The sequence below is a fragment of the Oxalobacter paraformigenes genome (assembly GCF_000158475.2).
Taxonomy (GTDB): domain Bacteria; phylum Pseudomonadota; class Gammaproteobacteria; order Burkholderiales; family Burkholderiaceae_D; genus Oxalobacter; species Oxalobacter paraformigenes.
In genome coordinates this window covers 143628-201298 of record NZ_KI392030.1, presented here as the reverse complement: position 1 = coordinate 201298, position 57671 = coordinate 143628, and the positions used below count along the sequence as shown (strand labels likewise).

49 protein-coding genes and 1 riboswitch (1 of these 50 only partly in view) are annotated in these 57671 nt (G+C 52.7%); of the genes, 22 read left to right on the top strand and 27 right to left on the bottom strand.

Annotation, left to right across the window (positions count from 1 at the left end; genetic code table 11):
* Positions 1–472: the final stretch of a S41 family peptidase gene (locus OFAG_RS00950; protein WP_005878228.1), read on the top strand. The gene continues 992 nt to the left of window position 1, outside the view; the window shows 472 of its 1464 coding nt (coding positions 993–1464); its start codon lies beyond the left edge, outside the window; its stop codon occupies positions 470–472.
* Positions 472–1224: a HesA/MoeB/ThiF family protein gene (locus OFAG_RS00945; protein WP_040719397.1), complete on the top strand. Its 753-nt coding sequence runs from the start codon at positions 472–474 to the stop codon at positions 1222–1224. Before OFAG_RS00950 ends, OFAG_RS00945 begins: the two co-directional genes overlap by 1 nt.
* A 37-nt stretch (positions 1225–1261) precedes the next feature.
* Here OFAG_RS00945 and pyrE read toward each other — a convergent pair whose 3' ends face one another.
* The gene (gene pyrE, locus OFAG_RS00940; RefSeq protein WP_005878230.1) at positions 1262–1930 is read right to left on the bottom strand and encodes an orotate phosphoribosyltransferase; all 669 of its coding nucleotides are present in this window, start codon (positions 1928–1930) and stop codon (positions 1262–1264) included.
* 121 nt (positions 1931–2051) lie between these two features.
* Between pyrE and OFAG_RS00935 the strand changes: the two genes are divergently transcribed.
* Entirely contained in the window at positions 2052–2834 is a 783-nt protein-coding gene (locus tag OFAG_RS00935) for an exodeoxyribonuclease III (protein WP_005878231.1), read from the top strand.
* Here the strand turns inward: OFAG_RS00935 and trpB are convergent, their stop codons facing one another.
* From trpB to gshA, 9 genes are all read right to left on the bottom strand, one after another.
* Positions 2835–4037, bottom strand: a complete 1203-nt coding sequence (trpB, locus tag OFAG_RS00930; RefSeq protein WP_005878232.1) for a tryptophan synthase subunit beta — start codon at positions 4035–4037, stop codon at positions 2835–2837.
* 165 nt (positions 4038–4202) lie between these two features.
* On the bottom strand, positions 4203–5441 hold the full coding sequence (locus OFAG_RS00925; RefSeq protein ID WP_005878234.1) for an AmpG family muropeptide MFS transporter: 1239 nt from the start codon (positions 5439–5441) through the stop codon (positions 4203–4205).
* The gene (gene metW, locus OFAG_RS00920) at positions 5441–6061 is read right to left on the bottom strand and encodes a methionine biosynthesis protein MetW (RefSeq protein WP_005878236.1); all 621 of its coding nucleotides are present in this window, start codon (positions 6059–6061) and stop codon (positions 5441–5443) included. Before metW ends, OFAG_RS00925 begins: the two co-directional genes overlap by 1 nt.
* Complete coding sequence (gene metX / locus OFAG_RS00915; protein ID WP_005878237.1) at positions 6058–7200, bottom strand: homoserine O-succinyltransferase MetX; 1143 nt, start codon at positions 7198–7200, stop codon at positions 6058–6060. The genes metW and metX overlap by 4 nt, the downstream gene beginning before the upstream one ends.
* Before the next feature lie 252 nt (positions 7201–7452).
* Entirely contained in the window at positions 7453–9231 is a 1779-nt protein-coding gene (gene ptsP, locus OFAG_RS00910; protein WP_005878240.1) for a phosphoenolpyruvate--protein phosphotransferase, read from the bottom strand.
* A gap of 21 nt (positions 9232–9252) precedes the next feature.
* On the bottom strand, positions 9253–9522 hold the full coding sequence (locus OFAG_RS00905; protein ID WP_005878242.1) for an HPr family phosphocarrier protein: 270 nt from the start codon (positions 9520–9522) through the stop codon (positions 9253–9255).
* Positions 9523–9629: 107 nt separating this feature from the next.
* Positions 9630–10019, bottom strand: a complete 390-nt coding sequence (locus OFAG_RS00900; RefSeq protein WP_020994698.1) for a PTS sugar transporter subunit IIA — start codon at positions 10017–10019, stop codon at positions 9630–9632.
* Positions 10020–10099: 80 nt separating this feature from the next.
* Positions 10100–11041 (bottom strand): glutathione synthase, encoded by a 942-nt coding sequence (gshB, locus tag OFAG_RS00895; protein WP_005878246.1) that lies wholly within the window; start codon positions 11039–11041, stop codon positions 10100–10102.
* A gap of 16 nt (positions 11042–11057) precedes the next feature.
* Positions 11058–12350, bottom strand: a complete 1293-nt coding sequence (gene gshA, locus OFAG_RS00890; protein ID WP_005878248.1) for a glutamate--cysteine ligase — start codon at positions 12348–12350, stop codon at positions 11058–11060.
* Positions 12351–12869: 519 nt separating this feature from the next.
* Between gshA and OFAG_RS00880 the strand changes: the two genes are divergently transcribed.
* From OFAG_RS00880 to OFAG_RS00865, 4 genes are all read left to right on the top strand, one after another.
* A complete protein-coding gene (locus OFAG_RS00880; protein WP_005878250.1) occupies positions 12870–13142 on the top strand; it encodes an accessory factor UbiK family protein in 273 nt (90 codons plus the stop codon).
* Complete coding sequence (locus OFAG_RS00875; protein ID WP_005878254.1) at positions 13139–14656, top strand: YifB family Mg chelatase-like AAA ATPase; 1518 nt, start codon at positions 13139–13141, stop codon at positions 14654–14656. The genes OFAG_RS00880 and OFAG_RS00875 overlap by 4 nt, the downstream gene beginning before the upstream one ends.
* Positions 14657–14704: 48 nt before the next feature.
* Entirely contained in the window at positions 14705–15100 is a 396-nt protein-coding gene (locus tag OFAG_RS00870) for a DUF1840 family protein (RefSeq protein ID WP_020994697.1), read from the top strand.
* A 134-nt stretch (positions 15101–15234) separates the two neighbouring features.
* A complete protein-coding gene (locus OFAG_RS00865) occupies positions 15235–15837 on the top strand; it encodes a hypothetical protein (protein WP_020994696.1) in 603 nt (200 codons plus the stop codon).
* Positions 15838–15855: 18 nt separating this feature from the next.
* On the opposite strand, the gene OFAG_RS00860 is transcribed toward OFAG_RS00865, so the two are convergent.
* The gene (locus OFAG_RS00860; RefSeq protein ID WP_005878260.1) at positions 15856–17010 is read right to left on the bottom strand and encodes a class I SAM-dependent methyltransferase; all 1155 of its coding nucleotides are present in this window, start codon (positions 17008–17010) and stop codon (positions 15856–15858) included.
* 153 nt (positions 17011–17163) lie between these two features.
* On the opposite strand from OFAG_RS00860, the gene OFAG_RS00855 reads away from it, so the two are divergent.
* From OFAG_RS00855 to ttcA, 3 genes are read left to right on the top strand one after another with little or no spacing between them, the layout of a single operon-like run.
* Positions 17164–17952: an SDR family oxidoreductase gene (locus OFAG_RS00855; protein ID WP_005878262.1), complete on the top strand. Its 789-nt coding sequence runs from the start codon at positions 17164–17166 to the stop codon at positions 17950–17952.
* A 4-nt stretch (positions 17953–17956) separates the two neighbouring features.
* Positions 17957–18352, top strand: coding sequence for a dihydroneopterin aldolase (locus tag OFAG_RS00850; RefSeq protein ID WP_005878264.1), 396 nt, complete (start codon positions 17957–17959; stop codon positions 18350–18352).
* A gap of 19 nt (positions 18353–18371) precedes the next feature.
* Positions 18372–19190, top strand: a complete 819-nt coding sequence (ttcA, locus tag OFAG_RS00845; RefSeq protein ID WP_231371655.1) for a tRNA 2-thiocytidine(32) synthetase TtcA — start codon at positions 18372–18374, stop codon at positions 19188–19190.
* A 3-nt stretch (positions 19191–19193) separates the two neighbouring features.
* On the opposite strand, the gene rfaE2 is transcribed toward ttcA, so the two are convergent.
* Positions 19194–19673 carry a D-glycero-beta-D-manno-heptose 1-phosphate adenylyltransferase gene (rfaE2, locus tag OFAG_RS00840; protein ID WP_005878268.1) on the bottom strand — a complete coding sequence of 160 codons (480 nt, stop codon included), beginning with the start codon at positions 19671–19673 and terminating at the stop codon, positions 19194–19196.
* 218 nt (positions 19674–19891) lie between these two features.
* Here rfaE2 and OFAG_RS00835 point away from each other — a divergent pair, with 218 nt between their 5' ends.
* Positions 19892–20626 (top strand): DUF3108 domain-containing protein, encoded by a 735-nt coding sequence (locus OFAG_RS00835; protein ID WP_005878270.1) that lies wholly within the window; start codon positions 19892–19894, stop codon positions 20624–20626.
* A 4-nt stretch (positions 20627–20630) separates the two neighbouring features.
* On the opposite strand, the gene OFAG_RS00830 is transcribed toward OFAG_RS00835, so the two are convergent.
* Positions 20631–24338, bottom strand: a complete 3708-nt coding sequence (locus OFAG_RS00830; RefSeq protein ID WP_231371643.1) for a translocation/assembly module TamB domain-containing protein — start codon at positions 24336–24338, stop codon at positions 20631–20633.
* Positions 24339–24364: 26 nt separating this feature from the next.
* Entirely contained in the window at positions 24365–26176 is a 1812-nt protein-coding gene (locus OFAG_RS00825) for an autotransporter assembly complex protein TamA (RefSeq protein WP_005878274.1), read from the bottom strand.
* Positions 26177–26373: 197 nt separating this feature from the next.
* Here OFAG_RS00825 and queC point away from each other — a divergent pair, with 197 nt between their 5' ends.
* Complete coding sequence (gene queC, locus OFAG_RS00820; RefSeq protein ID WP_005878276.1) at positions 26374–27114, top strand: 7-cyano-7-deazaguanine synthase QueC; 741 nt, start codon at positions 26374–26376, stop codon at positions 27112–27114.
* A gap of 101 nt (positions 27115–27215) precedes the next feature.
* On the opposite strand, the gene OFAG_RS00815 is transcribed toward queC, so the two are convergent.
* The 6 genes from OFAG_RS00815 to OFAG_RS00790 all read right to left on the bottom strand — a co-directional run bounded on the left by OFAG_RS00815 (position 27216) and on the right by OFAG_RS00790 (position 34393).
* Positions 27216–29609: a phosphoketolase family protein gene (locus OFAG_RS00815; protein ID WP_005878278.1), complete on the bottom strand. Its 2394-nt coding sequence runs from the start codon at positions 29607–29609 to the stop codon at positions 27216–27218.
* Between the two features lie 287 nt (positions 29610–29896).
* Positions 29897–31255, bottom strand: coding sequence for a bifunctional UDP-N-acetylglucosamine diphosphorylase/glucosamine-1-phosphate N-acetyltransferase GlmU (gene glmU / locus OFAG_RS00810; protein ID WP_005878280.1), 1359 nt, complete (start codon positions 31253–31255; stop codon positions 29897–29899).
* A gap of 35 nt (positions 31256–31290) precedes the next feature.
* A complete protein-coding gene (locus OFAG_RS00805; RefSeq protein WP_005878281.1) occupies positions 31291–31785 on the bottom strand; it encodes an asparaginase domain-containing protein in 495 nt (164 codons plus the stop codon).
* A gap of 11 nt (positions 31786–31796) precedes the next feature.
* Complete coding sequence (locus OFAG_RS00800) at positions 31797–32525, bottom strand: hypothetical protein (protein ID WP_040719285.1); 729 nt, start codon at positions 32523–32525, stop codon at positions 31797–31799.
* A 53-nt stretch (positions 32526–32578) separates the two neighbouring features.
* Positions 32579–33457, bottom strand: coding sequence for a ribosome biogenesis GTPase YlqF (gene ylqF / locus OFAG_RS00795; protein WP_005878285.1), 879 nt, complete (start codon positions 33455–33457; stop codon positions 32579–32581).
* Between the two features lie 9 nt (positions 33458–33466).
* The gene (locus OFAG_RS00790) at positions 33467–34393 is read right to left on the bottom strand and encodes a histone deacetylase family protein (RefSeq protein ID WP_005878287.1); all 927 of its coding nucleotides are present in this window, start codon (positions 34391–34393) and stop codon (positions 33467–33469) included.
* A 774-nt stretch (positions 34394–35167) separates the two neighbouring features.
* Between OFAG_RS00790 and OFAG_RS14495 the strand changes: the two genes are divergently transcribed.
* The 4 genes from OFAG_RS14495 to OFAG_RS13620 all read left to right on the top strand — a co-directional run bounded on the left by OFAG_RS14495 (position 35168) and on the right by OFAG_RS13620 (position 44917).
* Positions 35168–35326, top strand: coding sequence for a hypothetical protein (locus OFAG_RS14495; protein WP_315970640.1), 159 nt, complete (start codon positions 35168–35170; stop codon positions 35324–35326).
* Positions 35302–35544, top strand: coding sequence for a zinc ribbon domain-containing protein (locus OFAG_RS14490; RefSeq protein WP_315970629.1), 243 nt, complete (start codon positions 35302–35304; stop codon positions 35542–35544). The genes OFAG_RS14495 and OFAG_RS14490 overlap by 25 nt, the downstream gene beginning before the upstream one ends.
* A gap of 432 nt (positions 35545–35976) precedes the next feature.
* Positions 35977–37362: an autotransporter strand-loop-strand O-heptosyltransferase gene (locus OFAG_RS00780; protein ID WP_005879063.1), complete on the top strand. Its 1386-nt coding sequence runs from the start codon at positions 35977–35979 to the stop codon at positions 37360–37362.
* Between the two features lie 82 nt (positions 37363–37444).
* The gene (locus OFAG_RS13620; protein ID WP_020994692.1) at positions 37445–44917 is read left to right on the top strand and encodes an AIDA repeat-containing protein; all 7473 of its coding nucleotides are present in this window, start codon (positions 37445–37447) and stop codon (positions 44915–44917) included.
* An 852-nt stretch (positions 44918–45769) separates the two neighbouring features.
* Here OFAG_RS13620 and OFAG_RS13615 read toward each other — a convergent pair.
* Positions 45770–45919, bottom strand: a complete 150-nt coding sequence (locus tag OFAG_RS13615; RefSeq protein WP_155979177.1) for a hypothetical protein — start codon at positions 45917–45919, stop codon at positions 45770–45772.
* A 309-nt stretch (positions 45920–46228) separates the two neighbouring features.
* Here OFAG_RS13615 and mltB point away from each other — a divergent pair, with 309 nt between their 5' ends.
* Both mltB and OFAG_RS00750 read left to right on the top strand, forming a co-directional pair.
* Entirely contained in the window at positions 46229–47350 is a 1122-nt protein-coding gene (gene mltB, locus OFAG_RS00755) for a lytic murein transglycosylase B (RefSeq protein WP_005878295.1), read from the top strand.
* A 314-nt stretch (positions 47351–47664) separates the two neighbouring features.
* Positions 47665–48003 (top strand): hypothetical protein, encoded by a 339-nt coding sequence (locus tag OFAG_RS00750; protein ID WP_020994688.1) that lies wholly within the window; start codon positions 47665–47667, stop codon positions 48001–48003.
* Between the two features lie 94 nt (positions 48004–48097).
* Here OFAG_RS00750 and OFAG_RS00745 read toward each other — a convergent pair whose 3' ends face one another.
* Positions 48098–49345 (bottom strand): acetylornithine/succinyldiaminopimelate transaminase, encoded by a 1248-nt coding sequence (locus OFAG_RS00745; RefSeq protein WP_020994687.1) that lies wholly within the window; start codon positions 49343–49345, stop codon positions 48098–48100.
* A gap of 349 nt (positions 49346–49694) precedes the next feature.
* On the opposite strand from OFAG_RS00745, the gene mnmE reads away from it, so the two are divergent.
* The 4 genes from mnmE (at position 49695) to nusB (ending at position 53373) form a co-directional block, all read left to right on the top strand.
* Complete coding sequence (mnmE, locus tag OFAG_RS00735) at positions 49695–51083, top strand: tRNA uridine-5-carboxymethylaminomethyl(34) synthesis GTPase MnmE (RefSeq protein WP_005878301.1); 1389 nt, start codon at positions 49695–49697, stop codon at positions 51081–51083.
* A gap of 162 nt (positions 51084–51245) precedes the next feature.
* Complete coding sequence (gene ribBA, locus OFAG_RS00730; protein WP_005878303.1) at positions 51246–52358, top strand: bifunctional 3,4-dihydroxy-2-butanone-4-phosphate synthase/GTP cyclohydrolase II; 1113 nt, start codon at positions 51246–51248, stop codon at positions 52356–52358.
* 24 nt (positions 52359–52382) lie between these two features.
* Positions 52383–52868 (top strand): 6,7-dimethyl-8-ribityllumazine synthase, encoded by a 486-nt coding sequence (ribH, locus tag OFAG_RS00725; RefSeq protein WP_005878305.1) that lies wholly within the window; start codon positions 52383–52385, stop codon positions 52866–52868.
* A gap of 34 nt (positions 52869–52902) precedes the next feature.
* Positions 52903–53373 (top strand): transcription antitermination factor NusB, encoded by a 471-nt coding sequence (gene nusB, locus OFAG_RS00720; protein WP_020994686.1) that lies wholly within the window; start codon positions 52903–52905, stop codon positions 53371–53373.
* A 48-nt stretch (positions 53374–53421) separates the two neighbouring features.
* On the opposite strand, the gene metF is transcribed toward nusB, so the two are convergent.
* From metF to OFAG_RS13610, 5 genes are all read right to left on the bottom strand, one after another.
* Positions 53422–54309 carry a methylenetetrahydrofolate reductase [NAD(P)H] gene (gene metF, locus OFAG_RS00715; protein ID WP_005878310.1) on the bottom strand — a complete coding sequence of 296 codons (888 nt, stop codon included), beginning with the start codon at positions 54307–54309 and terminating at the stop codon, positions 53422–53424.
* On the bottom strand, positions 54310–54651 hold the full coding sequence (locus OFAG_RS00710) for a phage holin family protein (RefSeq protein ID WP_005878313.1): 342 nt from the start codon (positions 54649–54651) through the stop codon (positions 54310–54312). It lies immediately after the preceding gene.
* Between the two features lie 129 nt (positions 54652–54780).
* Positions 54781–56193, bottom strand: coding sequence for an adenosylhomocysteinase (gene ahcY / locus OFAG_RS00705; RefSeq protein WP_005878315.1), 1413 nt, complete (start codon positions 56191–56193; stop codon positions 54781–54783).
* Positions 56194–56226: 33 nt separating this feature from the next.
* Positions 56227–56334: riboswitch (S-adenosyl-L-homocysteine riboswitch) on the bottom strand.
* An 89-nt stretch (positions 56335–56423) separates the two neighbouring features.
* The gene (locus OFAG_RS00700) at positions 56424–57356 is read right to left on the bottom strand and encodes a methionyl-tRNA formyltransferase (RefSeq protein ID WP_005878317.1); all 933 of its coding nucleotides are present in this window, start codon (positions 57354–57356) and stop codon (positions 56424–56426) included.
* 95 nt (positions 57357–57451) lie between these two features.
* Entirely contained in the window at positions 57452–57619 is a 168-nt protein-coding gene (locus OFAG_RS13610) for a hypothetical protein (protein WP_020994685.1), read from the bottom strand.
* Positions 57620–57671: the final 52 nt, after the last annotated feature.

The window sequence follows — 57671 nt, the reverse complement described above, 5'->3', positions numbered from 1 at the left end:
GGGAACTCAGACATTCGGAAAAGGTTCGGTGCAAACCATTCGCCAGATTTCACCGGATACGGCAGTCAAACTGACGACAGCCCGCTATTACACCCCAAGTGGCCGCTCCATACAGGCCAAGGGTATCGTGCCGGATCTGCTGGTGGATGAAACGCCTGAAGGCGATGGCATCAATGGTCTGAGAATCCGTGAAGCCGACCTGACCAAACATTTGACCAATGGAGAAGAAGAAGCGAAACCGGAAGACCGTCTCGATACCGCGGAAGAAATCAGGTTGCTGGAAAATGCCAAGAACTACAAACCTATTGAATACGGCACGAAAAAAGATTTTCAGCTGATGCAGGCCATCAATCATCTGAAAGGGAAACCGGTCAAACTGTCCAAAACCAAAATCGAAGACAGGAAAACGGAAGTGAAAGACGCCAGTACTGATAACAAGAAATCCAGTGATCCGGTCGAAAAAAGCAAATGATGAATGACGAGCAGGAGCAGCGCTATTCCCGTCATATTCTTCTTGGCGAACTCGGATATGAAGGTCAGGAAAAAATCGCCCGGTCGCATGTACTGGTTATTGGCGCAGGCGGTTTGGGCTCTCCGGCCTCGCTTTATCTGGCCTCTGGAGGATGCGGGAAAATCACGCTGGTGGATAACGACCGGGTCGAATTGACCAATCTCCAGCGCCAGATTCTGCATACAACCGACCGGATCGGCATGAACAAGGCGGAATCGGGAAAAACGACGCTTGAACGGATCAATCCGACAATCGATATCGTGACTGTTACCCAACGCATGGATGAAGACTGTCTTCCGGCACTGGTTGAAACGGCCGATGTCGTTCTGGATTGCACCGACAATTTCAAAACGAGACTTTCCATCAACCGTACCTGCATGAGTCAAGGGAAACCGCTTGTTTCCGGCGCGGTTGTCGGCTTCGATGGACAGATTTCGGTATACGACCCACGTCGGGACAATTCGCCCTGCTATGCCTGCCTGTTTCCGGAAGATCAGCATTTTGAAGATATCAGAGCCGCCCAAATCGGTGTTTTTGCACCTCTGGTCGGCATTATCGGTACCATGCAGGCGGCTGAAACGCTTAAACTGGCTTCAGGAATCGGCCAGTCGCTGGCCGGTTCGCTCCTGATTCTGGACGCATTGACTATGGAGTGGACAAAAATCGGCATAGAACGGAATCCTGACTGCCCGGTCTGTTCAAAAAGACCCTGAATTCACCTGAAAAAAGCCCCTGAACGGGGCTTTTCAATTAGTTTATCGCACCGTATTTATCCCGATAAGCCTTGACCGCTTTTCCGTACTGAACCATCTCTTCGGAGGCGCGCGCCTTTTCGAGATAACCGAGAAGGTCGTCCAGGTTGGAAATGGAAATAACCGGCATATCGTAAGTCCGCTGGACTTCCTGAACGGCTGAAAACGCCGATAGCGCATCGTCTTTTCCGGAACGCTCCATGCGGTCCAGGGCAATCAGTACGGCCCCCGGCGTGGCTCCGGACTTCCGGATAATCCCAACCGATCCGTTAACCGACGTGCCGGCGGAAATCACATCGTCAACAATGACAACACGACCTTTCAGAGGAGCCCCGACAATGACCCCGCCTTCCCCATGATCCTTGGCTTCCTTGCGGTTATAGGCAAATGGAACGTTACGTCCTTTCCGGGCCAGCGAGATGGCGACAGCAGCCACAAGAGGGATACCTTTATAAGCCGGTCCGAACAGCATATCGAAACCGGTGCCGGACTGAAGCAGGGTCTCGGCATAATAATCGGCCAATTTTCCGAGCGACTGGCCGTCATTGAACAAACCGGCATTGAAAAAATAGGGAGAAGTCCTGCCCGCCTTCGTCACAAATTCTCCAAAACGCAAAACACCGCAATCGACAGCGAAACGGATGAATTCTTCTCTTAATGCACTCACTTTTTAACCTCGGTTTTTGAAAAAAGAATGGCGCTATTGTAACTTGCCCTGAAGGCAACAGGTAGAGCACACGAATGACTTTTATTTCTAGTATGATTCCGGTTTTACATGCGGGAATATTATGTTTTCCATCACTACAGCCAATCTTAACGGTATCCGATCCGCTGTCAGAAAAGGATTTCTGGAATGGATGCACCAATCCGGTTCGCATTTCGTCTGCGTGCAGGAAATCAAGGCGCAACCTGATGATATTGTACCGGCCATCGCCAGCCCCGACCTCTTCCACGGACACTTCGGTTGCGCAGAAAAAAAAGGATATTCAGGAGTCGGCATTTACAGCAAAACCAAACCGGACAAGGTCATCCGCGGTTTCGGTTGCCCCGAATTCGATGCCGAAGGCCGGTATTTGCAATGTGACTATAAAGACTTCAGTCTGGTGTCGCTGTATGCGCCATCCGGCTCTTCCTCTCCTGAACGCCAGGAAGCGAAATTCCGCTTCATGGATCACTTCTTTCCCTTTCTGGAAAAACTGAAAGAAAGCGAACGGGAATTCATTATTTGCGGCGACTGGAATATCGCCCACAAGGAAATCGATCTGAAAAACTGGAAAAGCAATCAGAAAAACTCGGGATTCCTGCCGGAAGAACGGGCATGGCTGTCCCGCATTCTGGATGAACTGGGCCTGATCGATGTTTACAGATGCCTCCACCCCGACACGACAGACGCATCGTACACGTGGTGGAGCAACCGCGGACAGGCATGGCAAAAAAATGTGGGATGGCGGATCGACTATCAGATCGCCACCCCCGGTATAGCGGGAAAAGCCGTTTCAGCCAGTATCTACAAGGAGACACGGTTCTCTGACCATGCGCCCCTGACCATCTGGTACGATATCCCGATCTGATCAGTTGATGCCCAGATAATTGGCGATAAAGTCCGCGTCCTTGTCACCTCTTCCCGACAGGTTGACCAGAATAGTCCTGTCAGGCCCCAGTTCTTTGGCGATTTTCATCGCATAGGCAACCGCATGGGAACTTTCCAGTGCCGGAATAATGCCTTCAACCCGCGACAATGTCAGGAAAGCGTCGAGACATTCCTTGTCAGTAATGGCTTCGTATTCGACGCGCCCGATGTCCTTGAGATAACAGTGCTGTGGACCGACACCCGGATAATCAAGACCGGAAGCGATGGAGTAAACCGGCAACAGTTCGCCTTTATCGTCCTGCAAGGTATAACATTTGAAGCCGTGGAGCGTTCCCTTCTTGCCCAGACTCAATGTCGCGGCATTATCGGGAGTATCGAGCCCCTTCCCTGCCGGTTCGATACCGACCAGCCTGACGGATTCATCAGGCAAAAACTCGGTAAAAATGCCGATAGCATTCGAACCGCCGCCCACACAGGCGGTCACAACATCCGGCAATTTGTTTTCCCGCGCCAGAAATTGCGCACGCGCTTCTCTTCCGACAATGCTCTGGAAATCGCGTACCATCTTCGGAAATGGATGGGGTCCGACCACCGAACCGATGGCATAGAGGAAATTTTCAGGGTCTTTCAGGTATTCTTCGAAAGCACTGTCGACCGCATCTTTCAGCGTTTTCCCCCCACGTGTAACCGGAATCAGATTGCATCCCAGAATTTTCATCTTGGTAACATTCGGGTGCTCTTTCTTGATATCGATTTCGCCCATGTGAATTTCACAGGGAATACCTACCAGCGCACAAGCTGTCGCCAACGCCACGCCATGCTGCCCTGCGCCCGTTTCGGCGAGCACTTTGGTTTTGCCCATGTGCTTGGCCAGAAGCGCCTGTCCCAGGCAATGATTGATCTTGTGCGCTCCCGTATGATTCAGATCTTCCCGTTTGAGAAAAATACGCGCGCCACCCTGTTTTTCGGACAGTCTTTTTGCATAGAAAATGGGGCTTGGACGGCCGACAAAATCGGCATACAGTTCCTGCAATTCGTCCTGAAACTCTTTTGTTTCACTGACTTCCTCATAGGCTGCGGCAATTTCATCCATTACCGCTTTCAGCTCCGGTGAAACGATCTGTCCGCCATATTCGCCGAAATAGCCGTCCTTGTCAGGCATTTCCAAAAACTTCTGCGCCATACATTCTCCCATTTGCCGCTTATCCCAAAGCACCCGAACCATTGCGCCATGAACAGGGTGTCATTTTATTGTCAATAACTCATGTCCTGCGAACGGACAATAAGCAATCCTTTCAAAGACGAAAATTTTACACTCAACCGGAGATTTTTTTCGATGTTCCTGCATTTATTCTTGTTTTTGCCGCCAGGGCGCAATCTTCGGTAACAACAACATACCTGGCAAGGCAAGGATAAAACACAGGTTGAAGAACATGAACCAGCCCGTCATATCGACAATATAACCGGCTGACGCATTGATGAAGGTCCGCGGAACAGCAGCCAGACTGGTAAATAACGCAAATTGCGTGGCCGTGTAGCGTTCATCCGTTGTTTTCGCGATATAGGCGACGAAAGCCGCCGTGCCCAAGCCAACGCCAAACGCCTCGAAACCGATCACGAACGCCAGCAGCACCGGATCGGCTTTACCCATAGAAAGCCATGAAAACCCCAGAATGGCCAGCGCCTGAACCGCCCCGAAAACCCACAAGGCCCGATTGATTCCCAGACCGATAATCCAGACGCCACCAAGAAGACCGCCGATCAAACTGGCCCAGAAACCGGTCGTTTTGGCGATCACCCCGATCTGGGTCATGGTAAAACCCAGATCGAGATAAAACTTGGTCGCCAGCGCCGTCGCCAGACTGTCGCCCAGTTTGTACAGAAAAATGAATGTCAAAATCAAAAGAGCGCTTTTCCAGCCCGCACGACCGATAAATTCGGTGAAAGGCAAAACGACCGCTTCCCGGATCGTTTTCGGAGGAGCGCCATGAATTACCGGTTCCCGGATCACCAGCGTACAGACCAGTCCCGGGAGCATGAAAGCGGCCGTGATCCAGAATACCGCCTGCCAACTCATCATATCGGCCAGAATCAGGGACAAAGCGCCTGGAACCATGCCCGATACCCGATAAGCGTTGACATGAATGGCGCTTCCCAATCCCTGCTCCTCATCCGGCAACAATTCCCTCCGATAGGCGTCAACGACAATGTCCTGGCTGGAAGAAAGAAACGCGATGAACGTGGTCAGTAAACCGACCAAAACGAGCTGTTCACGGGGATCGAGCATCCCCAGCAAGCCGATTGAAACGAACAAGCCGACCTGGGTCAGCGCCATCCATCCCCGGCGACGGCCCAGCCAGCGAAAAGCATACCTGTCCATCAACGGAGCCCAGAGAAATTTCCAGGTATAGGGGAACATGACCAGAGCGAACAGACCGAGCGCCTGGACATTGAGCCCCGATTTTGTCAGCCATGCCTGCAACAAGGTCAGCAGAATGAATAAGGGCAGACCTGAAGAAAAACCAAGAAAAACACAGATCAGCAAACGCGGATCGAACATGGCTTTCCATTTTTTCGAGAGTGCCATTATGAGCGGATCAGGGTATTTTTCTTCTGCAGTCTGAAAATGGCAAGACTGCCGCGCCAGTTCGGCGCCAGTTTGACCGGCTTGCCATCATGAAGCGCGACGCAATCAATCACTTTCAGGCCTACCTGTTCAGCCAGATTTTCGAAATCCCGTATGGTGGCGCATCGCAGATTGGGCGTGTCGTACCACTCAAACGGCAATTCCGTCGAAACCGGCATATGACCGTTCAGCAAGGCGAAACGATGCGGCCAATAGGCGAAATTGGGAAATGAAACAATCGCTTCGTTTCCCACGCGAACGATCTCGCGCAGCAAGTCTTCCACATTTTTCATCATCTGCAATGCCGACAGGCATAAAACCGAATCGAACGAATCGTTTTTGAAAAAGGGAAGGCCTCTTTCGAGATCGTGCTGAATCACACTGACTCCCCGGCGTGCGCATCCGGGAATTTTCAGGTCGTCGAGTTCGACACCGTAGCCGGTGCAGGCTTTCGTGGTCTGCAGATATTCCAGCAATGCCCCGTCGCCGCATCCGAGATCGAGTACATGGGCGCCATTTTCCACCCAATTTGCAATAAACGCGAGATCGGCCCGCAATTTCTTCAGCTTCGGCACATTCATGAGCGGCCATCCTTTCCGATTTCATGCCAGATGCGCTCGTAATAGGCGCGAACGACTTCATGATAACGCTCGTCATCCAGCAAAAAAGCATCGTGACCGTGGGGAGCATCTATTTCCGCATACGTCACTTGCCGTCCATTGCTGATCAGGGAACGGACGATAGCCCGGCTGCATTCCGGTGAAAAACGCCAGTCCGTCGTAAACGAAACGAGCAGATACTGCGCCCTGGTGCCAGCCAGCGCCTTGTCCAGATCGCCCCCGTACTGTGCCGCCGGATCGAAATAATCCAGTGCCCGTGTAATCAGCAGATACGTGTTTGCGTCAAAATAAGCGGAAAACTTTTCGCCCTGATAGTGCAAATAGGATTCAATCTCGAATTCGACACCATAGCCGAACTTGTACTCGCCGGAACGCAGCTCACGTCCGAATTTTTCCGACATGTCATCGTTCGACAGATACGTGATATGCCCGATCATGCGCGCGACACGCAAACCGTTTTTCGGCACAACGCCATACGCGTAAAAATCGCCGCCGTGAAAATCGGGATCGGACAATATCGCCTGACGCGCTACATCGTTAAACGCGATATTCTGTGCGGACAACCGGGCTGTCGAAGCGATGACGACAGCATGACGGACCCTGTCCGGATACTGCATGCTCCAGGCCAGCGCCTGCATTCCGCCAAGCGAGCCGCCCATAACCGCTGCAAACTTCTCTATGCCCAATACATCCGCCAGCCGCGCCTGTGCGTTCACCCAGTCTTCCACCGTCAGCACCGGAAAATCGGCGCCATAAGGCTTGCCCGTTTCCGGGTTGGTATTCATTGGCCCGGTTGAACCGAAACAGGAACCGAGATTGTTCACGCCAATAACGAAAAAACGATCGGTATCGACTGCTTTGCCCGGACCGACCATATTATCCCACCATCCCGTACTTCTGGGATCGCCCTCATACAGACCGGCCACATGATGGGACGCATTTAACGCATGGCATATCAGCACGGCATTGGAACGATCCGCATTCAATTCGCCATACGTTTCATAAACCAGGGTGTAATTGGCAATACTGGCGCCGCTTTGCAGAACAAGCGGTTCCGTAAAATGCATGGACTGTGGTGAAACGATTCCAACTGATGTCATGAATATTCTGCTTTATGAAGCGGCCGCTTTTGGCAACCGGCACATTCTGGAATTCAAAATAAAAAAGCCCGAAAGCATCAGCAAATCGGGCTTGTCGTTCAAGCTCGCTTTAGCCGCATTTATTCAGGGTAACCTCTGCGCCCGCAAGCTGTTTCGTTCAAATCGGCGCAATGTCGCTAGCATAACGAAGTCGCCAGATATCGTCAAATTGGGACCGGCCGGCATTTTGACAATCATGCCCGAGCTTATCCTTTATGCATCGACAACCGGCGCTTCATCGAGTTGCAGGTCATTTACTGCCTTTTCGATAGCGTCTTCTTCCACCAAGACCAGAATTTTATCCACTTTCGGTTTCAGCACTTTCAGATCGCTGGCCAGGATTTCCTGTTTGACGTTTAAAAGCTGTGCGGGATGCATCGAAAACTCCCGAAGCCCCATACCGAGCAAAAGCCTTGTCAAATGAGGATCGCCCGCTACTTCGCCACAAACCGACACGGGAATTCCCGCTTTGCCGGCTGCCCAGATCGTCATCGAAAGCATGGATAAAATGGCAGGATGCAGCGGATTGTAAAGATGGGCTACTTCCGGATCGACGCGATCAATCGCCAGTGTGTACTGAATGAGATCGTTCGTACCAATTGAAATGAAATCGAGCCTTGAGGTAAACATCGGCAAACCCAGTATGGCCGCCGGCACTTCTACCATGGCACCGATCTTGATAGCTTCATCGAATTTTCTGTTAGCCGCCCTGAGTTGGGATTTCGCCTCCTCAATCAATGCCAGTGTCTGATCGATCTCGAAAGCATGAACCAGCATGGGAATCATCAATTTAACCGGACCGAAAGCCGAAGCCCTCAATATGGCCCTCAACTGCGCAAGGAACAGATCCGGTTCGGCGAGACAATAACGGATGGCCCGTTTCCCCAATGCCGGATTCAGTGTACCGGATTCCGGCGTCCCGATCGGTTTGTCCGCACCGATATCCAGTGTCCGGATAGTAACAGGGCGCCCTTTCATCAGCGTTACCGCTTTTTTGTAGGCTTCAAACTGCTCTTCCTCACTCGGTATTTTGCTGATACTGCCGCTACGTCCCATAAACAGAAACTCGGAGCGGAATAATCCGATGCCAGTCGCGCCGTTTTCAAGCGCCACGGTACAGTCATCCGGAAATTCGATATTGGCAAGCAGCGCAACGGGTGTACCATCAATGGTTACCGTTGGCGTCTTTTTGAGTCTGGACAATTTTTTTCTGGCTTTTGCCTGAGCGGCCTGTCTGGCGCGATATTGTTCCAGAACGAGCGGAGTCGGATTGACGATAACGATTCCGGCATCGGCATCCACGATCAGCCAGTCATCCTGCCTGATCAGCGACAAGGCACCGGCCAATCCGAAAACAGCGGGTGTATCGATACTTCTGGCGACAATGGCCGCATGCGAATTCCTGCCGCCTATTTCCGATACGAAACCGCTGAACGTATCATCGCGAAACTGAAGCATGTCGGCCGGGGAAATATCATAAGCGACCACAATCATATCGACCCGTTCGCTGTCCGGCTCTGCCGCGACAGGATGATGATAATTCGTCGGCGTACCGGTCAGAACCTTCATGATCCGTTCCGCAACCTGCTGGATATCGGCCTTGCGCTCCCTTAAATAGGGATCCTCGATCCGTTCGAATTTGGTGGAAAGTTCTTCAATCTGGGTCAGCAGTGCCCACTCGGCATTGTAACGGCGTGTCCGTATGATATTGAACGGTTCTTTCGATATCGCTGAATCCGCAAGAATCATGGCATGTACATCCAGAAAGGCGCCCAGTTCCACCGGCGCATCCTGAGGCAAATTCGACCAGATTGTCTCCAGTTCTTTCTGTACGGTACTTAATGCCTGCTGCAACCGCTCCACTTCCGCTTCCACTTTTTCCTGCGGAACCAGATAATGTTTGGTATCCATTGCCGCATGCGCGATCAAATGAGCGCGGCCGATTGATATACCGCGCGATACCGAAATTCCGAAGAGTGCAAAAGATGCCATAGTTTTTCCAGCGGGCTTTACCTATTCAGCTTCACCAAACCGGTTATTGATCAGTTCCGTCAGCGCTTTCATGCATTCAACCTCATCGTCGCCCTCCGTTTCCAGCAGAATTTTCGATCCCTTGCCGGCGGCCAGCATCATGACTCCCATAATCGACTTGGCGTTGATACGCTGGTTATTGCGCGTCATCCACACTTCACAGGCATATCTGGAAGCCAGTTGCGTCAATTTTGCCGAAGCACGGGCATGCAGTCCCAATTTGTTGATGATTTCCAGTTCCGTTTGTACCATGTTTTATAAAGTATCGAGATTAAAGCGGCAAACGACAAGAAGTGATGTGCATAAACAAGCCTGTTTCAACAAGTGTCAAAATACGTTCAGTTCCAGCCCATTTTCTTTCAACAGGGATCAATGCGGACTGCACCGTTTTTCCCGCCGGAAAGCGCTTTTTCTATAACCGTTTCCAGATCGCTTCGCCGGTAAGTAATCGCCCTCAACAGCATCGGCAGACTGACTCCGGCAATGACCTGTACCTTGTTTCCCGCACTCAGTTGATGGCAGCAATTGGAAGGCGTGCCTCCCAGAACATCGGTCAGTACAAGAACACCTGAACCGTCGTCAAGCCGCCTGATCGCCTCCAGCGCCATCCTGTTGACGTCGCATATATCCTGGTCAGCCTTGACATCGATCGCTTCGATGCGTTCCTGCTCACCTTCAAAAAGGTGCATTGCGGTAGTCATGAACGCTTCCGCCAACGGCTCATGCATGAGAAGTAATATGCCTACCATATAATCCAGCCAGTAAAAAATGAATAACGCTACCCGAAAACGGGCTTTCAAACGGCATTGTAATAAATTCAGCCAATCGGTCAAACCGTTTTTTCCAGCTCGTCCATGAACAGCCCGGCCACATTGAACCCGGTTTGACGCTCAATCTCCCTGAAACAGGTGGGACTGGTGACATTTACTTCGGTTAACCAGTTTCCGATAATATCGAGTCCGACAAGGAACAGTCCCCTGCCGGAAAGTACCGGCGCCAGTGTTTCGGCAATTTCCCGGTCTCTTTTCGATAAAGGCTGCGCTCTTCCAATACCTCCTGCCGCAAGATTTCCCCTGACCTCTCCGTTTTGCGGAATGCGCGCCAATGCAAACGGAACAACCTGACCGTTTACCAACAAAACCCGTTTGTCGCCGTCGGCAATCTCGGGGATGTACTTCTGGGCCATAACGGTTCTGCTGCCGTTATCCGTCAACATTTCGATGATGGCGCCCAAATTCAGACCTTTCTTTTCCACCCGGAAAACACCTGTCCCTCCCATGGCGTCCAGCGGTTTCAGAATAATGTCGCCATATTCGGCATGAAAAGAACGCAAGCGTTCCCCATCGGCCGTTACCAGAGTGGGCACTGTGAACTCCGGAAACTGTGCAATGGTCAGTTTTTCATTGTGACTTCGAATGGCAGCAGGCCGGTTGAAAATCCGTGCCCCTTTTCTTTCGGAAAGCTCAAGCAAATAAGTCGAATTGATGTACTCTGTATCGAAAGGCGGATCTTTTCGCACAATAACGGCACCGAACGTTTCCAGTTCGCGTTCTTCCGTCTGCTCAATTTCGAACCAGTCCGGGTTTTCCCTGCCTGTCAATTCAATGCGTTTGACAGTCGCCACAACCTTGTTGCCATCCAGCGCCATATCGTGCTGGCAAAAGGAAAAAATCCGGTGACCTCTCTTCACCGCTTCTGCCATGATGGCAAATGTCGAATCCTTTTGAACCTTGAATGTTTCAAGCGGGTCCGCATAAAAAGCCAGTTCCATACTCGCCTTTCACTGTTTACTGCATATCCGGATCGGTCTTTTCCAGTTCGACAGAAGCGGCAAGCAAAGCCAGACGCGCCACCACTCCGTACATGTAAAAACGGTTAGGCGCCGCCGTGCCCGGCTCGGCACTTCTGTCCGGCAAGGTATGCTGCTGCGCGAACGCCAGCGGCACAAAATGCGCACCCGGCGCATTCAGGTTTTCATTGATATCCCGTTTTTCATTGACCCGGTAAAAACCGCCGATGACATACCGGTCGATCATATAAACAACCGGTTCGGCCACCGCATCGTCCACCCTTTCGAAAGAATGAACTCCTTCCTGAATGATGACGTCGCGAACAGGCAATCCTTCCTTGACAACCGACATTTTGTTGCGTTGCTTGCGATTCAGTTCCCTGACCTCGCTGGCGTCTGTCACTGTCATGATGCCCATACCGTAAGTGCCTGCATCCGCTTTCACGATAACAAACGGTTTTTCCTTGATGCCGTATTCCTTGTACTTTCTCCGTATTCTGACCAGTACGGAATGAACACTGGCCGCAAGACATTCCTCTCCTTCATGTTCCCCAAAATTGACGTGACTGCACTTTGAAAAATACGGATTCAAGAGCCATGGATCGATCCCCAGCATTTTCGAGAAACGCCTGGCAACATCGTCGTAAGCAGAAAAATGGTTGCTCTTTCTACGAACGGTCCAGCCCGCATGCAATGGCGGGAAAAGGCTTTGTTCATAAACGTTTTTGAGAATTTCGGGGGTTCCGGAACTCAAGTCGTTATTCAGCAGTATCGTACACGGATTAAAATCGCCCACGCCTACACGACGACCGTTATTGATCCGTTCGAGCGGTTCCAGCATCAGCGTTGTGCCGTCCGGCAAGGTGAAAGGCGTCGGCACCCTGATGTCTGCCGAAAGCGAGCCGAGCCTGACGTTCAGCCCTGTCTGACGGAGAATTTTGATCAATCTTGCAATATTCTGAAGATAATAAATATTCCGTGTATGGCTTTCAGGAATCAGGAGAAGATTTTTTGCATCAGGACAATACTTTTCAATCGCCGCCATTGTTGCCTGAACGGCCAGAGGAAGCATTTCGACCGACAGATTGTTAAATCCGCCGGGAAACAGGTTGGTATCGACTGGCGCCAGTTTGAACCCGGCATTTCTCAAGTCCACCGAACAGTAGAACGGCGGCGTGTGATCCTGCCATTCCAGTCTGAACCATCTTTCAATCGACGGTGTGGAGTTGATAATGGTTTTTTCAAGTTCAAGCAGGGGACCGTTCAATGCGGTAACTAAATGAGGAACCATAAAAATCCTTCGATGCATTTCTGTACAAAAAGCGGAGACCGTTGCCAGCAGGCGCGACAATCTCCGGATTTCCGATAGGTAAAGCCGAATCTCATTTTATCAGGAGAAGTCAGCAAGACGCACATCGATTGTTTTTGCCAGCTCGCCATTTCTTTTTCACCTGTTCAGGATCAGCACGCTACACAAGACATATACTACCTGTTAATGAGAATGATTGCTTCAACCGGAATTTTTTTTACCTATCCTGTACGCATTTTTGCCGTGCCGCCTGGAGTAAACGAAACAATCCGCAATTATCCGAACTATTCCACCGGATATTCCTGTCCTGCCATGCATTTTTTCAAGACAATTTCAGTTTGTATTTTTAAGAATCATTTTCTTGTCCAATATCTTCTTTTAACGGAAACGGGAAAGGAAAATGTAAAGGTAAAATAGACTTGAGCGATCAAAATCATTAATATTGCTTCATCTGTCCCTTTCCGAATCAGGCAGCTTTTTCATCCATTCACGGGAGACATTATGAACAAAAAGATACTGGACGATCTGCAGGCCAAACTGGGACAAATCATGGCACATTCTCCTGTCAAAGATATCGAACGGAATATCCGGGCAATTCTAACCCAGGCCGTCGCCAAACTTGACGTCGTCACCAAAGAAGAATTTGAAGTCCAGAGACTGACTCTTGTACAGATGCAAAGCAAAATTCTCTCGCTTGAAACAAGGCTTGCGGAACTGGAACATCAAATCCGGCATCAGAAAGACGTGTCATCAAAATCTGAAACCGGAAAATGAGCCTTGCGATTCTGAAAAGTCGTGCACTCTCCGGCATGGAGGCTCCGGAAGTAACCGTTGAAGTTCATCTTGCAAACGGTTTGCCCGCTTTTACCATCGTCGGGCTGCCGGAAACAGAAGTCAAGGAAGCCAAAGACCGTGTACGGGCGGCCATCCAGAACGCCCGGTTCGAATTTCCGGCCAGAAGAATAACCGTCAATCTTGCGCCAGCCGACCTTCCCAAGGAATCGGGACGCTTCGATCTGCCGATCGCGCTGGGCATTCTGGCGGCATCCGGGCAAATCCGGAAAGAACAGTTAAATCGCTACGAATACGCCGGAGAACTGTCACTATCCGGCGAACTGAGGCCCATTCGCGGAGCCCTTGCCATGGCCTTTGCCATCAGTCTGGCGAAAAAGGGAAAAGAAAAGGCCTTCATTCTTCCTGCTGAAAATGCCGATGAAGCGGCCTTTATACAGAATCTGGAGATTCTGCCGGCCAGATCGCTACTGGATGTATGCGCACATCTGAATACTGCGTCCGATGGCACCGCGCTGAAACCTCATATCCCGCAATTTGAAAAGGGCCTTCCCTTGTATCCTGATTTCAGTGAAGTCAAAGGACAGCTTAAAGCCAAAAGAGCCCTGGAAATTGCCGCCGCAGGCAATCACAGCGTGCTGATGAGCGGGCCTCCCGGTACAGGCAAAACCATGCTGGCGTCCCGCTTTGCGGGAATACTCCCCCCCATGACGGAAAAAGAAGCGATTGAAACCGCTGCCATTCAGTCCTTAAGCGGCAAATTCAATTCCTCACTCTGGAAAACCCGCCCTTTTCGCGCCCCTCACCATAGCGCTTCCGCCGTTGCCCTGATTGGTGGAGGAAGCTCACCCCGTCCGGGTGAAGTCTCGCTGGCCCATCATGGCGTCCTTTTTCTGGATGAGCTGCCCGAATTCAACCGGCATGTTCTGGAAGTTTTGCGGGAACCGCTGGAATCCGGACATATCGTTATTTCCCGCGCTGCAAGGCAAGCCGATTTTCCGGCACGTTTCCAGTTGATTGCTGCGATGAATCCCTGTCCCTGCGGTTATTTCGGCCATCCTTCCGGGAAATGCCGTTGTACACCAGACGCCATCGCCCGATATCAGGGGAAAATATCCGGTCCTCTGCTCGATCGCATTGATATACAGATACAGATCAGTGCCCTAAAACAGGAAGAGCTGTCCAAGCAATCCGACGGCGAGTCTTCCGAAGCGATTGCCAGCCGTGTCAACAAAGCCTATCGCATTCAGCAAGAAAGGCAGGGCAAACCCAACAATTTGCTCACCACCAAAGAAATAGACGATTTATGCAGACCCGATGAATCCGGCGAGCGTTTGCTTAAAGAAGCGATGATCCGTTTGATGTGGTCGGCCCGGGCCTACCACCGGATACTCAAGATCGCCAGAACAATTGCCGATCTGGCCCAGACAGTTAAAATCAGGCCAGAACACATTGCAGAAGCCATTCAATACAGAAGAGCTTTGAAAGAAGTTTGAACCGGGAAATCATCCTTCCGGTTGGTAACGTTCATTCAGGAGAAAAACATGCTGGTTATATTCAAATCCAAAGCGGGTGCCGATATCATTATGTTCGAAGAAAACGCGAGAGAAATTCTCGACCTGTTTGGCAAAGATATTGAAAAAGGCATTATCACAGCCGAACAGACAGATGCTGCCATTACCACTCTGGAAAAAGAAATAAAACGCCGCAAACAAATCGAGGCAGAAGAAAAAGCCGAACGGGAAAGAATGGAAAGGGAAGAACAGGAACGCAAGGAAAAAGAAGCGGAAGAAGACAAAGACAAGGATCCCTTTGACGACCGGAAAAAGGAACCGCCCAAACCGGAACCGCCTGTCAGTTTTTCTGCACGTTCTTATCCGTTTCTGCAACTGCTGAAGGCGGCAAACAAAAAGAAAAAAGACATTTACTGGGGGGTTTGAACCCGGAAAAACAATAAACCGGTTTAAACTGTATCAGTTTAGTGTACGCTATGGATCTCCAGCGTACGCCAAACGGCGATTTTTCAGTAAAATGACAAACCGGTTTTGTATCAAGAGACATATAGGCTTATCGAATGACTTTTCAAGACTTAAAAAAATACAGGTTGTTTTTCATCTGTCTTCTTATCGCGCCTGCCGCTGCAATCCTGACAGGGTGCGCCCGCCCCAATGACGATGACATGGTCGACATGCTTTCAAAAGCCTATCAATGCAAATGGATCAAAGTCGATTCGTACGAAAAAACCGATTCTCTTCCAGGCATCTGGACATATGTGGCCCAGTATGATTTCAATCTCCGTTTTCGTGAAGGCCAAGCTGGCGCCTACAAATTCATGAAGGGCCTCTACAACACGGTTCCCGGCGAAACGGACTGGAAAAAAGTATTGCAAAATCCGGGCGCACGTGCCTATATCCGTGACAACTGTTCGCCTCCGGCACAGAAAATCATGGAACAGATCGCCATCCGTTCCTATATGCAGTTGAACGATAAAAAAATGTCCACCATCAGAATACCTCTCTCCGTCAGTATGTCGGGGTGGGCGGAAACCTCTTCAGGCAGAGGCGGATGGAACATGGATATGCGCCGCGACAAGGTAAAAACCGATTTTGTCTGGTCGGAACCCATACCGCGAAAAGATCTGACTGCAAAAATCGTCCGGGCTTCCGCGAAAAAATAAATTTTTCGTATCCGCCGCTTATAAACGCCCGCTTTTATCGACATCGAGCATAAAAGCGGGCGGTATCACATTATGTCCCAGGATCATGACCTTGAAGAGTTCGCCCATTTCCGCTGGCGACAGCAACTTCTGAACCGCCTGCGACTGCAAAGAGTATTGTCTGGCATCCATTTCCGCGGAAACGCCCTGCATCAGTTCCATCAAGCCGGCGCCGATCAGAAAATTTGCCTGACTGGCGTAACACAGCAAATCCAGACCACCCGCTTCCGCGATTCTGGCAAGCGCCGTAAAATCGACATGGGCTGTCATATCCTGAAGACCGGGCAGAAAAAAAGGATCCGTGTGCAAGCGATGACGATAGTGGCACATCAATGTGCCCGAACTCCGGTCGCGATGGTAATACTCGTGTGCGGGAAATCCATAATCGACAAAAACCGCTGCCGCCCCGCTTCCGGACGCCAGCATTTCAGCCAGTGTCCGGACAAATCCGCATGCATGAGTGTGAATTTCAGTGACGTACCCTTCCGGCAAAGAATCGGAATCCGGTATTTGACGGGTTATGGCATCAGCGAGAAACGTATCGCACGGGCGTTCACTCAGGACAAAATCACCGTTTAAATGGCAAACCCCCAGCTCCTGCCATCCTGTTTTTCGCTTGACGACCAGTTGCACAGGCATGGCATCCAGCACTTCATTGGCAATGACCACACCGTCGAACCGTTCCGGCAAAGCGGAAAGCCAGTTTACGTGAGGACAAGCCGATAAGCTTGTTTGCTGCCGTTCACGCAATTCGGATGACAGTTCAAGGATATCGTAACAATCAACAGATATTCCTTTTGAAGCCAGTTCAGCCAGGATGTCATGGGCCAGCCTTCCCGTCCCGGCCCCGATTTCCAGTATCTGTGGCCGGGTCTGTTCTATTAACGGGATCAACGCATGCGCCATCGCCCGTCCATACAAGGGACTTGTTTCAGGGGCTGTTACAAAATCCCCCTGTCCGCCAAAATTGGCAGCGCCTCCACTGTAATAACCATATTCCGGTTCATACAACACCTGCTGCATGTAATCGGCGAACGAAATCCACCCGCTACGGGATTCAATACGGGCGACAATCCGGTTTTTCAAGGCCACAGATGAGGAGCGGGCCTCGCGTGAAGGTTCTGGACAATTCATAAAATAAAAATCGGATAATGTAAAAAAACTGGCTGCCAGTCTACCTTCAAAACGGAAATTATCAGATACTCCCTTTCTGTTTCGATACCATTTCCTCATAAACGAAAGCTTCGCGTACAATTTCACATCCAGAAAGAAAAAAGAACCATTCAGATGAGTGAACAGCAAACCAAAATCGCTTTGGTAACCGGTGCGGCAAGACGTATCGGACGGGTTATCGCCCTGTTTCTTGCCAGACAGGGCTGGGATATTGCCGTTCATTACCGTTTTTCCGAAACCGACGCACTGGCAACAGCGGAGGATATTCGCAAACTGGGACGCCGCTCCGTTGCCTTGCATTGTGATCTGACCGATGAAAATGCCGTAAACCGTTTGCTGCAACGGGTAGCTGACTCACTGGGAAGGCCATCCTGTCTTGTCAACAATGCCTCTGTTTTCGAACATGACAGCGTGACCGATTTTTCCGCGCAATCGCTGGACTTTCATATGCACACCAATCTGACCGCCCCGGTTTTGCTCTCTCGCGCCCTTCACGCCATGACGCCTGACGATGCGCAATCTGTCGTGATCAACCTCCTTGACCAGAAGCTGGACAATCTCAACCCCAGCTTTTTCTCTTATACTCTTTCAAAAGCCGCTCTCAATACGGCAACGACGCTGCTGGCCCAGGAGCTGGCGCCGAAACTGCGTGTGGTCGGAATCGCTCCCGGCATCACACTCGTTTCAGGAGAACAAACAGAACAGGATTTCCAGATCGCCCATAAAAATACGCCATTGGGCCGTTCCAGCACTCCGGAAGACATTGCCTCGACTGTCTGCTTCATACTGGATTCCCCGGCCATCACCGGCACCACTATCATGGTCGACGGGGGACAACATCTGATCCCCTTGTCCCAGGACGTCATGTTCATCGCCAAAATGAGCGCACAAAACAATTCTTGATCTCATGCATACACTTCTTCATCCCAAACTGAAAAACTGCCGCCGCCTTTTTCTCCGCAACTATGAAGTCCCCGTGAAAATCGGCGTTCACGACTTTGAAAAAAAAGGGGCACAGCGACTGCTGATCAATGTGGATCTCTATATTCCACTCACCCTGTCGACACCGGTTAACGATCAACTCGCCGAAGTGGTCGATTATTCTTTCATACGCGACACCCTGTCCGAGCGCACGTCAAAAGGCCATATCAATCTTCAGGAAACCCTGTGCGACGATGTCGCCCGCTTGCTTCTGGCCCATCCTCACGTTTTTGCCGTACGCGTTTCATCGGAAAAACCCGACGTTTATGAAGATTGCGAAAGCATTGGCGTTGAGGTTTTCCGGTTTCGCGATAACGATTGACCGGCTTCTTTCCAGTAACATGGCAACCCGAAAACAGTTCCACAAAACCGGCTTCGAAAACAACAAATTGATGAAGCGGCTTTACCGGCAGACCGGAAAAGCCATTGGCGACTTCAAAATGATCGAGGATCAGGACAGGGTCATGGTCTGCCTGTCGGGAGGCAAAGACAGCTTCGCGCTGCTGGATATCCTGTTGGGATTACAGGCACGCGCTCCCATTCATTTCGAACTCGTTGCCGTCAACCTCGACCAGCAACTGCCGGGATTCCCAACCGATGTCCTGCCGGCCTACCTGAAAGACAAAGGCATTCCCTTTCATATTGAAACACAGGATACCTATAGCATTATCCGGCGCCTGATACCCGAAAACAAACCGGTCTGCTCTCTTTGTTCACGGTTGCGGCGCGGCATTCTGTACCGCGTTGCCAGTGAGCTCGGCGCGACCAAAATCGCATTGGGACACCATCGTGACGACGTACTTGAAACGTTCTTCCTGAATCTTTTTTACGGCTCGAAAATCAAGAGCATGCCGCCCAAACTGAAAACAGACGATGGAAAGCACATTGTGATCCGCCCGCTCGTCTACGTTAAGGAAACCGATATCGAACGTTTTGCCGACATTCAGCAATACCCGCTTTTTCCGAAAAACCTGTGCGGCGCCAAGGAAAATGTACAACGCCAGCAAATCAAAACCCTGATCCGGGAATGGGAGAAGAAATTTCCCGGACGGATAGAAAACATTTTCTCTTCCCTCTCCACGATAGTACCGTCACATCTGATGGACAACAGACTCCACGATTTCAACAGTCTGGCTGCCGATCGCTCTATCAGGGACTGAAAGTTATCGTGACCGCCGCACTTTATCCAGAAGCGCCGTTGTCGACCTGTCGTATTCGAAATCAATTGCCAGCACCTTCCCGCCGTAAGCGAGTACTTCCTTACCCTCGGGAATGGATGACATATCGTAATCCCCTCCCTTGACGTAGATATCAGGCCGGCATTCCCTGACAAGAAACTGTGCCGTATCTTCATCGAACGCCACAACCGCGCTGACCGATTCCAGCGCCGCCAGAACCGCCATCCGGTCTTCACAGGAATTGATGGGACGGTCGTCTCCCTTTCCAAGCCGTTTGACCGATTCATCGGTGTTTACGGCCACAACAAGCGAAGCACCCAATTCGCGCGCCCGCGCCAGATAGGTGACATGGCCCCGGTGCAGAATATCGAAAACGCCATTGGTAAAGACAACCGGTTTTGGAAGACGGGCCATCTTTAAAGGCAGCGCAAAACGGTCCCATATTTTTTTATAAAAAGATACCATTTGAAAAATCCGGCTCCAGACCGGTTTGATAAAATAATTTTCAGGCAAAAACGGAAAAAGCGCAGCCTGGCGAACAAAAACAGGATTTCCGGGTCTTACTGTCATGAAACGCCACGGGTCCCTTTCCTTTTGTTTCCATTTGTATCAACAATCGACTTTACAGAAACAATTGTTCATATTTCATAGTGTTTATACCACATGCCGAACGAAAGCCCGAAATGAAAAACGCCCAACACTTTATAGTATGGCTGGCTCTGCTGGTCTTTTCTTCCGTCACCTTCGCCAGCCAGAACAGCAATGCTGACAAAGCCGACGTCCCGCCATCCGCCAAACTTGTCTATACCGTAAAAGCCCAGTACAACGGACTGGATCTAAACGGAAATGCCTTTATCCGCTGGGAAGCCGGCAAACAGTCCTATTCGCTTCAAAACGAGGCGAAAATTTCCTTACTGGGCAAACTGCTGGATGCCGACAGCAATGGAAAAATCGACGCCCATGGGTTGGTACCTGAAAAATATACGGAAAAAAGAATCCGGAAAGAACAGACCACCACCACATTCAATTACACTGAAAATATCGTTTCCTTTCGCGAAAACAAGACAGCGCCCCTGAAAGAAACCGTACAGGATCGCGCCAGCATCGTATGGCAACTGGCCTCGGTTGCGCGAGCCAATCCTGAACGTTTTGCCGTCAATTCGACCTGGACTTTTCCTGTTGCCGGAAGAAGCAAAATCGAACCCTGGACTTTCCGCGTCGTCAAAACCGGCAGTATTTCCACCCCGATGGGACAGATAAAAACGGTCCAGTTAACGCGGAACGGGAAAAAAGATAAGGAAATGCACGTCTGGCTGGCTCCCGAAAAGAACTGGTATCCCGTCCAGATTCTTTTCAATGAACGTGGCGGCCTCCAGCTGTTGCAAACCCTAAAAGCAATCACTCCTCTTCCAGAGTAAAGGATCAATCGAACTTCCAGTCATAAAGCAGGTCCACGGCGGTAATCGTTCCGGTCTGGCCCACCAGTGACAAGCGTCTGGAAATGATATAACGCAGCTTGATCAGGTTGGTTGCCCCCGTCAGGCCCTGCTCATACGTCAGATACAAACGGGAAGAGATACGTTTGGTCAGGGACAGTACGGTTTCATCCAGCTCCGACGATGAAGAAATGCCGATATCGTCCAGACCGATGGTACTGGCCAGTTTTGTCGGGAAACCGCCAGACTGTTCCGTACTTAAAATGGCCGCTGCCGCCGTCGCTATCAGCGCACGCTGCTGATCGTCGCCATTTTCGCCTCCTCCATATCCCAATACAAGCCATGACAGTTTTTCGGTATCGGAAACCTCAGGCGTCGATACCAGTTTGACCTTAGGCGATTGAGCCGTGCCTGTGACAGACACGCCAACTTCCGTAACATCGTCAGAAGGCGGGAAATCCCGTCCGGCCAGAATATCGAGTGTCGGATTTTCCACCGGCCCGCTGAAAGTGACCTGTCCTTTTTTGATAGCCAGTTTCTGTCCAAAGGCGCTATACGATCCATCGACCGTATTGACCGTTCCGAATACACGCAATTTGTTATCCCGGCTGGAAACCGCCTGAATCTGTCCAGCCAGTCTTGTATCCAGCCCTTTTCCCTTGAGATAGAACTGGTTGCCGAGATCGATCTTCAAATTGAAACTGACCGGAACCGACTCACCGGTTTTCTTTTCAGGACGGCCAAGAACGACCACATCCTTGCTATACGTGACATTCCTGCTGTCAGACAAAATAATCATTGCCCGATTGACCTGCCATTCTCCAAGCAATTGCAATCTGTTCTCATCCAGAGAAAACTGTCCCTGCCCGGTAATGGCAAGCTGTCTGTCGACATTAGACAGAATCAGCAACTTGTCGGTTTTGAAATACAGACTGGTCAGGAGTTGTCCGTTTTTCATCTGAAGCCCTCCGCTGATTTGCAGATTGCCTTCCGGGCCGTAAATGATCCCCTTGCGGATTTGCAAGCGATTACCGTCCAATACAGCCGACAACTCCCCTTTGGACAAATCGACGCCCATACTCAGCCAGTTTACCGCCAGATCCTTGCCGTTTACGCTGCCTGACAATCGTGGATCGCCAAGCGTACCATTTCCACTGATCTGAAGCGTAACCGAACCCCCCAGTTGCATATCCGGCTGGCCGGTCAGAGGCCCGATCCAGGACAGGGATGGAACATTGGCCTGTACCGTCATTTTAAACGGACTGTCTTTCGACAGACTCCAGCTTCCGTTATGCAAAACCAGTCCTGTCATGGCCTGCGCCTGAATATCGCCAGCCTTGTCGCTTTCGATTTTCGCATTAAGATTCACGGTATTGCGGGATAAAACAGCCTGTATGTCAAATGTCTTCAATCCGAGTTTAATGATGTTGTCCCCGACTAAGGTCACATCGCCCCGTTCCCTGTAAATACGAAGATTCCCGTCCAGGCTCCTGTTTGCCTTGACAGACCAGTCAGCGCCCAACGTCAGCGTGCTGTGCACCGTATTTTTTGAATCCTGAGTAACAGCAAGCAGATAAGCAAGCGGGACACCCCGTGCATTCCCTGACGTTTCCAGCAAGGTTCCTTTTTTTACCAGCTTTTCTACCGTCAATTGGCCGTCAGGCAATTTCAGTGTCAAATTCCCGAGTGAAACGTCATCTTTTCCGATTTTTACCGGAACGGAAGCGTCCAGTGAAAAAGCCAGTTTTCCCCGATTTTCCAACGTTTCCAATTTGCCCTGCCATATCCCATTCGATGATAAACCGCCAGACGCCCCTGCCGTCAGATCGAAAGAATCATTTCTGGCTGACGCCTTTATCGTATGGGATCGCAAAGTCCCATCAATCTGCGCCTGAATGGCTTTCCACTTGCCAGAACCGAAGACAGCATCATCCAGTTGAACGTCCACCTCGATCCTGTCCTGCCATTCCGTGCCAAACTGTACATTTGCCTGCATTTTCCTGGCGCCATACCGATCCATGAGCATGAAGTCCCCTCCGGCAAGGTTCATCCTGCCACGCAATGCCTTCAACGAACCGAACAATTCGCCTTTCCCGAATAACGCACCCTTATAACCTTTCCCGAAAGAATCGAGATCAGGCGCTTTCAGCTCCCAGACCAACCTGTCCCCGCGTTTGCCCAGATTGCCATCCACATTGACCGTGTTGGCGCCCAATGTCAGCAATATGCGGGCATCGCGTACTTCCTTGTCACCGATCCGGAATTGGCCTTTACCCGACAAGTCCTGATTGAACAAGCGGCTGGGCAAAAATGAATAGTGGACAAGAATATCCCTCTCGGGCTTCAGCCGGCCTGATACGTCAAAACCGACATTCAGACCGGACTCCGGAAAACGGCCGAACGAAGCAAAATTGAAACGGCTTGCTTCCCCCTCAAACCGGAAATCCTGCTGTTCTTCCAGACTCATGCGTCCTGTCATCCTAAGTGCACTCTGGTCTGCCTTCAGCAACATGTCCTCCAGAACAAGCGCATCGCCTTTTTTCAGCAAATGCGCGTTCAAACGGATATGGTCTTCTCCAAGTGCAACCGTAAATTCCTGATCCGTTCCCGTTTGATGGAAGCCTATTTTGCCGGCAATGTGTGTCTGGCGAATACGGGACGTAATCTTATGCAGATCAAAACGCGAAGTTTCAAGCGTGATATCCGTTTTTTCAGAAGAAACCAGACCATTTCCGCGGAATTGACCGGCTTTCCCGAAATTCAGCAAAAGATCGTTCAAATGGATCCGTTCAATGCTGCCGCTGATTTTTGCGTTCACGAAATAAACCGGTAATGCATTCCGGTCGAAAGGCCCCGGTTTTCCGTTATGGATCGAAACCGACCCTTTCAGGGACTTGTCTTTTTCCGCATTGATATCTATCTGTGCATCAACATTCGCGACTGGCCAACCCGATTCCATCTTCGAAGGGTCAATGCCCTTCGCCTCAAGCCAGACAGACTCGAACGGGAAAGAAGCGAACGGGGTAACCCGTGCATCCAGCTTGCCTGTCGCCCCATAACCGTCCAGACTGCCTGACACGCCCAACCTGTCAAGATCGCCATTCAACATCATGTTCGCCCTGGCCTTCATCAGTTCATTATCGAACTGAACCGTTCCATCAATGGCGAATGGCCGCGCCGTCCCCAGATCGACGTTGATTGCCGCATTGCCGAAAGGACTGTCGAAACCCAGGTTTTTCAAATGCCATGCGGTCGCATCCGATGAAATCGCGAAATGCACATTTTCCAGCGTAATACCCACTCCGGCTTTTGAAACCGATACCGACTCAAGAATGACCCCGGCCACCTCAACAGAAACCGGAGGAGCCAGCGATTGGGGCAAAACAAACGGTTCATCTGACGACATTTTCAAGTCGACACCCAGACTGCCGACCGAAAGCAGGTCGATATCCAGCTGGCCGTGCAAAAGCCGCCAGGGATTCCACGCCACTTTCAGATCGTTTATTTCAATATCCTTTTCCCGACTGGTAAAAACTATTTTTTCAATTTCAAACGAATTGACCAGCGTTCCGGAAACCCCTTCGACCTCAACACGGCCTCCACCGGCCTGCACGACTTTCTGCGCGATCCATTGCAGCGTCCATTCCTGACTTGCCAGCCAGAGAAACCCTCCCAGCAGAAAAAAAGGAATCAACAACCAAATCAGCCAACGATGTCGCATCAGAAAGTGAATCCCAGAGAAAAATGTAAACGGAAACTGCCCGTTCTTTCGCCATAGGCGAGATCGACACCTATGGGCCCTGCCGGACTGCGCCAGCGACCGCCGATACCATACCCGACAGCCGGATCAAGTTCCTTGATCGTATCCCCGGCGTTACCGGCATCGACAAAAAAAGCGACTCCCCAATTACGGATGAAATAATACTGATATTCAACGCTGGCAACAGCCAGATAACGGCCGCCGACAATGGCATTTCCTTCCCTGACGCCCAGACTCTGGTAGGCATACCCCCGCACTGACTGGTCGCCGCCGGTCCGGAAAAGAATCGTCGAAGGCACCCCATCCTTGCCATTTGAAAAGACCGCGCCCAGCTCGCCCCGCAAAATAAGATCGCCCTTTTCACCGACCGGCTGGAAACGAACCCCTTTCAGATAACTCCTGACAAAGGATTTATCTGTCAAAACCGGCTCGACAGCCGCACCGACCTGTGCCTCCAGCGCGTATCCTTTCGTCGGTGAAAGGCGGTTGTTCAAACGGCGCGTAATCATGCCGAACGTCACAGGCAAAGCCTGGCTTTGCTGACTGTCAGCTCCATCCACCCGGGTATGTTCGTTCAGATATTCGAGGCTCACGTATTTTTCCAGACGCGGCGTTCCCCATGCCCGCCTGAAATTGGCGCCTGCCACGCGAGTGTCTTCTCCCTCGATTTCGGAACGGTCGTACATGACGCCGAAACTGTCACGTGTACCATCCTGTTTTGGCGGAAGATAGACATCCGCTTTTGCCGTTCGCTGTTTCGACTGCAAGACGACAGAACTCTTCAATTTGTAGTCTTTTCCAAGAAAATGAAGATTGTCGTATGTCAGACTGATACGCTCTCCCGTATCGGTACTGTAACCGACACCTACCGCAGCATGTTTTTTCCGGTTTTCGACAACCGTCACGGTAATCGGTACCTCCTCAAGCCCCGATTCCAGATCGGCTGTCACTTCCACTGAACTGAAATAGCCGGTATCCTGTATACGCGACTGCCAGTTCAACAATGCATTCTCACGGAAAGTGGAACCGACTTTGACCGGACGCTGGCCCATAATGACATCTTCACCATACCGGTGTAAGCCTATTATCCTGATGGGGCCGAATCTGACCGGATCACCGCTGTTGACGACCACCTTCAACGTCACCTCATCTGTTTCAGGATTGACGATTGCCCGGGTATCTTCCAGTTCGGCTCTGGGATAACGTACCCTGGTAACCTGCTTTAAAAGGGCGATCTTCGCCGCTTCCCAGTCAGCCATTCTGAAAACCGACCCGACAGGCATTTGCCAGCCTTCTCTCAGTTGTTTGATGCCGGGTTTCAAAGAGCTTTTCTGGGTGGTAATCGCTCCCTTGAACTCGATATCGACCGCGGCGACTTTCACCGGCTTGCCAGGATCGACATGAATCACGATACGCCTGCCATTGTCGGCGAGCTTTTGAATTTCCGTTTTGATAACCGGAGAATAATACCCTTCGGTTTCAACCAGTTGCCGTATTTCATCCGGCGTATTACGATACAGCCTTCTGAGCTGGGCTGTGTCGATCTGCTCATTTCCTTTCCACCGGATCAGCTCAAGATTGTCCTTTAGCAGTCTTTCGATCGGTGCCGGCGCTTCGATATCCACCTCGTATGACACCGGCCGCGCATACAGCAGAGATGAATAGAGAATGAAAAAAAACAGGATCAGGCTTTTGAAACAGAAACGTCGATAACGAACGATTAAAAAAACCGTTCGGTCTTTTCCATTTTTTTCCATTTCATAAGGGATCATTTAAAAAACGGCCGGGGCTATTGGTTTGGATTAACGGCTATGTTAGCCGACTATCAGGACTCTCGCGCATGATTGTTCAAGTCGTTTAACCTATTTCAAGAGACAGAAAAAAGCCCGGCATTTTATCCCACAGTGACGAGACCGGCAAACAGGGAAATGTATTGCCGGTTTCCCATTCCTTTTTTGTTGATATCAAAATGAACATTCCTTCCCTTCCCCCCCCGGTAACCCGAGACAAAAACGCACTGGTCCTTTTCAGCGGCGGTCAGGATTCCACGACCTGTCTCGCCTGGGCATTGACCCATTACAACCATGTCGAGACAGTGGGCTTCAGTTACGGTCAACGGCACGCCGTTGAACTGGAAGGACGTCCGAGAATTCTTGAAAAACTCCGCCAGTTTTCGGAAAAGTGGAACCGGCGGCTGGGAGCGGATCACATTGTCGACCTTTCACTGATCAGCCATTTATCCGAAACGGCAATGACAACCGAAATGGAGATCAGGGTGATGGAAAACGGATTGCCGAACACGTTCGTTCCGGGACGCAATCTGATGTTTCTGACCGCGGCGGCCATGCTCGCTTACCGCCGCGACCTGAACACCCTCGTCGGCGGCATGTGCGAAACGGATTTTTCAGGTTATCCGGACTGCCGGGACGATGCCGTCAAGGCGCTTCAGGTCGCCCTGAATATCGGCATGGACACCCGGCTTGCGCTGCTTACCCCGCTGATGTGGAAAAACAAAAAAGAAACCTGGCAAATGGCTTTCGATCTGGGAGGACAAAAGCTCATCGAACTCATCGTCAGTGAAACCCATACCTGCTATATCGGAGAACATAACCGCTTGCATGAATGGGGATACGGCTGCGGAAAATGTCCTGCCTGTCTGTTGAGAAAACGGGGATTTATGGAATACCAATCGGAAAAAAAACCGATTTAACACATGACCGTACCGTGTTCGCAAAAATGCACGCCTTTAAAAAGGCGTGCATTTTCCTGAAACGATGCGGTTTAGAGACGCCGCTCCCGATCCCGGCATGGTCAGGACTTGCCGTCAGCCCAGTTCCAGTCCCGGATTTCCGGCATATCCTCGCCATATTTATGAACATACGCCTTGTGATCCAGCAAGCGGTCACGCAGATACTGCTTCGTGTAGGCGGCCTTGGAACCCAGATTCGGCAAACGGTCGATAACGTCGCCGGCCAGATGGTAACGATCCAGATCGTTCATCACGACCATATCGAAAGGCGTCGTCGTCGTTCCCTCTTCCTTGTAACCGCGCACATGAAAATTTCTGTGATTGGTGCGGCGATAGGTCAGCCGGTGGATCAGCCAGGGATAACCGTGATAAGCGAAGATAACAGGCTTGTCCCTGGTAAACAACACATCGAATTCCCTGTCGGAAAGACCGTTCGGATGTTCGCCCGGCTGCTGCAGCGTCATCAGATTGACGACGTTGATGACCCGGATCTTCAATTCCGGGATATGCTCCCGCAGGATTTTCACCGCCGCCAGCGTTTCCAGCGTCGGAATGTCACCGCAACAGGCCATGACAACATCGGGTTCCGCCCCCTTGTCATTACTTGCCCATTCCCAGATGCCGATACCGGCCGTACAATGCTTGATGGCCTCATCCATGTTCAGATACTGCAAGGCCGGCTGCTTCCCTGCCACAATCACATTGATACGGTGACGGCTGCGCATGCAGTGATCGGTTACCGACAACAGGCAGTTGGCATCGGGCGGCAGATAAACACGGGTAATATCCGCTTTCTTGTTCATGACCAGATCGATGAACCCCGGATTCTGGTGACTCAGGCCATTGTGATCCTGACGCCAGACATGGGAAGTCAACAGATAATTCAACGACGCAATCGGACGGCGCCACGGGATATGCCGACAGACTTCCAGCCATTTCGCGTGCTGGTTGAACATCGAATCGACAACATGAATGAACGCTTCATAACAGGGGAAGAAACCGTGGCGACCAGTCAGAAGATACCCTTCCAGCCATCCTTCACACTGATGTTCCGACAGCATTTCCATGACCCGGCCGGTAGGCGACACCTTGTCGTCTGTCGACTTGATCTCGTCCATGGAAGCGCGTTCCGTTACCTCGAAAACGGCATTCCACCGGTTGGATGAGGTTTCATCGGGACTGAACACCCGGAAATTTTTCGCTTCTTCGTTCAGGACGAAAACATCGCGGATCATATTGCCCTGAACACGGGTGCTCTCAGCCACGACAACCCCCGGCGAAGGCACATCAACCGCATACTTGCGGAAATCCGGCATACGCAGTTCGCGCAAGAGAATCCCGCCATTGGCATGAGGATTGGCGCCCATTCTCCTTTCGCCCCGTGGAGCCAGTTCAGCCAGTTCAGGCTTCAGTTTCCCGTTTTCGTCGAAAAGTTCATGCGGTTTGTAACTCAGCAACCACTCGTTAAGAACCTTCAGGTGCGCCGGATTGTTTTTGACCTCATTGACCGGCACCTGATGAGCCCGGAACGTTCCCTCAATCTGCTGGCCATCCACCACTTTCGGCCCCGTCCATCCTTTCGGACTGCGCAACACGATCATGGGCCATTGCGGGCGCGTCGTAAAACCGTTCTGGCGTGCGTCCGACTGAATCCGCCTGATTTTTTCGACGACCACGTCCAGAGTGGCGGCCATTTTCTGATGCATGACCAGTGGATCGGAACCTTCCACATAAAAAGGCTCATAACCGTAACCGCGCATCAGTTCATCCAGTTCCTGCGGCGGAATTCGCCCCAATACTGTCGGGCCGGCAATTTTCGCGTCATTCAAGTGAAGAATCGGCAAAACCGCGCCGTCATAAACAGGATTGATAAACTTGTTGGAATGCCACCCTGTCGCCAGCGGCCCCGTTTCCGCTTCCCCATCTCCCACGACACAGGTCACGATCAGATCGGGATTGTCGAACGCCGCGCCGAACGCATGGGAAAGCGCATAGCCCAGTTCACCGCCTTCATTGATGGACCCCGGCGTTTCCGCGGCCGTATGGCTGGGAATGCCGCCCGGGAAAGAAAACTGCGTAAACAGTTTCTTCATCCCTTCTTCATCTTCCGAAATATTCGGGTAAAACTCGCTATAGGTTCCTTCCAGATACGTGTTGGCAACCAGTGCCGGACCGCCATGCCCCGGTCCCGTTACGAAAATCATGTCCAGATCGTATTTTTTGATGACCCGGTTCATGTGGACGTAAATAAAATTCAGGCCCGGCGTCGTTCCCCAGTGCCCCAAAAGCCGCGGCTTGATATCGTCAGCAGTCAGGGGTTCCTTCAGCAACGGATTGTTGTACAGGTAAATCTGGCCTACCGACAAATAATTGGCTGCATTGAAATAGGCATCTATTTTCTTCAGCATGTCAGGAGAGAGTGGCTTTGCGTTCTGATCAAGCTTTTCCGCATTCATACCCATATTCATTTCCTTTCTGTTTTTCGTATCCGGCCTGCCGAATACGGCAAACTCCGAATGACTGTGTTTTAGGTAATGGTGAGTGAACGACTAACCGTACTGAAATAAAAACGCTCTGGCGACAGAATTCCGGCGACAAAACCTTTCATTCAAATAGGGAATGCCTGCCTTTATCAGAAAAGGCGGCCTCATCAACAATATAACAGGAAATACGCTAATTTGGCACTTTGCCAGCGCCAAATTCGAAAAAACTGCGATCCATCAATTTTTATGGAAAAAAGCCCTTATTTTTTCGTTTTTACCGGTCTTTTCCAGTCATTTATCGTCGTTTGCCGTGCTCGCGAAACCGTCAGCGAACCGGGCGGGGCATCCTTGGTCAAGGTTGTGCCTGCGCCGATCGTGGCGCCGCTTCCCACCCTGACCGGAGCGACCAGCTCGCAATTGGTGCCGATAAAAACGTCGTCTTCAATAATGGTCTTGTGTTTGTTGGCGCCGTCATAATTGCAGGTGATGGCACCCGCCCCGATATTGACACGGCTGCCTACCGATGAGTCACCGACATAGGCCAGATGATTGGCCTTGCTTTGCGAGGCAATACGGCTGTTTTTGATTTCGACGAAATTGCCGATATGCACTTCCTCGCCCAGATCGGCCCCCGGGCGAAGGCGGGCATAAGGGCCGACAAGCGATCCGGCGCCGATTTTCGCCCCGTCCAGATGGCAGAAAGGACGAATTTCAGCGTTCGCCTCAATGGAACAGTTCCTGATCACACAGTTTGGCCCAACCGTCACCCCGTCGCCCAGTACCACCTCGCCTTCAAAAACACAATTGACATCAATAAAGACATCGCGGCCGCACCGCAGAGAACCCCGTACATCGACACGCGCCGGATCGGCCAGGCCGACCCCCTTTTCCAGAAGGGAAGAGACAATATTGTCCTGATAAATCCTTTCCAGTTCCGCCAGTTGCTTCTTGCTGTTGACGCCCATCGTTTCCCACCCCTTATCCGGTTGGCCCGAAACGATTTCCATTCCATCGTCAACCGCCCTTGCCACAATATCCGTCAGATAGTACTCGCCCTGGGCATTGTCATTGCCCAGCGAAGACAGCCAACGCTTCAACGGAACCGTCGGCGCCACCATAATGCCTGTATTGATTTCGGTAACAGCCAGTTCCTTTTCATTACCGTCCTTTTGTTCGACAATGCGGCGGATCCTGCCATTCTCCCGAATGATCCGGCCATAGCCTGCCGGATTTTGCATGTCGACTGTCAGAATACCCAGCTTGTCAGAGCCGGCCAGAGATGCCAGATGCGCCAGTGAAGACGCACCAATCATGGGCACATCGCCATAAAGTATCAGTGTCGGAACGGATTCATCCAGTTCCGGTAACGCCTGCATCACGGCATGACCGGTTCCCATTTGCGGTTCCTGTTTTACGAAAGTCAAATCCGCGCCTGCCATCCTTTGCCGGACCTGCTCGCCGCCATGCCCGTATACCACAATCAGTTTTTCGGGATTCAGCGCTCTTGCTGTGGTAACAACATGTTCCAGCAAAGGTTTTCCTGCCAGTAAATGCAGCACTTTGGGTATAGAAGAATGCATGCGTTTGCCCATGCCGGCAGCCAGAATAACGATATTCATTGAAAATGACTTCCAAAAATTAAACAGTAATTTCCCTACCTCTTGTCCGCCTCTTCAAACAGACCTTCACGACGATTTTTCCGGACACGTTCCCAATCGAAAACCCGTCCATTCATTAACACATAGACTCCATTCGGCAATAACTGCACCGCGCCCGTTGCGAATCCCAAATTGAAAAGGGCGTCGGAATGATCGAATTCACACGGTATCATCGCCCCCGTCAAGACGATGGTCTTTTGAAAAGCGGCCTTGCCGAGTACGGCAGCCGTCTCCCTCATCGTATCGGTCCCATGAACAATGACGATTTTCCCGGCTGGCGACATCGCGCAGGCTTCCCGTATTTTCAGCCGGTCGGATTCCTGCATATCCAGCGAATCGAGCATACAGACCGTTTCAAACGTGTAGGGAAGAGAAACGCGCGCCCGCTTCATCAGGGAAGGAATATGACTTTCCCCGAAAACCAGACGGCCGCTGATTTCGTCATAATGTTTTTCAAACGTTCCGCCTGTAGCGATAATATGGAGTGTCATTTCGACGACCGTCAAAAGCAGCAAAAATAATCCCTGACAACCGGCTCCGTACGGTACCGTTTGTTCCATCCCGGTGGATACGGCAGGGAAGGGCCCTCATAAGCCGGCATTCCCTGTCGGACAGGATAAACCGGCAACACATCTGAAAACGAGCCATCCGGATTCAGACGTTTCTCCAGACTGTACATATATCCCGGAAGCAGCGCCCTGGACACGCGCTCGAACCAGAGCGCGTGTTCCTCATCCTCACCCAGCGCCTGCGCAAGGCCTTCGGGATCGAAACGGGACAAGGCCCCGATCAGCTCATCTGCCGTCGCGCCCGGCAAATCGCCCCAGCCCATGACCGGATTGAAAATGTAATCCGCCCCGGAACCATACCAGCCCTCACGCCAGGGCCGCTGGAACCAGTTCCGGCAACCCGTGAAAAGATGCCATCGCCAGTGCAAACCCGACTCTTTCGGCCATGCATGCAGATACAGGCGCTGATACCCCGCGCCATGCAGTTTTCCGACCATCTCCATCAATCTTGCATGAGGCATACGGTCGGGAGCGGCCAGGCGGAACAAAATGGGCTCGCCATCGGCATGCCGGACTTCATCAGTGGAAAGATTCAGATCGAGACAACGCTGTTCGTTGCCGAAACGCGCCGAAACCCAGCCGGTCAACAAATTGACGGCCGTCAGTACGCCATACCCACGATAGCGATGAAAAATAACAGTTCCGGGTGCGATAGGTTTCATTGAAAACATTATAAATCGGAAAGGCCGTTATGCCGGTAACAGAAATGCATCATTTACGCCTTGTCGCTTTCGGCGAAAGACCCGATCATTTCACGACGGCTATCGGGCGTTTCAAGACTGACGCGTCCGATCGCGCCCGTACGATAATCCTGCAAAAGGGCATGAGCGCCCTTTTCCACATCCAGTTCGCCGCCCCTGATTTTGAACCCGCGCTTTCTGGCAATTTCTTCCACCAGCGCGATACCGTCCAGACCGTCAACAGGCATTTTATACCGGGCCTTCACCAGATCAGGATACCGGTTCAGCAGTATTTCGCCCAAAAAAGCGGCAACCTCTTCTTCAACAAGCGCATTCACCCCGACAGCATGGCTGGCGGCCAGCATATAACCGTCGTCCGGATAAACGATCTTCGGCCACAACAGGCCGGGCGTGTCGGTCAACACCATACGCCTGTCCAGATACAAACGCTGCTGGCTTTTGGTCACTGCCGGCTCATCGCCAACGGCAGCGACACGCCGTTTCAGCAACATGTTCATCAAAGTCGATTTCCCGACGTTCGGAATTCCCATAATCATCATTCTGGCCGGTTTTCCCGGCCCGGTACGATGAGGAACCAGTTTTTGGCAGAGCGCGGGAATTCTTGCGACTTCGGCGGGATGCCGGCATGACACGGCAACGGCATGGACGCCGGACCGGCCATTGAAACAATCGAGCCATGCGTCTGTCACGCGAGGATCGGCAAGATCGCTCTTGTTCAGAATTTTCAGGCAGGGGCGCTGCCGGTGGAGACGCAATTCCTCAACCATGGGATTACTGCTGGCCCCCGGAAGCCGCGCGTCCAGCACCTCGATAACCAGATCGGTTATTTCCATCGTTTCCGCCGCCTTTTTCCGGGCGGCATTCATGTGCCCCGGAAACCATTGAATTGCCATGTCCTGTCCTCAGTCCAGTCCCGCCAGAGCCTTCACATGTGCCACAACACTGCCTGCCAATGCGTTCAGGTTATAGCCGCCTTCGGAAAAACTGACGATACGTCCCCGGGAATATTGCCCGGCAATGCCCATCACCTGCTTCGTTATCCAGGCGTAATCCTCCTCAACCAGATTCATGTCCCCCAAAGGATCATCGCGATGGGCGTCGAATCCGGCGGAAATGAAAATCATCTCCGGCTTGTGCCTGTGAAGCGCGGGCAACCATTGCTCGGTCACCACCTGCCGTATCCGTTCCCCACCGGTTCCCGGAGGCACAGGAACATTGACCATGTGGGCCCGTTCCCTTTCATTGCCGCAAAACGGATAAAGAAACTGCTGGTAATAACTGACCATCATGACACTGGGATCATACGAGAAAATCTCTTCAGTTCCGTTTCCGTGATGGACATCGAGATCGACAATCGCCACCCGACCCAGCTTATGCACCTTGATTGCCCGCATGGCCGCCACGGCAAGACTGTTGAACACGCAAAATCCCATCGCTTCGCCAATGGTCGAATGATGGCCGATAGGCCGTTCAATGCAGAACGCGTTTTGAATCTCGCCAGCCAGAACCGCATCGGTCGCCGCGACAGCCGCTCCGCTTGTGCGCAAGGCCGCTTTCCAGCTGTAGTGATTCAGAGGCGTTTCATCGAGCGGATAATAATCGCCGGGTTCTGGAATGTTGTCCCGCGCCTTGTTGATCATATCTTGCGTGTGTGCCCGACGAATGTCCTGTTCGGTCGCTTCCGGGGAAAGACGATATTCCAGAAAGCGGTCCATACCGCTTTCTTTAAAGGCAGCCAGCATGGTTTTCATGCGTGCGGGCGATTCAGGATGGTGCCCTCCCATTTCATGCAATTGACAAACCGGATGAAAATAAATGGCAGTAGTCATAATGAACAGTTTTATCGAAATCTGCCGAACTCGGCAATATCCTTACACAACTTGCCGGAACGGATCCTGCAGAACCCCGCCCCGGAAACCCGATCTTACGATGTTTCTCCGGTACCTCCGGACTTTACCCATTCCAGGCTGTCGAAACCGGAATAGTACAAATTGTTATCCCGCACCGGTTCGGCATGTTTTCCCGCCTGTCGGAACAGAAAGCGGCTTTCTCTCCGAATGAAGCGTTCCTTTCATATCATAACGCGAATCTGCCGGTATCCGCTTGATCGTTTCGCAAGATCCCCTTCATCCACCCGGAAACCTTCCCCCTTCCCGCCGCCAAACGCCCGAAAAGCGCGCGTTTCAGACCGGCCAGCGACAACGGCCTTGTTACCCCTTCGGGACTCACCCGACAACATCCGCCGTATCGGGCAACTTGCCACCCCCATGAAAACCGCGACCGTATTTTTCCGGAAACCCTTTTCCCGCCAAAAACCCTGTCCCTTTCCGGGGAAAGCGCCATTTTCAAGGCATCCGGCTTCAACAGAAGCAAACCATCCGCCTGTACAGAATCCGTCATGCCAAAAACGCCCCTGATCTGACGACAAGCGTCCCGCTTCGCCAAAAAACGCAACAACAGGGTTTCCAACACGCGCTTCGTTAAAAATCCGGACAAACCGGCAAAACGGAAACCCTCATGATGACCGGATACGCCAGAACACCTGCCTTCGGCCGGCAAGCCAAATACGATGCGCGAAAAAGCGGCTGGAAGACTGGCAAGTCATGAACATGTCCGGTTCGGCATCGGGAACAAAAGAAACCCCTGGAACACACGTCCGAGCCAGGTCAGGACTGAACAAATCCAACCCCGATCAGGGAGAGTACGGGTTCAGGCGGCAACCGGAATACAAGCTGGCATGGCGTGGCGTGGCGGGATACTGATTGCAATACCGCCACAGAACACAAGCCGCACTTGCCCATGTGGCGGCCATGTTTCAGCGGACAACCGCAAGACCCAGGCGACATTCCGGTGTGAAACAGGTGGATTTGAGGAAAATGCCGATATAACCGGAGCGATAAACACACCGGAGGCGGGACACGCCCGGCCAGCCTGTGAAGTGAGTGATGCAGTCAGGTCGCCAGCAGCGGGCACCCGCTAAAGAGTCAGCGCACGTGTGCTCCGGCTCCGCAGGAATCCCCTGCCCAAAGGCGGGGGAAGATGCCACATTCCCCGACGCGGCAAGGGCGCGTTACAGAAAAGAAACAGGAGCCGGTTTCCCGCCAGCGTCCGCAAATGCATATTAATACACATTCCGTATTTTTGTCTTTTCATAGAGGCATGATTTTTATCGCTTTTTTCTTTCACCTTCCCCGGCCGGAAAGAAGTGGCCACCCGCTTGCCCGCGGACGGTTTGCCGTTTTCGTCCGTTTTTCCCTGAAATTTGATAGACTTACGTTATTCTCTTGTCAAAATGAAAAGAATGGATATGTCTGTTAATATGCATTAACGGATTTATTAACGCGTATCAGCATTAATCATATTCACCAACAAGCAAACAAGAAAAACCCTCAGTTGCATGCGAAAAAAAGGAATGGGAGAAGCGGAAAACAAAAACGGGGAAGAGGCAAACGGAAAAACGGCAGGCGTCCCGCCCCCGGAAAACAGCGCCGTACATGACAAGGCAGCCGAAGACAAACCGGCAAACGGCAAGGCGGTAGAAGAAAAAGCCGCGGAAGAAAAAGCCGGAAACGACAAGGCCGCAAAACAGGACAGCGCCTACTCGGTCGCGCCGCCGGCCCTGCCGAGCCAGAAAGGCCCCGAAAACATCCGCTACGACTTCAACGACGGGGCGCGCCTTTTCCTGCCTCCTGGCCAGTGGCATGCGCAGATCCAGGACGCCGACTCGGGAAACATCCTCTTTTCCTGCGACTCCGACGGAGGCTGGATCGTCAGCACCAAAAAATACTTCGTCCGTTTTTCCCTTTACGTGTGGAAGCGGGGAGAAAAAGACCCCTGCTTCAGCCATACCATCAACCTCAAAGACCGGCCCGTACTCATCAGCTTTCCGGTCGGGACACTGGGCGACCTGATCGGCTGGATCCACTACGCGGAACGCTTCCGGGAACAACACGGCTGCCGGCTGGAATGCACACTGGGAAAAGAAATCAAGGAACTGTTTGAAAAACAATACCCCGCCATCACCTTCAACACCCCGGAAAACCTCAAAAACAAAAGCCCCTACGCGACCTACCGGGTAGGCCTGTACTTTGGAGGAGACCGCAACCACCAGCCCTACGACTTCAGGCAAGTGGGGCTGCACCGGACAGCGGGCTGCATACTGGGCGTCGATCCGGAAGAAGAGAGGCCGAGACTGAAACTGGGCTCGGCAAGAAGCGTCATGGAACCGTACGTGTGCATCGCGACGCAAGCCTCTTCCCAGGCCAAATACTGGAACAACGGATACGGATGGAAACAGGTCGTGGCCTACCTGAAAGAACAAGGCTACCGGGTACTCTGCATCGACCGGGAAAGCACCTATGGAAGCGGCTTCACCTGGAACCACATCCCCTATGGCGCGGAAGACTACACAGGCAACCGTCCCTTGCAGGAGCGAGTGGAACTGCTCGAACACGCCGACTTCTTCATCGGGTTGGGAAGCGGCCTGTCCTGGCTGGCCTGGGCAAGCGGAATACCGGTCGTCCTGATAAGCGGATTCAGCCTGCCGAACTGCGAATTCAAAACCCCGTACCGGGTCATCAACACCCACGGCTGCTTCGGTTGCTGGGACGACGTCAACGAAAACTTCGACCACAAAGACTACTTCTGGTGTCCGAGACACAAAGGGACAGACCGGCAATTTGAATGCACCCGCCTGATCACAGGACAACAGGTCATCGGGCACATCAAAAGACTGATGAACGACCGGGGCCTTTCGGGGAAGGAAGTGAAAAAAGAAGCGAACAAGGAAGGGCAATAGGAAAAAGCCCGAACGAAAGAAAAAGGCGAAAGCCGGAGAAAAAAGGAAAAGACAAAAAACAGGGAAAGAAAGAGGGAAAGCCATGAACCGGACCTTCAAGACCGTTTACAACCGAAAAACAAAGACATGGAGCGCGGTATCGGAACTGGCCAGAGGCTATGCCCGTTCCGGAACGGACAGTTCCCGCCTGAAAACAGCCCTCAAAAAAACCGTCGCCCTGTTCACCCTGATGACGGTGCTGGCGCCGAATATCGTGCCGCCTGCGATGGCGAGGAGTGCGGCTATGTCTATGGTATCACCGGATGTGGGTATGGGTCAGAACTTCGACCATAATGCAGACCTATGGCACGGCCAGCAGATAGTGGTCGGAAGACCCGGAGGTTCATTATTGGGTCAAACCGCACACACCGAGGATATACATATCTATGAGGGCGGTCTTCAGATACTAGAAAATCAATATTCTTACGCCGATCTTACAACTATCTATAACGGGGGCCAGCAGGACATCAGGAGCGGAGCGTATGCAAGATGGACGGAGATCGACTGGGGCGGCAGACAGAACGTCTTACCCGGTGGTTCGGCCATCGCGACGGTAATCAAGAATAACGGCCACCAGTTTGTCGCTGACGGCACGACACTGGCATCCTCGGCGATACATAATTTTGACGATCTTGAGTATGCGGTTTTAATCGAGAACGGTGGGGTGCAGCACATCGAGGGCAAGGTGACGGTCAAAGGCACTATTTTCATCGAGACAGGCGGGCGTCAGAATGTGAGCGCTGGCGGGATTATCAGCAACGTCACCGTATCTGGTAGTAACACGTCCAAATGGGAGGGTGAGTGGGTAGATGATCCAATAACTGGAACTGGAGGGTGGGTCGGCGACTATGTATACACTCCACACATAGGCGTCCAGGATGTATCCAGCGGTGGACTGGCCATCGGCACCAATCTCCAGGAGGCTGGCGCCCAGCATATCAAGGGCGGAGGCGTCGCTTCAGGCACGACCATTGCCGGCATAAATTCCCTGCAGGCTGTCAGCAGTGGTGGCGACGCCTTCAACACGACCATCAACAACAGCGGCAAACAGCTCGTTCATGAGAACGGGACGGCCACTTCCACGACGGTCAATAATGGCGGCCTTCAGGAAATCGAAGGGAACGGTAGCGCCTTTTCCACGACGGTCAATAATGGCGGCACGCAGCTTGTCTCCGGATCGGAAGAATCCCAGGGTTACGCGCACCATGCCAGGATCAGCGCGGGCGGCTCGCAGGTAGTGCAAGGCGGTGTTGCCCAAACAACATCTGTTTACGAGGGGGGCACCCAGACGATACAGGGGGCGGGCGATCATCAGGGATCGGCATCGAACACCCAACTCTATTCAGGCGGCGTCCAGAATGTGATGGACGGCGGGATTGCCTCAGAGACCCAATTTGTGTCGGGCACGGACGGCGTCGCCGGTACCCAGAACATCTTCTCGGGAGGCCTGGCAAGCCATACGACCATAACGGACGGCGGCACCCAGCATGTTTACGATAACGGTGTCGCCCAGGATACGGTCGTGATAAGCGGAGGCGTCCAGACCATTCATGGCGGCGGATTGCTTTCCGGTTCCACCCGCATCCATGATGGCGGTCGCCAGAACGTGATGGGCGATCTCTCTGAAGATGGCAGCGCGGTAATCAAGCAGGCGGAAGTATCCGGCGTCATACTCGGCCTGAGAGGCGAGCAGCATGTTTCCATGGGCGGCGTGACGAGCGGCACGAAAGTCGAGGGTGGCACACAGGTCGTGTCCAGTGGTGGTCGGGCGAACGAAACGAGGCTTGATGGCACCAGCGATGTGCAGGCCTACCAGAATGTCGAAGACGGCGGCACGGCGAGCGGTACGGTCGTGAACGAATACGGCGTCCTGACCGTCAATAACGGCGGTGAGACAATCAACGCCATCATCTCGAGCGGCGGCGAGCAGCTTGTCTCCGACGGCGGCAAGGCGAGCGGTACGGTCGTGAATAACGGCGGCGTCCTGACCGTCGATGGTACCAATGCGGAGACAATCGGCGCCATCATCTCGAGCGGCGGCACGCAGAATGTATCATGGGGTACGGCATCCGAAACAACGATCCGACAGGACGGCGTCCAGAACGTTTCCGGGGGCTATGCCGACAACACGCGCATCAGCCGCGGCGGGAAACAGATTGTCGTCAATACCGGTGATGCCACAAATACCATGATATCGAGTGGCGGCGAGCAACATGTCAGTTCCGGAGGAAGTGCCACTTCCACCACCATCAGCGGGGGCGGCCAGCAGTTTGTGTACAATAGCGGTTCTTCCATAGATGACACGATCCTCGCCAATGGAAGCCAGCATGTGCTTGATGGCGGCGAGGTCTCCGGCACGACCATCAGCGGGGGCGGCCAGCAGTTTGTGTCCGATGGAGGGAAGACAAGCCATGCCACTCTCCTTGGCGGCGCCCAGCATGTGCTTGATGGCGGCGAGGCCAACAGCACCACGATCTCCCGCGGCCAGCAGCATATCTCTTTTGGAGGTGAAGCAATCGGCACGCTTATCACCAGCGGCGGCGGCACTAGCGGTATCCAGCGCGTGAGTGATGGAGGGAAGGCCACCAGCACCACGATTTCCGGCGGCCAACAGGTTGTACTCAAGGGCGGCGAGGCCGACCACACCACGATAAGTGCGGGTACACAGTGGGTTTCTGCCGGTGGCACGGCTACCGGCACCACGATCAGCAGCGGATCGCAACTCTTAAACGGAAGTGCCATCGACACCACGATCAACCAAGATGGCAGACAGACCATACTGACAGGCGGCACCGCCGAGAATACCCGAATAGAGGGCGGTTTACAGCAGGTTTCTTCCGGTGGTACGGCCATCGGTACCGAAATCAACCGTGGAGGCAGCCAGACAATCGGCGCAAGCGGGCATGCCAGCAACGCCACGATCAACAGCGGAAAACAAACCATCCGGGACGGGGGCCTTGCCACGAGTACCACAGTCGCCGGGAGTGGCAATGTGCAGGAAGTCATCAATCATGGCATCGCTGACCAGACCCACCTGAAGGATGGCGGCAGCCAGGTGGTGGGAGGACAGGGAAGCGCCACGAATACCGTTATCTCTCTCGGTGGCACGCAGGTTGTCTCCAACGGGGGAACTGCCATCAGTACCGTGTTTTCAGGCGGAACGCAGTCCATCCAAAACGGTGGCGTGGTAAGTGGCGCCCAACTTGACAACGGTTCCCAGAACATCGAAGCCGGCGGGAAAGCCATCAGCACGCATGTGGGAAGTGCCGGTACCCAGAACATCGCCGTCGGCGGATCGGCCATTGACACGCATCTTTCCGGTGGCGCTGTACAACATGTCTTTGCGGGCACGTATGTCAGCGGTACGGTCGTCGAGGGAGGGACACAGAACGTATATGAGAACGCGACGGTCTATGACACGGCAATCTTCTCAGCCGGGCGTCAGTTCGTGGAGAATGGCGCTATTGCCGAAGGTGGCACGATATATCACAGCGGCACGCAAATCATTTATGCTGGCGGGACAGCCAACCACGTCGTCCTTTCCGGCGGCGTTCAGGACATTAATGCCGGCGCGACAGCCTCCGGCGCCACCATCCACAGCGGTTCACAGGTCATCCGCGCCACCAGTGGCGGACACTCCGGAGGGTCGGCTGCGGGTACCACCCTGTACGGCGGCGTTCAGGACGTGCAAAGTGGAGGCTATGCCAGCGGCACCGCTATCCGTGGGGGGGTGCAGGACGTGTCAAGTGGAGGCACCGCACACGATACCACGATCAGTGGCAGCGGCGTCCAGAATGTTCATGCCGGCGCGATCCTCTCCGGTTCGACAGTCGTCCAGAGCGGCGGGATGCAAAACGTGCTCAATGGCGCCCATGTCACGGGCGCGAACACCGTGTTTTCCGGAGGCTCGCAGCGTATTTTCGCAGGCGGCTCAGCGTCGGATATGACTGTCTCGGATGGCCAGCAAATCATTGACAACGGCGCTCAGGTCAGCCACGTGACCGTCACGGGGACAGGCGTGCAGGATGTTTCCGGCTCTATCTGGGATGTGACCATAGCAAACGGGGGCACCCAGAACATATATCAGGGAGCATCACTGGGCATGAGCACCTACCTCAATGAAGGCGGTATCCAGAAGATTATGAGCGGCGCGAGCCTATATAGTTTTAACATTCACGGCGGCACCCAGTACGTGCAGGATGGCGGCAAGGCCGAGAATATACATATTTCCAGTGGCGGCCAAATCGTTTCCCGCGGCGGGGTAACCAGCAATACAACGATCTTCGATGGCACACAAACCGTTTTGCAGGGCGGTTCCTCGCTTTTGACCTATCTCGAGCTTGATAACGCGGTGCAGAACGTTTACGGTAGCGCTGACCGGACTTACTTCCGTGCCGGGAAACAAACGGTCTTTAGCGGTGGCCTGGCGAGCCGTGCCGAGCTGTCAGGAGGCACACAGGACATTTCCTTCGGGGGCACGGCCATAAGCACCACCATCTCCGCCGGGGGTACCCAGAACGTATCACATGGCGGCACGGCGAAAGACACCACCGTCAAGGGAGACGGCGTGCAGAATGTTCATGCCGGCGCGATCCTCACCGGTTCGACAGTCGTCAGTACCGGCGGGAAGCAAAACGTGCTGGATGGCGCCCGTGTCTCGGGTATCGTGCTTTCCGGGGGTGATCAACAGGTTTACGGAGAAGCGATCCATACCGTCATCAGCGGTGGCATAACTGACGATCCCGGGTCGCAAACCGTTTTCGCGGGCGGAAAAGCCAGCCAGACCGAAATCGTGACAGGCAGGCAAACCGTTTCGCAGGGCGGGTCTGCGGATCGGACCTCGCTCACGACGAGCCATGCCTCTCAGGACGTTTACGGGACAGCCACCGGCACGCTTGTCCAGGGCGGGTCGCAACGTGTCGCTGCCGGCGGACTGGCCAGCGACACCACCCTTTCCGGCGGCGGCATGCAGGACATTTCAGCCGGCGGGACGGCTGCCGGTACGGTCATCACAGACGGAACCCAACATGTCAGTGGCACGGCCACCGGCACCACCATCAACGACGGCACCCAATATGTAGAGGATGGCGGCACGGCGCAGGACACGACCATCCACAACGGCGGCGTGCAGTACGTAGACGGCACGGCACAGGACACCACCATCAACCGCGGCGGCGTGCAGTATGTTCATGCCGGCGCGATCCTCTCCGGTTCGACGGTCGTCCATACCGGCGGGATGCAACACGTATACAGTGGCGCCAATGTCTCGAACACGACGCTTTCCGGAGGTTCGCAGCATATCAGCCAGGGAGGGGTGGTCAGCGGAACGTCTGTTTTCGATGGCGTCCAGACGGTCGGATCAGCGGGCGCCGGCCCGACAGGCGGGTCGGCAGTCGGCACGCTCCTGTTTGGTGGTGAACAGCGGGTGGAAAGCGGCGCTGTCGCTGGAGGGGCGATTGTCTTTGGCGGCACGCAGACCATTCAGGATGGCGGGAGGGCCGGCGACACCACCCTGTGGGGTGGCGAACAGGCCATACAGACCGGGGGAACGGCCAGCGGAACCGTTCTTTATGCCGGAACCCAGACCGTCAGCGGTACGGCACACGACACGCAGCTTGCCGGCGGTATCCAGCATGTCGTCACCGGAGGCATGGCCAGCAAGACGACCGTCAGCGATCGGGGAATACTGAAGGCGGAAGGCGGCACGCTGGCCGATACGACGTTTATGGGCGGCACGCTCATCACCGGCGATGCGGTATTTTCCGGCACGACGACATTCGCGGGCCATCCTGTCATACAAGGCGGCTCTTCCCTGACCAACGACGGTATATTCCGGTTCACACAGACGGCGGATTATACGCTCGACCATGCCATCACCGGCACCGGGTCGCTGGAAAAGGACGGCGCCGGCACCCTGATACTGAACGGCGCCCATGCCTATACGGGCGGGACGACGCTTTCTAACGGCCGCCTGATGATCGGGGATCGCGATTCAGCCAGCGCCTCGGTCGGGGATGTGACGGTGAAAGGCGGCCTGCTGGGCGGTTACGGTTCCGCCGGGGATGTGACGGTAGAAAGTGGCGGCGCCATCGGAAACGCGCAGCTGACCGTTGGGTCGCTGCATATCGCTTCCGGCGGCACTTATGCCGTCAGCGGCTACGCGGACGGGTCGGTGGATCGTATTTCAGCGACAGACGCGATACTGGATGCCGGCGCCAGACTGACCATGAACGCCGGCGCCGGCATCTGGAAGGCGGATCAGGAGTATGCCATCCTTACGTGGACAGGTAGCAGACAAGGCGAATTTGCGCTGAATACCGACACCCCGATGGCGTTTCTGACGCCGGATGTCACCTACAACCCGACGAACATCATCCTAACCTTTAACAAGACCGCCGCTTTTGCCGACGTGGCCCGAACGTTCAACCAGCGCGGCACGGCCGCGGCGATCGACGGTTCGGGCGCGGGCAATGCCCTGTACGGACAAATCCTCAGCATGGAGGCCGGACAGGCGCGCGACGCCTACGACAATCTTTCCGGCGAGATTCACGGTTCGCTGAAAAGCGCCCTGCTTGCCAATTCGTTCCATGCCCGCCAGGCGGTGCTCTCCCGTCTCGACCGGGACGGTTCCCTGCACTGGCAGCAGTCCGGGGAACATGCCGCGGCGCCGGAACCGGCCGATGTTTCCCGCCTGCTCTGGGTGGATACATGGGGCCATGACGGACACCTGAAGGCGGACGGGAATGCGTCGCGTCTGGATAATCACGGATGGGGGTTCCTGGCCGGTATCGACCTGTACGATAACGGACGGGACGCCTTCGGCCTCGCCGCCGGCTATGAGTACGCGAAACTGTCGGCGGACGGCAACCGCCGCTCCGATGCGGAAACCGATACTTTTCATGTGCTGGCGTATGCGCGCTCCGCTATCGGGCCGGTCGATCTGAAGGGCGGGGCAGGGTACAGCCTGACGGATGTCGATACGGAACGGCGGGTGGCTGTCGGCAGTCTGGCCTCGAAAAACACGGCGTCGTACCATGCGCACCAGTTGCAGGCGTTCATCCGGGCCAGCCACACTTTCCGGGGGCACAAGGCCGATGTGTCGCCCTATGCCGGACTGGATTATCTCTGGCTGAAAACGGACGCTTTCGGCGAACGGGGCGAAAGCGGAGGCGAGGCGACGGTTCTGAAGGGACGCTCGTCCACGGAGCATGCCGGTTTCTTCACGCTGGGAACGAAAGTGCGCCGCGAACTGGGCATGAAAAACAGCGCGGCCTGGGCCGATATTTCCTGGCGGCATACTTTCGGAAACATCCATCCGGAATCGACCCTGTCCCTGCCGGGCAGCGGAAGATATGTTATCCGGGGAACGGAGCTGGATCGCAACGCGGCGCTGGTGGGGGTCGGGGTCGAATATGCCCCGGCTCGCGACATGACGCTGAAACTGGGTTATCACGGCACTTTCGGGGAGGCCGCCACCGATCACGGCGCACAGCTCCAGTGGCAGATGCGGTTCTGACGGCGGCCTGAAAAACGTCCCGCCCGCCTCTCACGCCGCCCGCCGGGCGGTTTGGGGCGGTGTGTGTCTTTTTTCCGGATCAGGGACGTATCCGGAGCGGGCGCAAAGCGCGCACTGTCCGTCTTTGTCCGGTCAGGCGGGGGATACGGCGGGAAAGGGTTTTTTGCGGTATCGCCCGGCCAAAGACGGGGCACTCCGCATCCATCCCGCGGGTTTCGGTCAGTCGCGTTTTGATCGCCTTTCCTTCTTTTCGCTATTCTTTCTTTCCGCTATTCTTTCCTTTTTTTCGATATTCTTTCCTTCTTTCCGGCAGATGAAAAGCCCGGGCAATCCCAACAGGCGCTGAAAGGCCCTCTTCATACCGGACGTCCGGCAGATGGCCTGCCGGATGGATTTGGGGGATGGCTGATCCTATCGGGTGACAGGGCTGATGCGGCGCGTTACTGTTTCGATGGCGGCGAGTATGTCACCGCACTTGTCCTCCGGCCTCAAAAAGGGGCCGGTTTCCGGTTCCGGTATGCCGGTCCGCTTTTTGTCGGAGGGGGCGAAAAAAGCGGAAGCGTTCCCCTTTTTATCTGCCGGCGTCTTTCTGTCGCCCGGTTTCAGGAGCGTGGCTAAAAACGCCATGAGGCGGCTGGCGGCAGGCTTTCAGATCGCCTGCCGCACTGGCTCCACCGGCGGTGGTGTGCGGTCATGCCGGTCAATGGCCTGCTATCCTGATGTTTTCCATGTTGCCGCTCTCGCGGCGATGTAGCGCCCGCGATGTGGCACGATAAACAAAAACCGCTCCTGATTCCCTGCCTTTTTTGACGCCGGATGCTCAACTGCCTGTCGCCGGTTTGACAGGGGCGATTATTTCCTGCCTGTATGCCTCGCCACCAAAGCGCGTTTGCCTTTGGGCGCGTGCAAGGCAGCCTGGCCGGGCGTCTTGTCCGTCCAGGCGCAATGCGTCCTGTCGCGCTCGCCTCCCCTGTCCATGCCATTTGAGCGCAAACGTTTCACGCCCTGCCTGAAGACGGGGGAGGCTTGCCATGTTCAGCGTATGGCCCTGAATCATTTCCCGGTTTCCATGTTCGTTTTTAACAAGAGATTTTGCCTTTTTATGACGAATTCGTCCGATCAGGCGGGACATAAAACAGGCTGGCCGGATACCTGTCTTTTTATCCCTTCTTTCCGGCCTGTTTTTTTCGGTATCCGGATGATGGCCGGGTGTGCCGCGCCTTATTTTTTGCACGCCTCGTGTGGCATGCTTCAATGGCTTGTTATACTGGGTGCTGGCTTTTAAGGAAAAGTTCTTGAAAGGTTCCGTTTATGCCGATCATCTTCAGAATCAAAACAGCCGGACTATTCTTTTTCCTTGTGTTTCTTTTTCCGCTTGTCTGTGCCGGAGAAACGGCCGGGGCCGACAGCAAGGCTCCGGCTTGTTCCTGTCCGCTTTCCCTGCCGGAGACAGACAATGGGAATGCCCCGGACAAATCGCTTTCTTTTTCGGAAAACGCCAAACAGTTCATCAACGAATTTTCCGAAAAATACCGTTTTGACAAAACCCGCTTAACTTGCCTTTTCGATCAGGTCGAAATCAATTCGACAGCGATTCGCCTGATGACGCCGGCAGGGAAAAAAAACCGGAACTGGCAGGCGTATCGCCGGAAAATGATCGAACCGGCAAGAATAGCGACCGGTATCCGGTTCTGGAGGCAATACGAAAAATCGCTGGAACTGGCGGAAAAGCAATTCGGCGTCCCGCCACACATTATTGTCGGCATTCTCGGCATTGAATCGGTTTATGGCAGAAATACCGGCCATTTCCGTACACTGGACACTCTCGCAACGCTGGCTTTCGACTATCCCGAGGCTGCAAACCAGACTGCCAGAAAAGCTTTTTTCCGCCAGGAACTGGAAAACCTTTTGCTGCTCGCCCACGAAACCGGCTCCGATCCCATGAGTTGGCATGGGTCTTACGCAGGCGCTATCGGATTTCCCCAATTCATGCCTGGCAGTATCCGTCAATACGCTGTCGATTTCGACGGTGACGGGAAAATCGATCTGGAAAATTCGGCCATCGATGCGATAGGCAGTGTTGCCAATTTCCTCTTGCAACATGGATGGAAAGAAAAGATGCCCATCGCTTTTCCTGTCAGGGCAGCCTTTGACTGCGCCATACCGGAAACGCTTTTCAATCAGGGCCTTAGGGCAACTTTTACGATCGGCCAGTTGAACAGACAATGCATCATTTCCGACCTCGCCACTGAAAACGGCCTGCGTTTCGGCCTGATAGACCTGCCTAATGAATCCCTGCCCGACGAGTACTGGATCGGCACGGACAATTTCTTTGCCATCACGCACTATAACCGAAGCTATTTCTATGCCATGTCGGTTGTTTTATTGGGCCGGGAAATTCATAAGGAAATACAGGCTGCCATAAACCCCTAAAAAAACCGTTTTTTAGGTTGCCGCGTGCATTTTGCGTTTATTTCATTTTATGTATAATTGTTAAACTATTCAGGTTAGTATGTATTTCAGTCTGACGCATAATAAACGTGATTTTCTGAAGATGCTGAAACTGCAAACCGGTCTGGACGAACAAGACAGGAAAAATATCGTCAACAGGCGCAGGCGTCCTGTGGAATTCTTGCGGTATATCCTTTAGCCATTCACGTTTAAAATACGCCTTATCGACCATTTTCAGGTAACATGCCTTTAAACAACAAAGACAGGTGAATTTTTATAAACAGGATCTTTGAAAAATGACGAACAAAGCCAAAAGCCCGGTGAATTCTGCGACAGAAGAGCGACTTGAAGATCGCGTATATGACCCGAACCGTCTTCTCGATACATTAATTCAGCATTTGAATCTGAAAAACGATGCCGCTTTATCACGTGCCCTGGAAGTCGCCCCTCCCGTCATTAGCAAAATCAGACACCGCCGCCTGCCGGTGGGGGCGTCGTTATTGATTCGTATGCATGAAGTCAGTGATTTGAGCATCAAGGAATTGCGGCGCCTGATGGGCGATCGCCGGGCCAAGTTCCGCATCAGCGACAAACAGTTCAAGCCTCAAAAAGCCGTTGAAAAGGAAAACGCCTGAGCCGTTTCATGATCGGCCGCGTGGTCTTTGGCGTATTTGAAAAAGCCCGGAATCTTGCGACTTCGGGCTTTTTCAAATGACGTGAATGAAAAAATCACTTTTTCAGCCAGGCGTTAATGGATTGTCTCAACAGCTTTTCGCCCTGCCTGATGTGCTCATCGGACACGATGAGCGCGGGAACGAAGCGAATGACGTCATAACCGGCCAGCAATAACAGCAGGCCCTGTTTTCCGGCTTCTGCCGTAATTTCCGCGGCTTTCCCATGATATTTTTCCGACATGACCAGCCCCAGCATCAGGCCTTTTCCTCTTACCTGTGAAAAAACATCGGGATAATCCCTGACGACCGATTCGAGGCTGGCTCTGAGTTTTTTGCCCGCATCGACTACACGGGCCAGAAAATCCGGATGGTTGATCGTCTCGAAAACCTTGCAGGCAACGGCCGCGGCCAGAGGATTGCCCCCATATGTCGTACCGTGGGAACCGACCGAAAAAGAGTTGGCAATTTCGGTGGTCGTCAACATCGCCGCGATCGGAAAGCCATTTCCAAGCGCCTTTGCCGATGTCATGATATCGGGAACCACATCATAGTCCATATAGGCGAACAGTTTGCCAGTCCGTCCCATTCCGCACTGGATTTCGTCGAAAACAAGAAGGGCATTTTTTTCATCGCACAAACGGCGCAGCCTTGCAAGATATTCCGGATCAGCCGGAAGAATGCCCCCTTCGCCCTGAATCGGTTCGACAACCACGGCACAAACGTCATCTCCTATTGCCGCTTCCGCCGCGGCAATATCGTTAAACGGAATATGGTCAATCTGCGGAGGCAAAGGCGCGAACCCTTCTGTATATTTCGATTGTCCGCCGACTGTTACGGTAAAGAGGGTGCGTCCATGAAAAGCATGAAAACAGGAAACAATCCGGTTCTTTTTCTCCCCGAAACGGTCGTGGGCCCACTTTCTTGCCAGTTTGAAAGCGGCTTCATTGGCTTCGCCGCCCGAGTTGCAGAAAAAAACCTTTTCGGCAAATGTCGCGCCTGTCAAAGCCCTGGCCAGCCTCAAGACAGGCTCATTCGTAAAATAATTGCTGACATGCCACAAATTGTTGGCCTGTTCCACGAGCGCGTCCACGATTTCGCGGGGCGTGTGGCCCAGACCCAAAACCGCGATACCGCCGGTCAAATCCAGATAATGGCGGCCTTCCTGATCCCATAAATCCAGCCCGGAACCACGGACGGGAATAAAGGAGGCAGGCGCAAATACAGGCACCATCACTTCATCGAAAGTCTGGCGGTTTACCGGCTCATCGTTTTTCACAAACCCTGTATTTGCAGATGTACTCATTCCCAATCACCCTACCAATGAATAAAAAAGGACTGTCACGTCCATTTTATACCCTAAAAACGCTTCCGCGGCCTATCGGATAAAAACAACAGGCGGGAAACCGTTCATTTAGTCCCTGAAAAATTCTATACTTGTTTTTCAGGCGATCAAATACCCTGCGCAACCGGCAGCGAAACAAAACCAGACGGCACAGTGTATTCAAACCGACATTTTCGGAAACACCCGGCTCCGGATTCATGCTTCCCGCGCAATATCCCTGACTAATGCTTTTATTTTTTCGCGACAGCAAGGATAATGCATGAGAAACATGATTGACAGCTATTAAACCTGTTTTTTAACGTACCTCACAATGAATACAGATTCTTCTCCTATTGCAGCCATCGCTACCGCTCCCGGACGCGGTGGAGTCGGTATCGTCCGTATTTCAGGCAAAAACCTGGAGCCTTTCATTTCCGAATTTTTCAGGGCGGCTTCCAAAGACTTGCCCTTAAAACCGCGTTACGCCCATTTTCTGCCTTTTCTGGACGCCGACGGCAATATTATCGACGAAGGGATTGCCCTGTATTTCAAGGCGCCTCATTCTTTTACAGGAGAAGATGTTCTCGAGTTGCAGGGACATGGCGGGCCGGTTGTGTTGCAGATGGTGCTAAAGCGCTGTCTTCAGGTCGGGAAAACCATTCAGTTACGGATAGCCGAACCGGGCGAATTCACCCGGCGGGCATTTTTGAATGACCGGATCGATCTCGCACAGGCAGAAGCGATTGCCGATCTGATCGACGCCACTACGGAAGAAGCTGTCCGTTCGGCGTCACGGTCGCTCTCGGGCGTGTTTTCAAAAGAAATCCGCGATCTTGCCTCCGCGATCATTCAGCTCAGGATGATGGTGGAATCCTCGCTTGATTTTCCCGAAGAAGACATCGACTTTCTGAAAAAAGAAAATGTCAAGGAAAAAATCATTTCCATTCGTGAATCGTTACGCGGCATTATTTCGCAAGCTGCGCAAGGCGCCCTTTTGAGAGAAGGCATTCATGTTGTCCTGGCAGGACAAACCAATGTCGGAAAATCCTCGCTGCTCAACGTTCTCACCGGTTCCGATATCGCTATTGTGACGCCGGTTGCCGGCACTACCCGTGACAAAATTACCGAAACCATCCAGCTGGAAGGCATTCCCGTCACCTTGATTGATACCGCCGGTATCCGTCCCAGTACAGCCGAGGATGAAGTCGAACGTATCGGTATCGAACGCGCATGGACTGAAATCGAAAAAGCCGACGTTATTTTGCATCTGCTTGACGCCAGTCTGGGACCTACCCGTTCTGACGAAAAAATCGCTGCGGATTTTCCTCCCAACATTCCGGTTATCCAGATCTGGAACAAAATCGACATTTCGGGACATCGTCCTTCCACAGACAATATGTTCGGCATCACGCAGGTTTATCTGTCCACACAGACCGGTGAGGGCATTGATCTCCTGAAAACGGAATTGCTTAAAATCGCGGGTTGGGTTCAGACGGGTGAATCCACTTATCTTGCCCGCGAACGGCATCTGACGGCGATGAAAATGGCTGATACGCATCTGGCTATCGCGACGGAACACGCCGTGTCGGGTTCGCCATCGCTAGACCTTCTCGCCGAAGAATTGAGACTGGCGCAAGATGCCCTAAACAGCATAACGGGTGAATTTACTTCGGACGATTTGCTCGGCCTGATATTTTCCCGTTTTTGCATCGGAAAATAAGCGTTTCCTGTTCAGCGACTTCCATAAAACCTGTACAAGGCAGGTTTTATGGTTTTTTATTCTGCCGTTTCCCGTCGATCTCGTTTACGGCGGCACTATGCCGATAATCTGCCTGTCCGGCACAGTTTCATTTAAAATAGCGGATTCCAGAGGAATTAAGTTATGTCCATTTCTTCCACACAAGAAATTATTGACGATTTGCGTGCCGGCCGCATGGTTATTCTGGTCGATGACGAAGATCGCGAAAATGAAGGCGATTTGATGATTGCGGCCGATTTTGTCACGCCTGAATCGATCAACTTCATGACGAAATACGCCCGCGGACTGGTTTGCCTGACGTTGACCCAGGAGCGTTGCGATCAGCTCGGCCTGGCTCCGATGGCCCGTGACAACCGCAGTTCTTTCAATACGGCTTTCACTGCCTCCATTGAAGCGGCCGAAGGCGTCACGACGGGCATCTCCGCGTTTGACCGCGCCCGGACTGTTCAGGTCGCCGTTGCGAAAAACGCCAGACCGGAAGATATCGTTCAACCGGGACATATATTCCCCATTACCGCCAAACAGGGCGGTGTGTTAAGAAGGGCGGGCCACACGGAAGCGGGATGCGATTTGACCGCTCTTGCGGGTTTGACACCAGCCTCAGTCATTTGTGAAATCATGAATGAAGACGGTTCAATGGCGCGGCTACCCGAACTGCTTGAATTCTCGGAAAAACACGGCCTCAAAATCGGGACGATTGCCGACCTGATCAGCTACCGAAACCGGCATGAAAGCATTGTCGAACGGATCGCTGAAAACGCGGTCAATACGTCTGCGGGCCTGTTTCAGGGCATTATTTATCGCGATAAACCGAGCCAGTCCATTCATCTGGCACTGGTCAAAGGAAGTATTACGCCTGAAACGGAAACGCTTGTCAGAGTACACCAACCCGTTTCACTGGTCGATTTTATTGAAACCAAAACCACCTCGCATTCGTGGAGTTTGGTTGACGCCATGCATAAAATACAGGCCAGCGACCGGGGAATACTGGTTTTACTGAACTGTAGCGAACAATCCGGCGAATTTCTCGCAAAATTCGTTACAATGGGAAAAAACAGGGCAGGCGAAACGCCATCGGCTGCCAGCCAAACCTTACGAAACTACGGTATCGGGGCGCAAATATTGCGTGATATCGGCGCAGGCAAAATAAAGTTGCTCGCCAACCCCAGGAAAATGCCTTCCATGACCGGTTTCAATCTGGATATCGTCGGTTATCTGGAAAACAGGGATTTTTAATCATTTATATCGGGGAGAACGGTTATGAGCATCAATACTTTCGAAGTGGATCTTCAGGGGCAGGACTTGAGAATCGGCATCGTCCAGTCGCGTTTTAACGAAGAAATATGCCGCGGTTTGCTAAACGCCTGCCTTGGGGAGTTGAAACGGTTGGGTGTCGCCAATGAAGATATTCTGGTAGCGACTGTTCCCGGCGCGCTTGAAATACCGGTTGCATTGCAGAAAATGGCGGAATCGCAACAGTTCGATGCGTTGATTGCCGTCGGCGCTGTCATCAAGGGAGAGACTTATCATTTCGAACTCGTTTCCAATGAATCGGCTGCCGGCATTTCGCGTGTCGCTCTCGATTTCGATATGCCGGTTGCCAATGCCGTCTTGACGACCTATACCGATGAGCAGGCTGAAGCACGCATGATTGAAAAGGGAACGGAAGCGGCACGTGTTGCCGTTGAAATGGCCAATCTGGTTCTGGCAATCGACGAGCTGGAACCGGCAACCGATAACGAATAAGATTTCACGGAACGATTTTCCTGTTTTGACTTTTATGAAAAACAAATCCGTACATGCAAATCCCTCCAAAAACCGCTCTCCCCGGCATCGTTCACGGGAATTTGCGTTACAGGGACTCTACGAATGGTTACTGAACAAAGACGACGCTCCCGTCATTATCGAGCATATACGTCAGGCGCACGGGTTCGATAAAGCGGACACAGGACATTTCGTCACGCTCGTTTCCGGCACCATTCATCAGGCCGAAACACTGCGTTCGGAAATTGTCCCTCACATTGACCGGTCTCTGGACGAACTCTCGCCTGTGGAACATGCCATTCTTCTCCTGGGGGCCTATGAATTGAAGAATCATATTGAAATCCCCTATCGGGTCGTCATTAACGAGGCCGTCGAGCTTACCAAATCTTTCGGCGGAATAGACGGCCATAAATTCGTCAATGGCGTTCTGGACAAGATTGCCGCCAAATTGCGCCCGGCAGAAGTCGAAGCCGACCGTAACAAATAAAAAGACCAAAAGGAAAACCGGTACCGCCCGATACGGTACCGGTTTTTGTCAGGCAGAAACGATTTCTTTTTCTTCAGCAGGTTCCAACGCCGCCTTTTTTTCGTGCAGCCCAAGCCGTTTCCAGATTTCAGACGTTATCGCGGCCCGATTAAGGCTGTAAAAATGCAAGCCCGGAGCGCCACCGGCCAAGAGCTGCTCACATAACTCGGTCACCACATCCAGTCCGAATGCACGGATCGAGGCCAGGTCATTTCCGTAACTTTCCAGCCTTAAACGTATCCAGCGCGGAATTTCCGCACCGCACATATCGGAAAATCTTGCCAGTTGCGTATAGTTTGTAATGGGCATAATGCCGGCGATAACCGGTATGGACACGTTAGCTGCCTGAACATTTTCCATAAACCGGAAATAGGCGGCTGGATTGTAGAAATACTGCGTAATGGCTGCATCTGCGCCCGCTTTGACTTTACGCACAAAATTATCGACATCATCCGTCATTGACTTTGCCTGCGGATGCATTTCGGGATAAGCCGCGACATCAATCCTGAACCAGTCTCCTGTCTCGGCACGGATGAATTCAACCAGTTCATTAGCATAACGGAATTCGCCCAAAACACCATACGAACTGGGCAAGTCCCCACGCAATGCCACGATATGGCGTATGCCGCATGACCGGTATTTATTCAGACGTTCGCGTACGGTTTCCCGCGTCGAACCGATACAGGTAACATGAGGCGCCGCTTCGTAACCTTCTTGCTGGATCTCAAGCGCAATATCATGGGTTCCCTGTTGAGTCGAACCACCCGCACCGAAAGTAATGGAAAAATATTTCGGCGACAACTCGGCTAACCGCGTACGCGTTACGCGCAGTTCGTCAATCGCCTCAGGCGTTTTCGGCGGAAATAATTCAATACTGAAACTTTTTTGAGATGGCATTTAATTCTTGAATAACAAGGTGGACAAAGCCCACGAGATAATACTGTAAAGCAATGCCCCGCCTACCGCTGCCCAAAAACTGCTGACGTAAAAACCATCTACCATTTTGGACACCAGCCAGAACATCAGGCCGTTAATCACAAAAATGAACAATCCCAGCGTTACCAAAGTAACCGGCAATGTCAGCAAAACCAGCAGGGGTCTTATCAACGCATTGACCAGTCCCAGTACCAGTGCAGCGATCAAGGCCGTCCAGAAACCGGAAATCTGGATGGACTTCATCAGATACGGCAAGGCGAGCAAAGCAACCGTGTTAATCAGCCAGACGATAAGAATACGCATGATTTCCTCCACTATAAGCGTGCAAACCGGCTTGAATTTCAATCGACGTTAACCACGCCACCATCATAACGAAATTTCGTCGGGCCGAAAGTGACGCAGGATGAACCCTGCGTCTTTCCCTGATATAACTCAATAGCGGTAGTGATCAGGCTTGTAGGGACCTTCTTTCCTGACCCCGATATAATCGGCCTGTTCGTCTGTCAATTCCGTCAACTGGGCATTCAGCTTTTTCAGCTGCAGCCGGGCCACTTTTTCATCCAGATGTTTTGGCAAGGTATACACCCCGACAGGGTAGGCTTCCCTGTTGGTAAACAGTTCGATCTGGGCGATCGTCTGGTTCGCAAAAGAAGAACTCATCACATATGAGGGGTGTCCCGTTCCACATCCCAGATTGACCAGACGGCCTTCGGCCAGCAATATGATCCTGTTGCCGTTCGGCAAGACAATGTGATCGACTTGGGGCTTGATGTTTTCCCAGGTGTACTGTTTCATTGAGGCGACGTCGATTTCATTGTCGAAATGGCCGATATTGCAGACGATGGCCTGATCTTTCATTTTTATCATGTGATCGTGTGTGATGACATGATAATTGCCGGTACAGGTCACAAAGATATCGGCCTGTTCCGCGGCATATTCCATCGTAACGACACGATATCCTTCCATTGCCGCCTGTAAGGCACAAATCGGGTCGATTTCGGTCACCCATACCTGGGCTGACAACGCTCTCAAAGCCTGAGCGCAACCCTTGCCGACATCGCCATACCCGCAAACCACGGCGATTTTTCCCGCAATCATGACGTCGGTCGCACGCTTGATCCCGTCCACAAGCGATTCACGACAACCGTAGAGATTGTCGAATTTGGACTTGGTTACCGAATCATTCACATTAATGGCGGGGAATTTCAGTTTTCCTTCCTGATGCATCTGGTACAGCCGGTGAACGCCGGTTGTCGTTTCTTCAGTCACGCCCCTGATTTCCCGGATGCGTTTCGAATACCAGTTCGGATCGGTTTTCAAATGACGCCGGATCGCATTGAAAAGACAGACTTCCTCTTCAGAACCCGGATTGTCCAGAACGGAAATATCCTGTTCGGCACGGTTGCCAAGATGCAGCAGCAAAGTCGCATCGCCACCATCATCCAGAATCATGTTGGAATAAGCGCCATCAGGCCATTCGAAAATCCGGTGAGTGAATTCCCAGTAGTCGTCCAGCGATTCGCCCTTGAAAGCGAATACAGGCGTTCCATTGGCTGCAATAGCCGCTGCGGCATGATCCTGGGTTGAATAAATATTGCACGAAGCCCAGCGAACCTGTGCGCCAAGCGCTTCCAGCGTCTGGATCAGTACGGCAGTCTGGATGGTCATATGAAGGGAACCACTGATACGGGCGCCCTTCAAAGGCTTGCTGGCGGCATATTCTTCGCGAATCGCCATCAGACCGGGCATCTCGGTTTCGGCAATTCTGATTTCCTTGTTGCCCCATGCCGTCAGGCCGGGATCGGCAATATAAAAATCCTGTTCTTGTCTGGATACAGCGTTCATCACGCTCTCCTTTCCTGATATTGATAGAAAAAAGTAACGTGAGCGCCGTTTTGATGGAAATCCGAGCCTGGCAAAAAGAGAACAAGAATATGTCTGCGCAAGGCAGGGCCTGTTCATTTTGTCGCAACGCTCCTCGGACGTGCGGCAATATTACATGAAATTGGGAAAATTGTTAAATTTCCGGCTGCAAAGAAAAATGGCCGGAACCATTTTCTGCCTGTAACGAGTACCTAATCGCCAAATTTCATACCGATATCCAGGCCAACCCGCTTTTGGTATTCCCTTGCCGATATGTTCTTTTCCTTGCCCGTTCTGACCGATAAAACGCGAATCTCGCCGCCTTGCGCTCCCACAATGAAACTGTCGCCATCCAGGGACGTTATCGTCCCGGCCTTTCCCCGCACATTTTTAAAGGAATTATGCGGAATTTTCCGGCATTCCATCATGACAAGCTTTTCACCGCGAAACGTTGTCCAGGCACCCGGATTGGGATTGCATCCCCGGATCAGATCATAGACCTGGTCAACATGATTGTTCCAGTTGATGCGCGCTTCCGGTTCTTTAAGCCAGCTTTCATAACTGCCTTTATGAACATCCTGCGGTTTTTCCTCATAATTTCCGGAAACGATCAGATCAGCCGCTTCGAGCAAAGCCTGCACACCCAGCGGAAACAAATGATGGTAATACAATGCCCCCGCTGTTTCGTCGGGATGAATGGGCACGGTCTTTTGAAGAATGACAGGACCTTCGTCCATAACATCAGTAGGACGGAAAATAGTGACGCCCGTTTCATGTTCGCCACAGACAATTGCCCAGCTAATCGCACTTGGGCCGCGATATTTGGGCAATAAAGAGGGGTGGAACTGAATGGTTCCGAATTTGGGCATCTGTGCGAATTCCCGAGGCACGAATTGAACGACATAAGCCATGACCGCAATATCAGCATTCAGATCCTTCAATGCGGAAAGCGCTTCGTCGGAGGCCAGATTCTCAAACTGGAACAGCCGGATATTGTTTTCCAGAACATGGACTTTCAAAGCGTCAGGACGTGAATTTCTTTTTTCCGGTGCAATGAATACCCCGACAACTTCATCGCCGCGAGACTGAAACGCTTCGAGTACCGCCTTGCCAAAACTTCTCTGTCCAATAATAACTACACGCATGAAAAAACCCTGGTTCAAAAAAAAGATGGGTGGACAAAGCCACCCATCCTGCTAAATGCCTAATGAATCACTTCATTAAAACAATTGGCCCACCCTTATTTTTTCTTTTTCGCGGGTACTTCGAAAGCGCCACCTGCTTTCAGTTCGGAAATTTTCTCTGCCGAGAATCCGCAAACTTCTTTCAGGATTTCTTCCGTGTGTTCACCCAACATCGGCGCCGGCGTGATCTTGTCTACGATGCCTTCGGACATCTTGACCGGCATACCTACTGTCCAGTAGTCTCCTTCCGGATGGCCTTCGACTTTGTACGATCAT

What these genes read in the sequence shown, in the direction of transcription:
- OFAG_RS00945 (WP_040719397.1), top strand. Translation starts at nt 472, where the DNA reads ATGAATGACGAGCAGGAGCAGCGCTATTCCCGTCATATTCTTCTTGGC.
- OFAG_RS00790 (WP_005878287.1), bottom strand. Translation starts at nt 34,393, where the DNA reads ATGACTACTGCCATTTATTTTCATCCGGTTTGTCAATTGCATGAAATG.
- OFAG_RS14495 (WP_315970640.1), top strand. Translation starts at nt 35,168, where the DNA reads ATGAACATGTCCGGTTCGGCATCGGGAACAAAAGAAACCCCTGGAACA.
- OFAG_RS00780 (WP_005879063.1), top strand. Translation starts at nt 35,977, where the DNA reads ATGGGAGAAGCGGAAAACAAAAACGGGGAAGAGGCAAACGGAAAAACG.
- OFAG_RS00800 (WP_040719285.1), bottom strand. Translation starts at nt 32,525, where the DNA reads ATGAAACCTATCGCACCCGGAACTGTTATTTTTCATCGCTATCGTGGG.
- OFAG_RS00925 (WP_005878234.1), bottom strand. Translation starts at nt 5,441, where the DNA reads ATGGCACTCTCGAAAAAATGGAAAGCCATGTTCGATCCGCGTTTGCTG.
- ttcA (WP_231371655.1), top strand. Translation starts at nt 18,372, where the DNA reads ATGGCAACCCGAAAACAGTTCCACAAAACCGGCTTCGAAAACAACAAA.
- metW (WP_005878236.1), bottom strand. Translation starts at nt 6,061, where the DNA reads ATGAATGTGCCGAAGCTGAAGAAATTGCGGGCCGATCTCGCGTTTATT.
- OFAG_RS00835 (WP_005878270.1), top strand. Translation starts at nt 19,892, where the DNA reads ATGAAAAACGCCCAACACTTTATAGTATGGCTGGCTCTGCTGGTCTTT.
- OFAG_RS00870 (WP_020994697.1), top strand. Translation starts at nt 14,705, where the DNA reads ATGCTGGTTATATTCAAATCCAAAGCGGGTGCCGATATCATTATGTTC.
- OFAG_RS00815 (WP_005878278.1), bottom strand. Translation starts at nt 29,609, where the DNA reads ATGAATGCGGAAAAGCTTGATCAGAACGCAAAGCCACTCTCTCCTGAC.
- gshA (WP_005878248.1), bottom strand. Translation starts at nt 12,350, where the DNA reads ATGGTTCCTCATTTAGTTACCGCATTGAACGGTCCCCTGCTTGAACTT.
- OFAG_RS00935 (WP_005878231.1), top strand. Translation starts at nt 2,052, where the DNA reads ATGTTTTCCATCACTACAGCCAATCTTAACGGTATCCGATCCGCTGTC.
- mltB (WP_005878295.1), top strand. Translation starts at nt 46,229, where the DNA reads ATGCCGATCATCTTCAGAATCAAAACAGCCGGACTATTCTTTTTCCTT.
- gshB (WP_005878246.1), bottom strand. Translation starts at nt 11,041, where the DNA reads ATGGAACTGGCTTTTTATGCGGACCCGCTTGAAACATTCAAGGTTCAA.
- OFAG_RS00700 (WP_005878317.1), bottom strand. Translation starts at nt 57,356, where the DNA reads ATGCGTGTAGTTATTATTGGACAGAGAAGTTTTGGCAAGGCGGTACTC.
- mnmE (WP_005878301.1), top strand. Translation starts at nt 49,695, where the DNA reads ATGAATACAGATTCTTCTCCTATTGCAGCCATCGCTACCGCTCCCGGA.
- ahcY (WP_005878315.1), bottom strand. Translation starts at nt 56,193, where the DNA reads ATGAACGCTGTATCCAGACAAGAACAGGATTTTTATATTGCCGATCCC.
- OFAG_RS00855 (WP_005878262.1), top strand. Translation starts at nt 17,164, where the DNA reads ATGAGTGAACAGCAAACCAAAATCGCTTTGGTAACCGGTGCGGCAAGA.
- ylqF (WP_005878285.1), bottom strand. Translation starts at nt 33,457, where the DNA reads ATGGCAATTCAATGGTTTCCGGGGCACATGAATGCCGCCCGGAAAAAG.
- nusB (WP_020994686.1), top strand. Translation starts at nt 52,903, where the DNA reads ATGAAAAACAAATCCGTACATGCAAATCCCTCCAAAAACCGCTCTCCC.
- OFAG_RS00710 (WP_005878313.1), bottom strand. Translation starts at nt 54,651, where the DNA reads ATGCGTATTCTTATCGTCTGGCTGATTAACACGGTTGCTTTGCTCGCC.
- metX (WP_005878237.1), bottom strand. Translation starts at nt 7,200, where the DNA reads ATGACATCAGTTGGAATCGTTTCACCACAGTCCATGCATTTTACGGAA.
- ribH (WP_005878305.1), top strand. Translation starts at nt 52,383, where the DNA reads ATGAGCATCAATACTTTCGAAGTGGATCTTCAGGGGCAGGACTTGAGA.
- trpB (WP_005878232.1), bottom strand. Translation starts at nt 4,037, where the DNA reads ATGGCGCAGAAGTTTTTGGAAATGCCTGACAAGGACGGCTATTTCGGC.
- OFAG_RS00865 (WP_020994696.1), top strand. Translation starts at nt 15,235, where the DNA reads ATGACTTTTCAAGACTTAAAAAAATACAGGTTGTTTTTCATCTGTCTT.
- ptsP (WP_005878240.1), bottom strand. Translation starts at nt 9,231, where the DNA reads ATGGCATCTTTTGCACTCTTCGGAATTTCGGTATCGCGCGGTATATCA.
- OFAG_RS00880 (WP_005878250.1), top strand. Translation starts at nt 12,870, where the DNA reads ATGAACAAAAAGATACTGGACGATCTGCAGGCCAAACTGGGACAAATC.
- OFAG_RS14490 (WP_315970629.1), top strand. Translation starts at nt 35,302, where the DNA reads ATGGCGTGGCGTGGCGGGATACTGATTGCAATACCGCCACAGAACACA.
- OFAG_RS00805 (WP_005878281.1), bottom strand. Translation starts at nt 31,785, where the DNA reads ATGACACTCCATATTATCGCTACAGGCGGAACGTTTGAAAAACATTAT.
- glmU (WP_005878280.1), bottom strand. Translation starts at nt 31,255, where the DNA reads ATGAATATCGTTATTCTGGCTGCCGGCATGGGCAAACGCATGCATTCT.
- OFAG_RS13620 (WP_020994692.1), top strand. Translation starts at nt 37,445, where the DNA reads ATGAACCGGACCTTCAAGACCGTTTACAACCGAAAAACAAAGACATGG.
- rfaE2 (WP_005878268.1), bottom strand. Translation starts at nt 19,673, where the DNA reads ATGGTATCTTTTTATAAAAAAATATGGGACCGTTTTGCGCTGCCTTTA.
- OFAG_RS00750 (WP_020994688.1), top strand. Translation starts at nt 47,665, where the DNA reads ATGACGAACAAAGCCAAAAGCCCGGTGAATTCTGCGACAGAAGAGCGA.
- OFAG_RS00860 (WP_005878260.1), bottom strand. Translation starts at nt 17,010, where the DNA reads ATGAATTGTCCAGAACCTTCACGCGAGGCCCGCTCCTCATCTGTGGCC.
- queC (WP_005878276.1), top strand. Translation starts at nt 26,374, where the DNA reads ATGAACATTCCTTCCCTTCCCCCCCCGGTAACCCGAGACAAAAACGCA.
- ribBA (WP_005878303.1), top strand. Translation starts at nt 51,246, where the DNA reads ATGTCCATTTCTTCCACACAAGAAATTATTGACGATTTGCGTGCCGGC.
- OFAG_RS00905 (WP_005878242.1), bottom strand. Translation starts at nt 9,522, where the DNA reads ATGGTACAAACGGAACTGGAAATCATCAACAAATTGGGACTGCATGCC.
- OFAG_RS00900 (WP_020994698.1), bottom strand. Translation starts at nt 10,019, where the DNA reads ATGGTAGGCATATTACTTCTCATGCATGAGCCGTTGGCGGAAGCGTTC.
- OFAG_RS00825 (WP_005878274.1), bottom strand. Translation starts at nt 26,176, where the DNA reads ATGATCCCTTATGAAATGGAAAAAAATGGAAAAGACCGAACGGTTTTT.
- OFAG_RS00745 (WP_020994687.1), bottom strand. Translation starts at nt 49,345, where the DNA reads ATGAGTACATCTGCAAATACAGGGTTTGTGAAAAACGATGAGCCGGTA.
- metF (WP_005878310.1), bottom strand. Translation starts at nt 54,309, where the DNA reads ATGCCATCTCAAAAAAGTTTCAGTATTGAATTATTTCCGCCGAAAACG.
- OFAG_RS13610 (WP_020994685.1), bottom strand. Translation starts at nt 57,619, where the DNA reads ATGCCGGTCAAGATGTCCGAAGGCATCGTAGACAAGATCACGCCGGCG.
- OFAG_RS00850 (WP_005878264.1), top strand. Translation starts at nt 17,957, where the DNA reads ATGCATACACTTCTTCATCCCAAACTGAAAAACTGCCGCCGCCTTTTT.
- OFAG_RS00875 (WP_005878254.1), top strand. Translation starts at nt 13,139, where the DNA reads ATGAGCCTTGCGATTCTGAAAAGTCGTGCACTCTCCGGCATGGAGGCT.